The sequence below is a fragment of the Rathayibacter sp. SD072 genome, assembly GCF_017355185.1.
Taxonomy (GTDB): domain Bacteria; phylum Actinomycetota; class Actinomycetes; order Actinomycetales; family Microbacteriaceae; genus Rathayibacter.
Genome location: NZ_JADILJ010000022.1, coordinates 1 through 56,840, shown reverse-complemented (window position 1 = coordinate 56,840; position 56,840 = coordinate 1). Strand labels below are relative to the sequence as shown.

Here is a 56,840-nt window from a genome sequence, read left to right as displayed (position 1 = left end):
CTCGGGCCGCAGCTGGAAGTCGGGCCAGACGTCCGGGCCGCACGCCCGGGAGCCGAGGCCGTGCTGGGCGGCGTCGATCGTGAGGACCGAGCGGGTCGGCTGCGGCAGCTCGTGCGGGTGCTGCGCGGCGGAGATCTCCTGCGGAGTGTGCCGGGCGAGCGTGAATCCGGGCAGGCGTCCGTGCAGGTCGCGCGCCGTCTCGATCCGGAGGCGCGGCGACCCCGCCTCGGCGAGCACCAGTTCGCGCACGGAGGAGCGGTGCCCGCTCTCCTGCGGTCGCGCGTACGGGGTCGTCAGCGCGTCGATCCCGGCCGAGAAGCGGCCCACGCGGGCGGCGCGGAGGCTGTCGGGGTAGGACTCGAGCGGCCCGGTGCCGAACCAGTCGGCGCGGTCGATCGAGGCGGGCAGCTCGAAGGTGAGCCCGAGGCGCGGCCAGACGATGTCCCAGCGGCCGGTCGGCACGAGGTCGGCGCGGAGGATGACGGCGTCGCCGTCGGCCGTCCAGTGCTCGTCGAGCAGCAGGGCCGCGTCGAGGTCGGCGGCCGAGAGCCGGGTGCGGCGGCGGAGGCCGTCCGAGGTGTCGAGGCTCTCGAGGCGGGGGACGAGGCGGTCCAGGCCCGCCTCGCGCCAGCGGACGGCCGAGGACGGAGCGGGCACGCCGCGTCCGTCGCCCGCGTTCGGGTCGCCGCTGACGTACGCCGGGAATCCGGCGCCCTCGTCGTTGTCGGTGGGCGCGCGCCACAGCTCGGCGCGCGGACCGTCGACGGCGAGACCGGCCAGCGAGCGCAGCCGTCCGCCGCCGAAGCGCGCCACGGCGAGGGCCGCGTCGTCGCCCAGGGCGCCGCCGCGGCGGGCGCGCACCCAGACGGGCTGCGGTGCCGCGGCCGAGAGGCGGCGCTGCGCGGTGTGCACGACGTGCCCCTCGGGGGCCCAGGCGGTCGCGGCGGCGAGCACGACGTCGACGCTCAGCCAGGTCTCCCCGGTGCCCGCGACCTCGACCGCGGGCAGCGGCACGGTCGCTGAGCCGCCCGCGGCGATCACTCCGGTCTCGAGCACGCCCTCGGCGGTGAGCCGGCCGTCGACCTCCGTCCGCCACAGCACGCGCAGGTCGGCGGTGGAGGCGTCGTGGCGGCGGTTCTCGACGACGACGGAGTCCTCGTCGAGGCGCGTGCGCACGGGCGCGACGATCTGCTTCCACTCGAACAGGCCGGGGCTCGGCGTGCTGTCCGAGAGGACCATGCCGTCCATCACGAAGTTGCCGTCGTGGACGACCTCGCCGAAGTCGCCGCCGTAGGCCCAGTACTCGACACCGTCGGCGGTGCGGGCGCGGAGCCCGTGGTCGCGCCACTCCCAGACGAAGCCGCCGTGCAGGCGCGGGTAGCGCTCGACGAGGTCCTCGTACTGGTCGATCGCGCCGGGTCCGTTGCCCATGGCGTGCACGTACTCGCAGAGCAGGAACGGCTTGGAGCGCTGGCGCGCGGACTCGCCGGGGGAGCAGCCGAGCAGGGTGGTGCGCGACGCGTCGTCGCCGATCTGCTCGGTCTCGGGCACCGAGGAGTACATCCGCGAGTACACATCGGTGTAGGCGCCGGTGTAGTCGCCCTCGTAGTGCACCGGGCGCTCGGGGTCGCGGCCGTGCACCCACGCCGACATGGCGGCGAGGTTCGCGCCGGTGCCGGCCTCGTTGCCGAGCGACCAGAGCACGATGCTCGGGTGGTTCTTGTCGCGCTCGACGGTGCGCTCGATGCGGTCGAGGTACGCCTCGCGCCAGGCGGGGTCGTCGCTCGGGTTGCCGGCCCAGCCCCAGCGCTCGAAGCCGTGCGTCTCGAGGTCGCACTCGAGGATCACCCAGAAGCCGAGCTCGTCGGCGAGGTCGAGCAGCCGCGGGTGCGGCGGGTAGTGACTGGTGCGGATCGCGTTGACGTTGAACCGCTTCATCAGCGCGAGGTCCTCGCGGGCGGAGTCCTCGTCGAAGGCGCGCCCGCGGTCGGGGTGCGTCTCGTGCCGGTTCACGCCGTGGAAGACGACGCGCTCGCCGTTCACCAGGAAGCGGTCGCCGCGGATCTCGACCGTGCGGAAGCCCAGGCGGAGTGAGACGGTCTCGCCGGTGGAGGCGATCTCGGCGTCGTAGAGGCGCGGCGCCTCCGCCGACCACGGCTCGACGGCGTCCAGGGCGATCGGAGCGACGTCGTCGGCGCTCGCCCACTCGACGTCGACGCCGAGCTCGGGGACGCGCAGGACGACGGGGAACGCCGCGGGCGACGCGGTCAGCTCGGCGTCGATCGTGCCCGTGCCCTCCGAGTACCCGGTGCGGACCCAGACGTCCTCGAGTCCGCCGACGGGGCGGGCGAGCAGGTGCACCGAGCGGAAGATCCCCGGCAGCCACCACTGGTCCTGGTCCTCGACGTAGCTCGACGCCGACCACTGGTGCACGCGCACCACGACGAGGTTCTCTCCCGGGCGCACGGCCTCGGTGACGTCGAACTCCTGCGCGAGGCGGCTGCCGGATCCGATGCCGATCTCGACGCCGTTGACCCACACCCGGTAGCGCGACTCGACCCCGTCGAAGCGCAGGACGACCGCCTCGGCGTCGCCCCACGACTCCGGGACCTCGATCGTGCGGCGGTAGTCGCCGGTGGGGTTCTCGTCCGGCACGAAGGGCGGCTCGGTCGCGAAGGGGAACTGCACGTTCGTGTAGGCGGGGAGGCCGTAGCGGCCGTCGCCCTGCAGCACCCAGTGCGCGGGCACCGGGATCGAGTCCCAGGCGGAGTCGTCGAAGGACTCGGAGCCGACGTCGTCCACTCCCTCGCCCTCGGGGAGCACGTCGAGTCCGCCGAGGGTGCCGGGCGCGGCCGGCAGCAGGCGGAAGCGCCACTGCCCGTCGAGCGCGATCGAGGGGGCGTCGGAGTGGAGCCACGAGCGGGCCCGGCGGCGCAGGCCCCGCCCGGGGCCGGTGTCGGTGAGGTAGTGCTCGGGAGTCGAGGTCGGGGTCACTTCACGGAGCCTTCCGTCAGGCCGCCGCGCCGGAGCGCTGCGGCGCCGCGCGCCTCTGAGCATCCGAGCGGAGTCGAGCCGTCACGTCGTCGTGGGGGGACGCCTCCGCCTCGTGCGGCTGCGCCGTCTCGGACGCTAGCACAATCTCGAGTAGACACTCGAATTTCGGTCCTCACATGGTGATGATCGAGATCACCGTCGGCCCCAGGACCGCGATGAAGAGGACCGGCAGGATGAACAGCATGAGCGGGAAGAGGATGTTGACGGGGATCTTCATCGCCTTCTCCTCCGCGCGCATCCGGCGCTTCAGCCGCATCTCCTTCGCCTGCGTCCGCAGCACCCCGCTGACCGAGACTCCGTAGACGTCGGCCTGCACGATCGCGCGGACGAAGCTGCGCAGGTCGGGCACCGACGTCCGCAGCTCCAGTGCGCGGTAGGCGTCGCGCCGCGTCATGCCGACGCGCATGTCCTGCAGGGTGCGCACCAGCTCCTCGGCGAGAGGGCCCTTGCCGTTGTCGCCCGCCCGGGCCATCGCGGCCTCGAAGCCCAGTCCGGCCTCGACGGCGATCAGCATCTGGTCGAGGGTATCCGGGAGCTCGAGGGCGATCGCGGCCTGCCGCTCGAGCCCGCGGCTGTGCAGGAGCAGGTCGGGCACGAAGTACGCCACGACCACCACCACGACGAGGAGCAGGACGAGGATCGGCGGCGGCTGGCGCGCGATGACGAGGGCGGCGGCGCCGGCGGCGAGGAGCATCAGGAGCGGCTTCGCGAGGATCACCCGGCCCAGCGGCCAGGAGGCGGGACGGCCGGCGTGCGCGTGCAGCCGGTCGAGCCGGCGGAGCGCACCGGGCAGCAGCAGCCTCCCCGCGATCCGCTCCAGTCGATCGGCGGCCGAGCGGGTGTCGACCGCCTCCTGGACGAGCCCCTGCATCAGGTTGCGGCGAGCGGCGCTGCGCTCGGCCCCCGCGGGTGCCAGGGCGGCGAAGAGCAGGGGCAGTGCCGCCAGCAGGCACAGGGTGGCGAGGAGCACGATCCGGTCCCTCTCAGAACTTGAAGCTGATGACGCGGCGCATCCAGAGGCCGCCGATGAGGAACATGATCGCGGCGACCACCATCAGCACGTAGCCCAGCCAGTGCTCGGTGAACTTGCCCACGTAGCTCGGGCTGGTCAGGCTCAGGACGCCCAGGACCACGAACGGCAGCGCCATCAGGATGTAGACGGACATCTTGCCCTCGGCCGCGAGGGCCGAGACCTGGCGGCGGATCTGGTTGCGCTCGCGGATCGTGTCGCCCACCTGGTCGAGCACCTCGGCCAGGTCGCCGCCCACCTCGCGGTGGATGCCGATCGCCTGCCCGACCCAGCTGAGGTCCTCGCTCCGCATCCGCTCGGCGGTCTGGGCCAGGGACACGTTCAGGTCGCGGCCGAGGCGGGTCTCGTTCACGATGCGCGCGAACTCCTCCGCCGTCGGCGCCTCCGACTCGCGCGAGGCGGCGTCGATCGCGCGGAGCAGGGAGTGACCGGCGCGCAGCCCGCTCGCGAGCAGCTGGAGGGTGCCGTCGAGCTGGTCGGCGAACCGGCGCCGACGGCGATCGGCGAGGATCCGCAGGAGGGCGACGGTGACGCCCAGGACGACCGCCACGAGCAGGACGCCGAGGAGAGCGGAGCCGGCGAGCAGCCCGAGCAGGAAGGCCACGACGGACGCCGCCGACACCAGGATCAGCAGTTCGGAGGGCGACTGCGACAGCCCCGCCTCGCGCAGCGCGTCGGCGAGACGCTCGGCCCAGCCCCGCCGCGTCAGCGCCGCCGAGATCGCCTCGCTCGTCGAGCGGGTCAGCTGCGAGAGCCCGGAGTCGCCGGCGCCGGCGTCGGGACGCCGCCGCTCGACGGGGAGCCGCGGAGTGGAGGAGCCGAAGACCCCGAAGACCACGACGAGCACGGCCGCGTAGCAGAGCACGACCCCCAGGACCGCGATCATCGGCGCTCGCCGGGGACCGGCAGGGCGAAGACCCGCGGCGACACCTCGATGCCCAGCTCGGTGAAGCGGTCGAGGAAGCGGGGCCGCACCCCGGTCGCGACCGGGCCGCCGAGGATCCGGCCCGAGGAGTCGACTCCGGCGTAGTCGAAGACGAAGGCGTCCTGCAGCACGACCACATCGCCCTCCATGCCCTGCACCTCGGTCACGTGCGTGACGCGCCGGCTGCCGTCGCGCATGCGGGTGAGCTGCACGATGACGTCGACCGCCGAGGCGATCTGCTCGCGGATCGCGCGGAGGGGGAGGTCCATCCCCGCCATCAGCACGAGGGTCTCGAGCCGAGAGATCGCGTCGCGCGGCGAGTTGGAGTGGACGGTCGAGAGCGAGCCGTCGTGACCGGTGTTCATGGCCTGCAGCATGTCGAGCGCCTCGCCGCCGCGGCACTCGCCGACCACGATGCGGTCGGGCCGCATGCGGAGGGAGTTGCGCAGCAGCTCGCGGATCGAGACCTCGCCGCGCCCCTCGATGTTCGCCGGTCGGCTCTCGAGCCGCACCACGTGCGACTGCTGGAGCTGCAGCTCCACCGCGTCCTCGATCGTGATGATGCGCTCGCCGTGCGGGATGAAGGAGGAGAGGACGTTGAGCAGGGTCGTCTTGCCCGTGCCGGTGCCGCCCGACACGATGATGTTGAGGTGCGCGCGCACGCACGCGTCGAGCAGCTCGGCCATCTCGGACGTCACCGAGCCGAAGCCGATGAGATCCGACACGGTGAGCGGGTCGCGGGAGAACTTGCGGATGGTGAGCGACGACCCGTTCACGGCGAGGGGCGGGATGACGGCGTTCACGCGCGAGCCGTCCTCGAGCCGGGCGTCGACCAGCGGGGACGACTCGTCGATGCGGCGCCCGACCCGGGTGACGATCTTCTCGATCACCGCGCGCAGCTGCGCCTCCGAGCGGAACCGCGTGCCGCTCAGGGTCAGCCGGCCTCCGCGCTCGACGAAGATCTGCTCGTGCCCGTTGACCATGATCTCGGTGAGTGTCGGGTCGTCGAGGAGGGGCTGCAGCGGTCCGAAGCCGAGCACGTCGTCGGCGATCTGGGCGACGAGGCGCTGACGCTCCTCGGGGGTGAGCGGGGCGGACTCGGCGTCCACGATCTCGCCCAGGATGTCGCGCGCCTGCCCGAGCAGGTCCGACTCCGCGAGCGTGGGGTCGTTCAGCCGCGAGCCCATCCGGCGGAAGAGCTCGTCGCCGACCCTGCTCTTGAGGGCGAGCAGTCCGTCGACCCGCTCGCGCTCGTCCTGCTGCCGGTCCGTCTCGGGATCAGGAGCGGGAGCGGGCTCGGGGGCGGGCGGCGCTGCGGCGACGGGCTCGTACGGCGCGTCGCGCGCGGCGTGCCGGGAGGCGAGGCGTTCGGCGAGGCTCACTGGATCCTGACCCTTCTCTGCTGTGCGGCTCCGTCGCCGCCGGTGAACGCGCCCGCGAGCCGGGTCAGCAGCACGGCCGCTCGGGAGCGGCGCTTGGCGAGGAGCAGCGGTCGACCCGTGTTGGTCGCGAGCGCGAGGTCGGCCGAGCGGGGCAGGACCGCGGTGACCGACATGCGGACCGTGGCCTCGATGTCCTTCACCGTGATGCCCGACTTCTTCTCGGCGAGGTTGACGACCAGGTGGCGGTTCTCGGGCAGGAGGCCCAGCTCCTCGAGCACGGTCAGCTCGCGGCGGAGCCCTCGGACCCCGGGGACGTCCATCGCCGTGACGAAAAGCGCGTCGGTCGCCACCTCGAGGGCGGCGAGCGTGTGATCGGTGAGCCCGGCCGAGGTGTCGACGACGACGGTGGCGAAGTCGGACGAGAGCTGCCGCAGCAGGTGCGTCACCGCCTCGGACGAGATGCGGTCGGCGTCGGCGGGGTCGATCGGAGCGGCGAGGGAGTAGAAGCCCGCCTCGTGCACGGACAGGTAGGCCTTGAGCACCAGCAGGTCCGAGGATGCGGCCGGGCCGACCGCGTCGCGGAGGGTGTGCACCGGATCCAGGCCCAGCGCGCTCGCGACGTCGCCGAACTGGGCGTCGAGGTCGACGAGGACGGTCGAGAGCGGAGCGGCACTGCCGAGGGCGACGGCCAGATTGACCGAGAGCGTGGTCTTGCCCACCCCGCCCTTGGGCGAGAGGACGACGATGACCTTCTTCTCCCGACCGCCGCGGGGGGCCGTGGGACGATCGCCGATCCGCGCCTGCGCGGCCCGGCTCGATCGGCGGATCACGTCGCCGAGGGAGTCGTCGTCGGCGTCGGGGGAGAGGACGTCCCGGATGCCGGCCCTCATCGCGGCGACCGCGAGGTCGGGATCGGGCTCGGCGACGAGGACGAGCGTGATCCGCGGGAAGGCGGTGTCGAGGGCGGCCGCGAAGCGCAGCGCCGTCTCGCGCTCGATGCCGGGGCCGATCAGGACCACGTCGACCGGGTCCTCGCCGGGGGGCGGGAGGATCGCCTCGGGACGCAGCCCGGTGGCGGACGCGGGGAGCGCAATGACCCCGGAGTCGTCGTCGACGAGGGCGGCGGTCACGCGGTCGACGAAGGGGGCGGCGTCGGTCACCGCGAGGAAGCGGGTCACTGGAGGAGCTCCTCGGGCGTGATGATGCGGGTGCCGTTCGAATCCGTGCCCTCCGGCTGCTTCGTCAGCCAGATCGACGCGTACTGCGCCGCGTTCACGAGGAGCTCCGCGTCGGCTCCGTTCACGGCGAGTGTCACGTAGACGGACGCGGGAGGTATGGGCACGGTTCCGCTGGTGTCGCCCTCCGCCGTCGTGCCCAGTCCCTGCAGCGTCGTCACGAGGACCTTCTGCAACCGCATGTGGGTCTGCGTCCCGACGGTGAGCACGACTCCGACCGTGTCGCCGGGAGCGAGACCTCCGCCGACCACGCGCTCGGGGCTGAGCAGCACGGTCACCTCCTGCAGTCCGGCGGGGACGTCGACGCGACCCGGGACCTCGAGGGCGTCCGGCGACACCAGCCGCACGGTCAGCAGCTGCTCCCCGGTCACCAGATCGACCGAGGTGACGAGGCCGCCGAGGCCGTCGAGCGTCGTCGCGGCGCCGACGGCGACGGCCGCTCGCGGGAGGGGCTTCACCTCCAGGTACTCCGACAGCTGCTCGGAGGGGGTGCCCGCGGGGGCGTCGCGGGAGAGCACGAGGACGTCGACCGGCTGCTGGCCCTCGAGAGCGCGTTGATCGGCGCCCCTCGTGTAGAGGGTCACGGCGATCACGCCGATGACGGCGAGTACGAATCCGAGGATCGCGAAGAGGATGCGGAGCTTCACGGGGCAGGGGGTCCTAGTCCGACAGAGTGATGATGGACGCGCCGAGGTCCGCGCCGCCGAGGCTGAACGCGTCGTCGAGCGAGACGAAGGTCGTGAACTTCCCGATGATGCCCTTGCAGGTGCCCTTGCACCCCGCGCCCGGATAGGTCTGGTTGTTCCAGCTCATGCCCGGGAAGTTCCAGCCGAGCACCTGGAAGGCCGCGAAACCGCTGATCGTGTACCAGCCACCCGACCCGGTGCCGCCCTTGTCGGAGTAGACGGGGAGGAGCACGGTGGTGCCGCCGAGCTTCGACAGCTGAGCGGCGCAGCCCGGGGGCAGGCTGACGCCGGTGCTGCCCGAGACGGGGGCCGGCTTCAGTCTGTCCACGTTCGCCCGGCACGTGCCGGCGGGATCCTTGAGCCAGCCGAATCCACCAGGGAGGAGCTGCCCCGACGGGCTCTCGGTCTGGCAGGCGGTGCCGCCGGAGTCGCCGTGCATGCTGATGACCTGGATCGCGCCGTCCAGCTGGAACACGCACGGGGCGAACGCGAGCGCGAGCGCCGCCTCACCGGCGCCGGGGCTGCCCCAGGAGGCGGTGGCGGACGCCTCGGCCTCGAGGGAGTCGATCCCTAGCAGCGGGGCGAACACCGTCGCGAGGGAACCGGCCCCCGTGGAGGCGTCCTCGGCGGAGGCGGTGACGCGCACCGACGTGGCGGTCGGGAAGGTCGTCGTGGACCCGGAGGCGCCGTCCCCGGCGTTGGCGTCGGCGTAGGTCGCGGCGAGGGCGACGGCCGCCGTCTCCGCGGCGCGAGCGGCAGCGACGGTCGAGGCCGGAGCCGCGGAAGGGGCGGTGCACGGGGTCTTCGCACACGACTGCGCCACGGCGAGGGCCGCGGCATCGGCGCCGTTCTGCAGTTCCCCGCGCTCGACCTGGAGCCTGGCGATGTCGATCGCGATCGCGGCGCAGGTCAGCAGCACCACCATGACGGCGGCGACCACGATCGAGACGGCGCCCTGCTCGTCGCCGAGACGACGCGTCAACCACCGCATCGCATCGCCGCCTTCCCGGTCAAGGTGATCCCGTCGCCGAAGAGTCCGGTGAGCAGGCGGTAGTCGTAGCTGATGGTCGTCGTGCTGAGCGCACCCGGGGTACAGGTGGCCGGCGCGATCGAGATCTGGGCGTCCGTGAGTGCAGGAGAGAGGAAGGACACGTTCTTCACGGCGGTTCTCGCAGTGGATGCATTGTTGTGCAGAGCCATGCTTCTCGCGCCTTCTCTGGCGGCGTTCGTCAGAGTGATCTGCGCATTCATCGCCAGAGAGAATTCCACTATCCCGATGAGGATGACCATCAGGATCGGGAGCACAATGGCGAATTCGAGAGAGACTGCGCCTTTCTCGTCGCGGAGGTGTCTCTTCACTGTTCTTCTTCCGATGGAGAAGAGGTGGGCGGCGTCGCGGCGAGAGCCGGGACGCCGCCCAGGAGGGACGCGAAGAGGTCAGTCGGCGGGGTCCGCGGGGACCTCCGCGGCGGGGCCTTCTCCGCCCAGGCTCTCGTTGATGTCGAGGAAGATGTCCCCGAGCGTCGGGCCGAGGAAGACGACGGCCGCGATGATGACGATGGCGATCAGTCCGACCAGCAGGCCGTACTCGACGGCGGTCGCGCCCTCCTCCTCCTCGCGGAGGCGGTCCTTCGCGGTGGCGACGTGAGACTGAAGGGTGGAGAGGAGAGAGAGCATGGTGAACCTCCGAGATGGGGTGAGCGAGACCGGTTTACAAGGGGAGCAGGAATCCGACGACCCAGTTTGAGACCGATCGTGCGAATACCAGTGGTGCTGCTGCAGAGAAGGGGCCGGATCACGGGGGTGATCGAGAGCCCGCCGAATGGATTCGGCCGTATTCATTTCTGCGGCATCACTGATGATAGAGAGATCACCCGACTCGTCTCGTACCCTTCCGGGGGACAAAGCACTTGACGATCCGTCCCTCCGCCTCAAGGGGAGAGTGCGAGCACCACCACGGCCCCGGCGAGCATCATCGGACCGAAGGGCACCGGCGTCCCGCGCCGGGCGCGACCCGTCAGCAGCAGCACCGCCGCGGCGAGGGCCGCGAGCGCGAATCCGGCGGCGGCGCCCACGAGCAACTCGCTCCAGCCGCGCGACGCGAGCATCGTGCCGATCACCGCGGCGAACTTCACGTCGCCCATCCCGAGTCCGCCGGGCGAGATCAGCGCCAGCACCAGGTAGACCGCGAACAGCGCCAGCCCGCCCAGCAGTGCGCGGAGCCCGTCCCCGGGCCGTCCGTCGACGACGCTCGCGATCAGGACGAGCACTCCGCCGACCGCGATCGCGGGGACGACCAGGACGTTCGGCAGCAGCCGGTGCCGGAGGTCGATCGAGGACAGCTGCACCCCCACGACCGTGAGGAGCACGAGGGCGGCGAGCACGGCGCTCGGCGGACTCGTCGCCGTGAGCGCCGCCGCTCCCACGGCACTCGCGGCTCCGGTCGCCACCGCGAGGGCGGGGGAGGAGCGACCGGGCGGCAGGCCCCGCTCGACGCGGGGGACGCGCCGGAGCAGGGCATCGAGGAGAGTCCCCGCGACGAAGGCGACGAGCGCCGAGATCGCGACGAGAGCGGCGGTGGCGGGCATGCGCCCATCCTGCCCGGGTCCTCCACTCGGACTCGGCGCATTCCCGGCTTGGCGGTGCAGACTCGCGGCGGCCGCGCGCGGGAGACCCCGCGGTCCGCCGGCGGTGATACGCCGGCGAGCGGGAGAGCGAGACCGTTCCACCGCCACACGGGAGCCCCCTGGCGTGAGACCCCGGGGGGCTCCTCCACTCCCTCCTGATCGCCTCTACTTCACCGAGCCCTCGGTCAGCCCCCCGCGCCAGAAGCGCTGCAGCACGACCATCGCGATCGCCAGCGGGATGATCGACAGCAGCACGCCGCCGGTCGTCAGCTCGTAGAACTCGGGCAGGCGGTCGACCTGGCTGAGCCAGTTGTTGAGGCCGAGCGTGATCGGGAACAGCTCGGTGTCCGACAGCATCACCAGCGGCAGGAAGTAGTTGTTCCAGATGCCGACCAGCTGGAAGAGGAACACGGTCACCAGCGCCGGGGTCAGGATGCGCAGCCCCAGGGTGTGGAAGATCCGCAGCTCGCTCGCCCCGTCGATCCGCGCCGCCTCGATGATCGCGGTGTCGACCGTCGCCTGCGCGTAGATGCGGCAGAGGAAGAGGCCGAACGGCGAGACCAGCGACGGGATCAGCACGCTCCAGTAGGTGTTCGCGATGCCCATCTGGCTGAAGAGCAGGAACAGCGGCAGGGCCGTCGCCGTGCCGGGCACGAGCACTCCCGCGAGGATCGTGCCGAACACGAGCCGGTTGCCCCGGAACTCGTACTTCGCGAGCGCGTAGCCCCCGGCCGCGGCGAGGTACGTCGCGAGCAGGGCGCCGACTCCGGCGTAGAGCACCGAGTTGAGGAACCAGCGGACGAAGATGCCGCCGTCGTAGGTCAGCACCTGGCCCAGGTTGTCCCAGAGCGCGAACGTGGGGGCGAACCAGAAGCCGTAGGTGGCGAAGAGGTCCTCGGTGGTCTTGGTCGCGGCGACCACGACCCAGTAGACGGGGACGAGGAAGTAGACCGCGACGACCACGAGGATCCCGGTGACGATGATCGTGGAGGCGCGGTTGCGGCCGGCCGAGCGGTCGGGGCCGCGACCCGCCTTCACGGGACGGTTCGCGGTGACCACCCCGGTGGTCGTGGGCTGCACGGTGTCGCGCGTCGCCTGGCTCATGAGGACTTCCTGTTCGAGATCGAGAGGAACGTGAAGGAGAGGACGAACGCGACCAGGGCGATCAGCACGGCCTGCGCGGCGGCGACGTTGTAATCGTTGTAGGCGAAGGCGGTCGTGTACGCGCTGAGGTTCGGCGTGTACTGGCTGTCGATCGCGGGCGCGACGGTCTTGAGGACCTGCGCCTCCGCGAAGAGCTGCAGGGTGCCGATGATCGAGAAGATCGTGGTCAGCACGAGCGCCGGGCGGATGAGCGGCAGCTGGATGCTGCGCGCGACGCGGAACGTGGACGCTCCGTCGACCTTCGCCGCCTCGTACAGCTCGACCGGGATCGCCTTCAGCTGGGCGACGATGATCAGCATGTTGTAGCCGGTGTAGCTCCACAGCGAGATGTTCGCGATCGACCACAGCACCGAGTCCGCGCCGAGGAAGTCGGGCTCGAGGCCGACCACGTTCGCCGCATCGATGATCGGGCTGAGCCCGGGCACGTAGAGGAACGACCAGAGGATCGTCGCGATCACCCCGGGCACGCCGTAGGGGAGGAAGTAGGCAGCGCGGAAGAAGCCGGGGAACCGGGCCGAGGCCGACTCGAGCATGAGCGCGAGCACGGTGCAGAGCGCGATCATCACCGGCACCTGGACGATGCCGAAGAGGAACATGCGGCCGATCGACGCGATGAAGTTGCCGTCGGCGAGGGCCTGCGCGTAGTTCGAGAACCCGGCGAACTCCGTCGTCACTCCCGCCTCGCCGAAGAGCCCCGAGCGGGTCACCTTCGTGAAGCTCGAGCCGATGGCCACGACGATCGGGAGGAGGAAGGTGAGGACGAACAGGGCGAGGAACGGGGCGAGCAGGATCCACGGGGCGCGCCCCACGGCTCCGTTGCGCTTGCGGTTCCCGGTGTCGCCGGTGGCCGCGATGGCGGCTGCGGCGGGGGAGGTCGTCGTGGTCATGCGGAGGCCTTCCTGATGCTGAGGCCCTTGTTCTCGAAGACCGTGATGATCTGCCTCTCGGCCTCGGCGACCGCGTCGACGAGGCTGGTGCCGGACGCCTTCTTCCGGAAGCCGTCGCTGAGGATGTTGAAGGACTGCTGGGTGACCGGCCACCAGGACCAGTCCGGGTTCTGCTGCTGCGAGGCGGGCACGAGGACCTCCTCGGTGTAGTTCTGGCCCGAGAAGAACTCGCTCGGTCCCTTGCGCGCCGTGCCGATCTCGCCGACCGCGGGAGACCAGCCGATGCCGCTGTTCGCGATCATCGCGTCGATGCCCTCCTGCGAGGTGGTCATCCAGACGGCGAACTCGAGCGCCTCCTTCGGGTGCGCGCTGCTCGCGAAGACGGCGGCCGTCGAGCCGCCGAGGAAGCTCGAGCCGAAGCCCGAGTCGCCCCAGACGGGCATGGGCGCCGCGCGCCATTTGCCCTCGCCACCGCTCACGCCCTGGATGAGCGCGTCGCCCCAGCTGCCCGTGGTGCAGGAGGCGATGCCGCCCGTCGCCGCCGCCGCGAACCACGCGGGGGAGTAGGCGCAGTAGCCGGTCTCGACGAGGTCCTGATCGATCGCGGTGTCGAAGAAGGAGGCGACCTGCGTCGTGGCCTCGTCGGTCATGTCGATGACCCAGCCGTCCTCCTCCGCGGTGAGCCACTGCGCACCGGCCTGCGTGGCGAAGGCCGCGAAGACGGAGGCGTCGGCGAGGGGGAAGCAGTCGATGTAGGAGTCGGCGCCGCGGAGCTCCGTCGCCACGGCGGCCCAGTCGTCCCACGTGCGCGGCGGCTCGGCGCCCACGCGTCCGAGCACCTCGGGCTGGTAGAAGAAGGCCATCGGACCGCTGTCCTGCGGGATCCCGTAGACGCCCCCGGAGTAGCTGACCTGTCCCCAGAGGGTCGGGTCGTAGAGATCGGCGTAGTCGGCTGCACCGTAGCGGTCGAGGTCGACCAGCCCGTTCACGAGCATGAACTCGGGCAGCGAGCGCAGCTCGACCTGGCCCAGGTCCGGTCCGCCGCCGGCCGCGAGGGCCGAGTACAGCTTCTGGTAGCCGCCCGCATTGCCGCCGGGGATCCAGACGGCGTCGACCTGGACGTCCGGATGCGACGCGTTCCAGACGTCGCAGACCTTCTGCAGGTCCTTCAGCCAGGCCCAGTACTGCAGGCGGATCGGTCCGCTCGCGGCCGGGATCGCCGGCGCGGTGTTGACCGAGGTGGTGCCGGGGGTGGCGCAGGCCGCCAGCGTCCCGAGTGCGGCCGTGCCGAGTCCGGCGGCCATGAGCTGTCTCCGTGTGAACGGCTTCACTGTCCCTCACTTCGTCGTGGGTGGGTGCCCGGGAGGTCTCCCGGCCCGGTGGGTCGGACGCTATCACAAAATCGAGTGGCTGCTCGAAATTGGTGGGAGCGCGGTCGGAGCGCGAGGTACGCTGGCCGCCTGAGGGCGGCATCCGCTCTCGCTCACAGGGGAGGGAGCCGTGGTGTCCGAGATCGTCGAACCCGTCCGCCCCCGCCGCGGGCCCTACGCCAAGTCGGCGCAGCGCCGCCGCGCGATCATCGAGGCGGCCCACGCGGTCTTCGCCTCCCGCGGCTACGCCCGGGGATCGCTGCAGGACGTCGCCGACCGGGTCGGCCTCAGTCAGACGAGCCTCCTGCACTACTTCCCGACCAAGACCGACCTGCTGCTGGCGGTGCTCGAGCACCGCGACGAGATCACCGGCGACGGCTCGTCCCCGCCCGACCCCGGCGAGAGCATGGTCGAGGGGATCCTCCGCCAGACCCGCTACAACGAGACGGCACCCGGAGTGATCGAGCTCTACGCGGTGCTCTGCGGCGATTCGACGACGGCGGATCATCCGGGCCGCGAGTTCTTCGCCCGGCGCTTCCGGTCGCTCCGCCAGGGGTACGCCGATGACCTGCGCGCCCTGCAGGCCGAGGGGCGGCTGCGCGAGGGGGCCGACCCCGACCGGGTCGCCGCGTCGATCATCGCGCTGTGGGACGGGATCCAGTTGCAGTGGCTGCTTGAGCGCGACGCGGTCGACATGGTCGCGTGCCTGACGGACTACCTCGACCTGATGGTGTCGCCGCCGCCCCGGTGACCAGCCCCTAGGCTCCGGGCATGGGGACGACCTGGAACGACACCGGCTGGATCTGGATCGGCTTCGCGCTCGTGGCCGCGGGGCTCGCGGAGCAGAAGGGCCGCTCGCGCTGGCGCTGGTTCGTGCTGGGCCTGCTCCTCGGACCGCTCGCGCTGGCCCTGGTCGTGATCTGGGCGAGGCCCGAGCCCGGCGTGGCCACCGACGTCCGCTGGAACTTCGCGCTCGGCGCGGGGGTCGCGGCGGTCGCGCTGCTGCTCGTGGCGGTGGCGTCGAGCCTGTGGCTCCTGCTCGTGCCGGCGGCGCTCGCGGCGGTCGTCGCGGGCCTGCTGGGCTGGCTCAGCCGCCGCGTGCCGTACGAGCGCCTCCCGCGCTGACGGCTGGATCCTGGACGCGAGGGAACCCCGGACCGTCGAGGGAACCAGGTGCTCCTGGCGGTCTCGACGGTCCGGGGTTCCCTCGGCGGGTGAGGCCCTACGGCAGCAGGCGCGACGGGCCGCGGAAGAGGTAGGTGACCTCGCGCAGGTTCGCCTGGTGCAGCATCAGCATGATCACACGGGAGAGGCCCATGCCGAAGCCTCCGTGCGGCGGGACGCCGTAGCGGAAGAAGTCGAGGTAGAAGCCGAGCTCCTCGGGGTCGAGGCCCTTCTCGCGGGCCTGCTCCACGAGCACGTCGACGCGGTGCTCGCGCTGCGCCCCGGTCGAGATCTCGACGCCGTTGTAGATCAGGTCGTAGCTGTTGGTGATCGCCGCGTCGCCCTCGCGGCGCATGTGGTAGAACGGCCGGATGCTCGAGGCGTAGTCGGTCAGGAACACGAAGTCGTGGCCGAACTCCTCCTTCACGTACGCCGCGATGCGGCGCTCGCCCTCGGGGTCCATGTCGTCGTCGGCGCGGGGCACCTCGTAGCCGCGCTCGGCGACGATGCGCTTGGCCTCGGCGAGCGGGATGCGCGGGAACGGCGTCGTGGGGACCTCGAGGTCGATGTCGAAGAGCGCCTTGACCTCGGCGCCGTGCTTCTCGACGACGGCGGTGAGACCGGCGACCATCAGCTGCTCGTGCAGCTCCATGACGTCCTCGTGCGACTCGATCCACGAGACCTCGGAGTCGACGCTCGTGAACTCGGTCGCGTGCCGGGAGGTGAAGCTCGGGTCGGCGCGGAAGGCCGGCCCCACCTCGAACACCTTGCCGAAGCCCGCGGGCTGCGCCATCTGCTTAAAGAACTGGGGGCTCTGCGCGAGGTAGGCCTTGGTCTCGAAGTACTCGACCTCGAACAGCTCGGCGCGCGACTCCGACGCGCTCGCCATGAGCTTGGGCGTGTGGATCTCGATGAAGTCGTTGTCGATCCAGTAGGTGCGCAGGGCGTGCTCGAAGGTCGTCTGCACGCGGGCGATGAGGTTCTGCTCCGGGCGGCGGAGGTCGAGGAAGCGCCAGTCCATGCGCTTGTCGATGCCGGAGTCGGGGGCGATGGGCGCCTCGGGGATCGACGCGGCGACGATCTCGAGCGTCTCGAGCTTCACCTCGATGCCGCCGAGCTTCACGCGCTCGTCGTGCTTGAGCTGACCCGTCACCGTGACGAAGGAGCCCTGGGCGAGGCCCGAGATCTCCTCGGTGATCGCGAGCTTCGCGGCGGCGACGTCGTCGCCCTCCTCGGCCTCGCGGACGGCCGGGTTCACCAGCTGCACGGCGCCGGACTCGTCGCGGAGGACCACGAACTGCACCTTCTTCTGGTCGCGCACGGTCTCGACCCAGCCGGACACGCGGACGGGTCCGTCCTCGAGCGCGGCGAGCTTCTTGACGGTGGTTCGGGGGAGGCGGGTCTCGTCGGTCACGGTAGGGGAGTCTACCCGCGGGGCGGCGCAGGGGCCCGGGCCATCGGCGAGCGGCCACGGCCGATGTCGCCGACGCGGGTTAGGGTGCCTCGACGGAGTGCGCGGGGCCTCCGACCGAGGGGGGACGCATGGCCGGGCCGGGATTCGCTGTGATCGACTTCGAGACGACGGGCGTGCGTCCCGAGCGGGGGGATCGCGTCATCGAGATCGGGGTCGTGCATCTCGACTCCGAGGGGCGGTTCGAGCGATCGTTCGAGACTCTCGTGAACCCGGGCCGGGATCTCGGCACCCAGCGCATCCACGGCATCTCGGCCCGCGAGATCCTCGATGCTCCGTCGTTCGCGTCCGTCGCCGACGAACTCCTCTCGCTGCTCGACGGGCGCGTGGTCGTCGCGCACAACGCTAGCTTCGAGCGGCGGTTCCTCATCGCCGAACTGAGCCGGCTCGGTGTCGACACGACGCTCTCGAGCGAGCTGGTGCTCTGCACGATGCAGCTGGCGCGCGAGTTCCTGCCGGGTGCCGGCCGCTCGTTGGCCGACTGCTGCGCCGCCTTCGACATCCCGCTCGTCGGCGCGCACCGCGCGGTCGTCGACGCGGTCGCCACGGGAAGCCTGCTGGAGGAGTACATCGCGGCGTCCGGTGGACGCGATCGCTGGGACGCGCACCTGCGCGCGGCGATGGCCTACGGCTGGCCTCCCGTCCCACGGCGCCGCACGTTGTGGGTGGCCCGCCCCGCCGCAGACGCGCCGTCCCCGTCGTTCCTGGAGCGGGTCGTGCAGCGGATGCCCGATCAGTCCGGGCCGAGCGAGCACACCGAGTACCTCGCCCTGCTGGACCGCTGTCTGCTCGACCGGGTGCTCTCGGCTCACGAGGAGGAGGCGCTCGTCGAGCTCGCGCACGAGCTCGGGATCGGTCGATCGGCGCTGGCCGTCCTGCACGAGCGGTACTTCGACGACCTCACGGCCGTCGCCTGGCTCGACGGCGAGCTGTCGGACGACGAGATGATGGACCTCGCCACGGTGGCCGCCCTCCTCGACATCGAGCACGAGAGGCTGGTCGCCGCGACCGAGCCGCGAGAGGCCGTCGAGCGGACCGAGCCGCTGGCCGACCGCTTCGTGCTCGAGCCGGGCGACCTCGTCGTCCTGACCGGAGAGATGTCGCGGACGCGGCAGGAGTGGTCACGTCTGCTCGAGGAGCGCGGTCTCGTGCCGCACCCGGGCGTGACGAAGAAGGTGAAGCTCGTCGTCGCGGCGGACCCGGACTCGCTCTCGGGCAAGGCGCGCAAGGCTCGCGACTACGGCATCACCGTGGTCAGCGAGGCCGGCCTCCTCTCCCTGCTCTCCGCATGAGCACAGCACTGATCACCGGAGCGTCCACCGGCATCGGAGCCGCCTTCGCGCGGGCGTTCGCGAGCCGCGGCTGGAGCCTCGTGCTCGTCTCGCGCGACGAGGCCCGGCTCCAGGAGGCGGCCGCAGAGTTCCGCGCGCTCGGCGCCCCGGACGTCGAGGTGCTGCCGGCCGACCTGACCGATCGGGAGCAGGTGGAGTGCGTCCGCACCAGGCTCGTCGATCCGGAGCGGCCCGTGCGGGTGCTCGTCAACAACTCCGGCTTCGGGATCGACGGGAGCTTCTCGGAGCCGGACGTCGCGGCGCAGGACGCGGCGTTCGAGGTGATGGTCCGCTCGGTCGCGGTGCTCTCGGGCGCGGCTGCCGAGGCGATGACCGCGCGGGGCCGCGGCGCGATCCTCACCGTCGCGAGCGTCGCGGGCTTCGTGCACCTCGGTCCCTACTCCGCGGTCAAGGCGTGGGCGACGGCGTTCACGCAGTCGCTCGCGGTGGAGCTGCTCGGCACCGGAGTCCGGGCGGCGGCGCTCTGCCCGGGCTGGGTGCGCACCGAGTTCCACGAGCGGGCGGCGATGGACACCTCCGCCATCCCCTCCTTCCTCTGGCTCGACGCCGACGAGGTGGTCGAGGAGTTCCTCCGCGACGTGGCGCGCGGGCAGGTCGTCTCGGTGCCGTCGTGGCGCTTCGGGGTGCCGGTCGCCGTCGTGCGGCACCTGCCGGACGCCCTCGTGCGCCGGTTGTCGGCGGCGGTGCTCGCCCGTCGTTGAGCGCGCCGCGCTGAGCACCCGTTCAGCGTCCGCCCAGACCTGCCGTTCCCGGCGTTCCCTCACGCGGCGTTCCGTACACTTGACGCTCGTGGTTGCCGATCAGATCCATCTCGTGCGGCACGGCGAGGTGTTCAACCCCGACCGGGTCCTCTACGGGCGACTCCCGAACTTCCGGCTCTCGGACCTCGGTCACCGGATGGCCCGCGCGGCGGCCGACGACCTTCTCGAGCGGCGCCGCCATGTGACGACTCTCGTCGCCTCCCCGCTCCAGCGCACGCAGGAGTCGGCGCAGCCGATCTCACAGGCGTTCGAGCTCGAGATCACCAGCGACCCGCGGGTGATCGAGCCGAGCAACCGCTTCGAGGGCAAGTCGCTCGCGGCGCGCAGCTCGGCGCTGCGCAACCCCAAGCACTGGCCGTGGCTCCGCAACCCGTTCGAGCCCAGCTGGGGCGAGCCCTACCTCTCGATCTCGGCGCGGATGTACGCGGCGATCGAGGCGGCCTGGCACGGCACCGCCGAGGGCGACGCCGTGATCGTCAGCCACCAGCTCCCGATCTGGACGGTGCACCGAGCCCTCGCGGGGGAGCGGTTGTTCCACGATCCGCGCAAGCGCCGCTGCGCGCTCTCGAGCATCACCACGATCGAGCGCCGCGGCGACGGCTTCGTCGAGGTCGGCTACACCGATCCCGCCGCCGGGCTCCAGGGTCTCGCGACCGATGTGGGCGCCGTCTGATGCGCAGGCGCCTCCTGACGACCACCGCTCTCGCCCTCGTCGCGGCCGTCGTGCTGACCGGCTGCACCCGCGACCAGCTCGCGGAGGACTACCGCAAGGGCGACAACAAGGGCTACATCTCGGGCGACGGCACGATCACCGAGATCGACGAGGCCGACCGCTCCGATCCGATCGTGTTCGCGGGCACCGACGAGAACGGGGAGGCGGTCGATTCGGCGGACCTCGCCGGCCGGGTCGTCGTCGTCAACTTCTGGTACGCCAGCTGCGCCCCCTGCCGGGCGGAGGCGGCCGACCTCGAGTCGGTGAGCGCCGAATACGCGGGCCAGGACGTCTCGTTCGTCGGCGTCAACGTGCGCGACCAGGCTCCCCAGGCGGCCGCCTTCGCGAAGACCTACGGCATCACCTACCCCTCGATCGTCGACGTCGACGGATCCGCGCAGCTCGCCTTCAGCGGCACCGTGCCGCCGAACGCGGTCCCCACCACGCTCGTGCTCGACCGCGAGCACCGCGTCGCCTCGCGGATCCTCGGCCAGCTCCAGGAGGCGTCGATCCTGTCGACCCTCGTCGGCGACACGCTCGCGGACGCGGGGTAGCGCCGTGGGCGAGATCGTCATCAGCGGTCAGCTGCTGCTCGCGGTGCCGATCGCGCTCCTCGCGGGGCTCGTGTCGTTCGCCTCGCCCTGCGTGCTGCCGCTCGTGCCCGGCTACCTCGCCTACGTCGGCGGCTTCACCGACGCCGACGAGCGCCGCGCCCGCGGCCGCAGCCGGGTGCTGCTGGGCGTGCTGCTCTTCGTGCTGGGCTTCTCCCTCGTGTTCGTGCTCTACGGAGCGGCCGCCGGGTCGATCGGGTTCTGGATGAGCCGCTACAGCGACGTCATCACGCGCGTCCTCGGCGTCGTCGTCATCGCGATGGGCCTCGTGTTCGTCGGTCAGTTCTCGTTCCTCCAGCGCACGCTCCGCCCGAGCATCCGCCCCGCGACCGGCCTGATCGGGGCACCGCTGCTGGGCATCGTGTTCGGCATCGGCTGGACGCCGTGCCTGGGCCCCACGCTGAGCTCGATCCTGGCGCTCGGCCTCGGCGCCGGCTCGCCCTGGCGGGGGGCGCTGCTCGCGCTGATGTACTGCCTGGGCCTCGGCCTCCCCTTCCTCCTGGTCGCCTTCGGCTTCAGCTGGGTCACCTCGACGCTCGCGTTCGTGAAGCGCCACATCCGCGCGGTCAACATCATCGGCGGCGTCGCGCTCGTGGTCATCGGACTCCTGATGGTCACCGGCGTCTGGAACGCCCTCGTCTACGGAGCCCTCGGCGAGGTGATCTATGGCTTCCAACCCGCGATCTGAGCGCGGTGACGTCGACGAGCAGAAGCGCGCCGACGCGAACTTCCGCCCGTCCGACCACTACGACTCCGCTGCCGACACCATCACGCAGCCCACGCTCGGCCTCGTCGGCTGGCTGCGCTGGATGTGGCGCCAGCTCACGAGCATGCGCACGGCGCTGTTCCTCCTGCTGCTGCTGGCGATCGCGGCCGTGCCGGGCTCGCTCGTGCCGCAGCGCTCCTCCGACCCCAACGGCGTCACCCAGTACTTCGTCGACAACCCCGATCTGGCGCCCCTGCTCGACCGGGTGCAGGCCTTCGACACCTACACGTCGGCCTGGTTCTCGAGCATCTACCTGCTGCTGTTCGTCTCGCTCATCGGCTGCATCATCCCGCGCACCAAGCACCACTTCGAGGCGATGCGCTCGCGCCCGCCGAAGACGCCGGTGCGCCTGCAGCGGCTCGCGGGCTACACGGTCCGCGAGGTCGAGGGCGCGACGGCCGAGGAGGCGGTCGCCTCCGCCGACGCCGTGCTGCGCCGCGCCGGGTACCGCGTCGAGCACTACGACGACCCCCGCGGGCGCTGGAGCAGCGTGTCGGCAGAGCGCGGCTACCTCCGCGAGACCGGGAACCTCGTGTTCCACTCCGCTCTCGTCGGGATCCTGCTGGCCGTGGGCATCGGTGGCGGCTTCGGCTACAGCGGGCAGCGCGTGCTCGTCGAGGGCGGCCAGGGCTTCGCGAACAACCTCGCGGCCTACGACTCGTTCAACCCGGGGCGCTTCTTCGACAGCGGCTCGCTGGACCCGTACCAGCTGACCCTCGACGGGCTCGACGTGGAGTACGTCACGGAGCCGGGCGACGCGTTCGGGCAGCCGATCGACTTCACCGCGAACGTCACGACCACCGAGCGCGGCGGCGGCAGCGAGGAGCGGACCGTCAAGGTCAACGAGCCGCTGGCGATCGGCGGCACCAACGTCTACCTGCTCGGCAACGGCTACGCGCCGACGATCACGGTGCGCGACCCGTCCGGCACGGCGATCTTCACCGACTCGGTGCCGTTCCTCCCGACCGATGCGAACCTGACCTCCGTCGGAGTGGTGAAGGTGACGGACGGACTCGCCGAGCAGATCGGCATGACCGGCTTCTTCTACCCCACGCAGCAGGAGGGCGCGACCGGCGCGTCGTCGTCGATCTTCCCGGACCTGCAGTACCCCGTGCTCTCGCTCAACGTGTTCGCCGGGAACCTGGGCCTGGACGAGGGCGTGCCCACGTCGGTCTACGTGCTCAACACCGACACCCTCACCCGCCTCACCGGCGGCGACACCGGGGTGGCGTCGCTGACGCTCAAGCCGGGGGAGACGGTCGACCTGCCGGACGGCCTGGGCACCGTGACCTTCGAGAACGTGGGAGCCGATCCGGACGTCGTCGGGACCGACAGCGTGCGCCGGTTCGCGTCGTTCGACATCCACCACGACGCCACCCAGGGCTGGGTGCTGGTCTTCGCGATCCTTGTGCTCGCGGGCCTGCTCACGTCGCTGTTCGTGCCGCGCCGGCGGGTCTGGATGAAGGCGACGCCCGCCGAGGACGGCGGGCTGCGGCTCGAGTACGCGGGGCTCGCCCGCGGCGAGGATCCGCAGCTGGTGCGCGCGGTGCGCACGATCGCCGATCGGCACGCACCGCTCGACTGAGAGCCTGCCGGGGGCGGCAGAACCTGTGCATCCGTGCAGGGCGGTTAGAAGGAGCGTCGCCTATCCTTGACCGGTGATCGAGACCCTCTCCCAGTACTCGGTGCTGACCCTGTCCTCGGCGATGGGCGTCTACGCCCTCGCCTTCATCTTCTTCGCGATCGACCTGGCCCGCCGGTCCTCGCTCGCGGACGGGGAGTCGCTCGGGGTCGTCCAGGAGGCCGAGCGGGTCGCCTCCGTCGCCGCCGCCGACAGGGCCGCGAGCGGCAGGGCCACCGTGGCGTCCGGAGGGACGGGCCGTCCCACCGCGACGCTCTCGCGCCTGGGCAGCCGTGTCGAGGACGAGGTCTACAACGCCCCCGCGCGTTCCAAGACCATGCGCATCGGCTTCTCGCTGACACTGCTGGCCTTCGTGCTGCACGCCGCCGCCGCGGTGCTGCGCGGAATGGCGGCGGGCCGCGTGCCGTGGGCCAACATGTACGAGTTCTCGCTCACGGGCACGCTCATCATCATCGGCGTGTTCCTCGTCGTCCAGCTGCGCTGGGACCTCCGCTTCCTCGGGGCCTTCATCACCGGTCTCGTGCTGGTGCTGCTGGGCATCGCGACGGTCAACTACTACGTGGCCGTCGTGCCGCTCCCGCCGGCACTGCAGTCGTACTGGCTCGTGATCCACGTGCTCGTCGCGATCCTCGGCACCGCGTTCTTCGCCCTGGGCTTCGCGCTGTCGGTCACGCAGCTGCTGCAGGCCCGTCGCGAGGGGGCGGAGGAGAACCCGCGCTCCGTCCTGCGGTTCCTGAAGACCCTGCCCAGCGCGCTCACGCTCGAGAACCTCGCGTACCGCGTCACGATCATCGGCTTCATCCTCTGGACCTTCACGCTGATCGCCGGCGCCGTCTGGGCCGAGAAGGCGTGGGGCCGCTACTGGGGCTGGGACACCAAGGAGGTCTGGACCTTCATCATCTGGACCATCTACGCCGGCTACATCCACGCCCGGGCGACCCGCGGCTGGCGCGGCACCCCCTCGGCCTGGCTCGCGATCATCGGCTTCGCGGCCGTGATGTTCAACTTCGGCGTGGTGAACGTGTTCTTCAAGGGGCTCCACGCGTACTCGGGCCTGGACACGGGTATGTAGCTCCGAGCCGCACTCGGAAGGCCGAGAGCCCCGGACCGCCGCACGTCTGCGGGTCCGGGGCTCTCGGCCTCCGTCGTGCCGGCGTCAGGCGTTCGAGACGATCACGTCGACGAGGTGCGGGGCGAACGGCTCGTCGAGGGCGAGAACGAAGCGCGTGCGCGAGCCCTCGGGGTGCACGTCGCGGTAGATGCCGCGGAGGTCGGGGATCGTCTGCCCGCGGCCGGGGCCACGGGTGGCGTCGACCTCGACGGGGACGCGGGGGGCCGAGGCGACTCCGACCGCGTCGAGGGCGATCGCGGCGGCCATCGGGTCGTGCATCGCGGCGGTGCGCTCGCCGAAGTGGCCGACGTAGAAGTCGAAGTAGTAGTCGAGCGCCTGCCCGATCGCCTCCGAGAGCGGATCCCCCGACTCGAGCAGGATCGCGCGGTGCTCCTGGGTCATCAGGTGCCGCATGGTGACGTCGAGCGGCACGAGGGTGAGGTCCCAGTCGGCGGCGACGACCTCGGCGGCCGCGGCCGGGTCGTGCCAGATGTTCGCCTCCGCCACGGCGGTCACGTTGCCGGGGACCAGGGCGGCGCCGCCCATGACGGTGACGGAGTGCAGCAGTCCCGGCAGCTCCGGGTGCTTGCGCAGCGCGAGGGCGATGTTCGTCAGCGGGCCGACCGCGATCAGCCGCAGCTCGCCCTCGTGCTCGCGGGCGAGGCGGAGGAGGAGATCGGCCGGGTCCTCCTCGACCGGATCGGCACCCCGCGGCAGCTCGACGCCGCCGATGCCGTTCTCGCCGTGCACGTGCGGGGAGCCGCCGGAGTAGGGCTCCTCGAGGAAGTCGTGGGCGCCGACGGCGACGGGGACGTCGGTGCGACCGGCGAGGGCGAGCAGGCCGAGGCTGTTCACCGCCGCCCGGCGGGCATCGGTGTTGCCGCTGACCGTGCTGATGCCGACGAGGTCGGCGAGAGGGGACCGCAGCAGGTAGGCGAGGGCGAGGGAGTCGTCGATGCCGGTGTCGCAGTCGAGGAAGACGGGGACGGTGGGTGCGGTCACGGGGCTCCGATGCTCGAGGAGGAGGGGGTTCGGCCCGGGCATCGGCGACCGGGCCGCTCCATTCTCGCGCAGTGCACCACTCGGTTCACACCCGTGGGTCGGCGGCGCGCTCGCGCGCGAGCGACAGCGCCCGGACGACGTGCGGCGACCACCGCGCGAGGGACGCCCGCTCCTCGGCGAGGCGGGGTACCGAGACCCACTCCCGGAGCGTCCTGCGGCCCATCACCACCGGCAGAGCGCTGCCGTCGCCGACGAGGGCGAGCGTCTCCTCCCGGGTCAGCTTCACCACCAGGTGCTCGTCACCGCCGAGGAAGCAGACGATCACCCCCTGGAACCGGATCGCCGGGGCGCCGAACATCGTCGCGATGTCGACACCGTCGATCCCGCTCGCCTCGATCAGGTCCTCGAGGAGGGCGCGCCGGTGCGCGACGGTGCCGCCCGGTCCGGTGCTCATGCCGCGAGGGTAGCGCCGCGTCGCCGCCGGGCGCGGACCGTGCGGGATCAGAGGAGGTCGTACGCCCCGCGGAGCCGGTCGCGCCACCAGGCGAGACGGTCCGGAGAGACGGCGTTCCGCACGAGCAGCTCCTCCGAGACCTCGACGCGCTCGACGGGGATCGCGCCGTCGACCGGTCGCAGCGGCCGCTCGGTGACGTCGGCGGCGAGGAGGGAGGCGGTCCCGAGTCCGCAGTCGTACGGCAGCTCGGGCAGCGCGGCGGCGAGGGCGGCGCCCATCGCGAGTCCGACCGAGCTGTCGAGAGCGCTCGAGACGACGGCCGGCAGTCCGGCCTCGGCGGTGATCGCCAGGGCGCGGTGCACGCCGCCGAGCGGCTGCGCCTTCACCACCAGCAGGTCGGCGGCTCCGGCGCGCGCGACGGCGAGCGGATCCGCGGCCTTGCGCACGCTCTCGTCGGCGGCGACCGGGATGCCCATGTACTTCACGCGCTTCCGGAGCTGCGCGAGCTCGTCGACGCTCGCGCACGGCTGCTCGACGTACTCGAGGTCGTACTCGGCGAGGGCGTGCACCGCGTGCTCGGCCTCGTCGACGTTCCAGCCGCCGTTGGCGTCGACCCGGATGCGCCCCTCAGGGCCGAGGACCCGGCGCACCTCGGCGACGCGCGCGACGTCGTCGGCGAGGGTCTGCCCGCGCTCGGCGACCTTCACCTTGGCCGTGCGGCAGCCGTGGTAGCTCGCGAGGATCGCCGCGACGTCGTCCACGCGGACGGCCGGCACGGTCGCGTTCACCGGGATGCGGTCGCGCAGCGGCGCCGGCAGCGGGGTCCAGCCGTAGTCGAGGGCCGCGCGCAGCCAGGCGGCCGACTCCTCGGCGCCGTACTCGAGGAACGGCGAGAACTCGGTCCACCCCTCCGGTCCGCGCACCAGCGCGATCTCGCGGTGGTCGACTCCCCGGAACCGCGTCAGCAGGGGCAGAGCGACGACGCGGAGTCCCGCGTCGACCTCGTCGAGGGTGGGGAGGGCACGGGTGGGCACGACGTCGTCCATGCCGCCATCATCCTCCGCACCGGCTGCGCGGTCGCCCGGACGCCCCGCTCCCGGGCTCCGTGCAGTGCGTGCAAGACTGGCGCGCAGCCGCTCGACCCCCGGAGGAACGCGATGAGCCAGGTCCCGATGAGCCCGCCGCCGGTCGCTCCGCCCGGGCCGGGGCGCACCCCGCTCGGTGCGGGCGCCCGGGTCGCGATCGCGATCAGCGGTGTCGTCGGGCTCGTCTACACCGGCGTGCTCGCCACGCTCCTGGCGGTCGGCGTCGGCCTGGCGGTCGACGCTGCGGAGCCGGCGGCGACGAGCGTCCCCGCGCCCGGGGGCTCCGAGGAGCCGTTCGGCGAGGGCGACCCGTTCGGTGACGACTCCGGCGACCCGACCGATCCGCTCTACGGCTACCCCGGCTACGAGGAGGGCGACGCCGCCTCCGTGCTGGACCAGCCCTCCGCCGAGGAGGCGATCGCGCTCTCGGAGCAGGCCGTCGCCGCGGTGGAGGCGGCCGTCCTCGGAGAGTGGGACTCGGCCGACGACGAGTACTACGAGCGCTCCGAGAACGCCTACGGCGGTCCGTCCCTGCTCGTCGACTACCTCTCGGCGACCGGCTACGCCGAGGCCGACCTGTCGACCGACGCCGACAAGCAGGCCGTGGTCGACCGCTTCACCGCCGCGCTCGCCCCCCTCGGCTTCGACTCGATCGACATCGCGGACGCGCCGTCCGAGTGGTCGGAGGTCGGCTACACCTTTTCCGGCGGGCTGAGCGACGAGGAGGCGCGGGCGGCACTCTGGGTCGTCACCGCCTCCTCCACCGACCGGGTCGTGCCGGCGGTCGAGCTGGGACTCGTCGACTTCGACTCCGATGCGAGCGGCGAGGTCGAGGCCATGCTGAACGACGTCGGCCTGAGCCCGGCGCCGAGCGGTGCGTTCCTGGCCGGCTACGCGAGCGGAGTGCTCGAGTCGGGCGACCGCGCCGAGTTCACCGCTCGGATGGAGGAGTTCGGCGGCATCGCGACCGCCTGACGACGTCGCGCTATCCGCATCCGCCCGACCCCGCAAGCCCAGGTCCGCCGCAGGCGTCCCGCCTAGCGTGAGGGCATGGCGGAACCCCGAGCGACCAGACCCCTGCGCGACTACGCGGCGATCGGCGACGGGAGGACGGTCGCCCTGATCGCGCGGGACGGCAGCGTCGACTGGATGCCGGTGCCCGACCTCGGATCGACCCCCGCGTTCGCCGCGCTGATCGACCCGGAGTCCGGCGGCTGCGTCGAGCTGCGGCCCGAGGAGCCCGCCGAAGTCACCCGCAGGTACCTGCAGGACACGAACGTCCTCGAGACCACGTTCACGACCGAGTCGGGATCCGTCACGGTCACCGACGCGCTCGTCACCGGCATCGCGGGCCGCCTGCCGTGGGCCGAGCTGGCCCGGCGCGTCGACGGGGTCGAGGGCGAGGTGCGGATGCGCTGGGCCGTCCGACCCGGCACGGGCCTGGGCACGGTCTCGCCGTGGATCCAGAACGCCGACGGCCGCTCGCTCATCCGCGCCGGCGACATCACCATCGGCATCACCGGGCAGGAGCACGGGCCCGACGGCGACGACGCGCCCTCCGGAGCCGGGGACGAGCTCACCGGGGCCTTCACCGTCACGGGCGGGAAGAAGCCGTCGCGCCACGTCCTCGTGGTCTCGGCCACGCACGACGAGCCGCTGCACTTCCCCGACGCGCACAACGTCGACCGCGGCATCGACCGCACGATCCGGAGCTGGCTCGCCTGGTCGGAGGAGTTCTCGTACGACGGCCCGTGGGCCGACGCCGTGCAGCGCAGCGCGCTCGCACTCAAGCTGCTGATCTACTCGCCCACCGGCGCGATCGCGGCGGCCGCCACCACGTCGCTCGCCGAGTCGCCCAACGGCGGCAAGAACTGGGACTACCGCTTCGCCTGGGTGCGCGACGCCGCCTACACCGCGCACGCGCTCGTGCGGTTCGGTCTGCGCGAGGAGACGCACGCGGCCCTGTCGTGGCTCCTGCGCACCATCAAGGAGCACGGCCCGGACCTGCACATCTTCTACGGGCTCGACGGCTCGCTGCCCAGCGGGGTGACGGAGTACGACGTGCCCGGCTGGGCGGGCATCGGTCCGGTCGTCTCGGGCAACGGCGCGCAGAACCAGCTGCAGCTCGGCGTGTTCGGCGACCTCTTCGACATCTGCCGCATCTACGTCGACTCGGGGAACGTGCTCGACATCCAGACCGGCCGGCTGCTCTCGCGCGTCGCCGACACCACCTGCGACCTCTGGCGCAACCGCGACGCCGGCATGTGGGAGCTGAAGGAGGAGCAGCACTACACGTCCTCCAAGATGGGCTGCTGGCAGGCGCTGGACGCCGCCGTGCACCTCGCCGAGGTCGGGCAGATCCCGGGCAGCCCCGACCGGTGGCGGTTCGAGCGCGACCGCCTCCGCGAGTGGATCGAGGAGCACTGCTGGTCCGAGGAGCTGGGCTCCTACGTGATGTACCCCGGCTCGTCCGAGCTCGACGCCTCGGTGCTGCTGCACGCCCCGAGCGGGTACGAGCGCGGCGAGCGGATGATCTCGACGATCGACGCCCTGGTGGGCGAGCTCGGCCGCGGCGCCCTGATGTTCCGCTACTCCGGCATGGAGGGGGAGGAGCACCCCTTCGTCGCCTGCTCGTTCTGGCTGGCCTCGGCGCTCGCGTGCGTCGGCCGGCACGACGAGGCGATCGCGCTGATGGACGAGCTGGTAGCGACGATGCCCAACGACGTCGGCATCATGTCCGAGATGGTCGCGACCGACGATCTGGCCTTCTGGGGCAACCTGCCGCAGGGCCTCAGCCACCTGGCGCTCGTCAACGCGGCGATCACCATCGAGGAGCTCGCACCCGAGAAGGTCGGCTCGAGGAAGCCCGGGTCGAGGAAGCCCGGGAGCGGCAAGAGGAGGAGTTCATGAGCGAGTTGAGCGCACGTCTGTTCCGCGACACCCGGGCGATCCTGGTCGAGAGCCCGTTCTGGCTCGACGGCCGGCTGCTGTGGTGCGACATCTCGACCGGCACGATCCACGCGAGCGCGCTCGACGGAGCCGTCGACGGCTCCGACGACCTGGTCGTGCCCGTCGAAGCTCCGCTGGGGTCGTTCCAGCCGGCGCGCGGGGGCGGCTTCGTCGCGGCCCTGGGCAACCGGATCGTGCTGCTCGACGACGCGTTCGCGATCGAGCGCGAGCTGGCTCCGATCGAGCACGTCCACGCCGGTCTGCGGATGAACGAGGGCAAGTGCGACCCCTCCGGGCGGTTCGTCGCGGGGTCGATGAACCTCACCACCGAGGAGCCGGACGGCGCTCTCTACCGCGTGGACGCCTCCAGGCGCCTCGAGACCCTGCTGGGCGGCTTCGCCGTCGCGAACGGCTTCGAGTGGTCCGACGACGGCGCGACATTCTACTTCACCGACACGGGCGTCTCGACCGTCTTCCGCTGCTCGTACGGCGACGAGCTCGGCGAGCCGGAGCCGTTCCTCGTCGGCCGGTCGTTCGACGGCCTCGCCCTCGACATCGACGGCTGCTTCTGGACCGGAGCGAACGGCGAGAGCGCCGTGCTGCGCTGGAGCCCCGAGGGGGAGCTCCTCGACGAGATCGCGATCCCCGCTCCGAACGTGACCGGACTGGGCTTCGGCGGAACGGATCTGTCGACCCTGTTCGTCGGCACCGCCCGCGAGAAGCTCGAGGAGCAGCAGCTCGTCGACGCCCCGCTCTCGGGTGGGATCTTCGCGATCGACACCCCCACGCGCGGTAGACCTGCGGAGGTGTTCGGCGCAAGTCGTTGAGCGACTCGGGCGGGGGAGCGTAGACCGGAGTCATGGACCTAGGAATCGCCGGACGCACCGCCCTCGTCACCGGAGCCGACTCGGGCATCGGGCTCGCCACCGCCACGCTCCTGCTCGCGGAGGGCGCGACCGTCGTCGTGTCGGACCGCGATCAGGAGAAGCTCGACGCGGCGGCCGCCGGGCTCGACGCTCCGGACGGACGCCTGCACGCCTTCGCCGCCGACGTCACGAGTGTCGAGGAGCTCGCCGCTCTGCACGCGCAGGTCGCCGGGGCCGTCGGCGAGATCGACATCCTCGTGCAGAGCGCGGGCGTCACCGGCGCCCAGGGCCTCTTCCACGAGATCGACGACAAGGGCTGGACCAGCACGCTCGAGACCGACCTGCTGGGTCCCGTGCGGCTCGTGCGCGAGTTCCTCCCTGACCTGCGCAGCGGCGGCTGGGGCCGGCTCGTGCTCGTCGCCTCCGAGGACGCGGTGCAGCCCTACGACGACGAGCTGCCGTACTGCGCGGCGAAGGCAGGGGTCCTCGCGCTCGCCAAGGGCCTCTCGCGCTCGTACGCCCTCGAGGGCCTGCTCGTGAACGCGGTCTCGCCCGCGTTCATCCGCAGCCCCATGACCGACGCGATGATGCAGAAGCGAGCGGAGCAGCGCGGCACGTCGACGGACGAGGCGATCGCGTCGTTCCTCGACGAGGAGCGCCCGTACATGGAGCTCAAGCGCCGCGGCGAGACCGACGAGGTCGCGGCTGTGATCGCGTTCCTCTGCTCCGAGCGGGCCTCGTTCGTGAACGGGTCGAACTACCGCGTCGACTCCGGATCCGTCGCCACGATCTGAGCCGCAGTTCTGAGCCCGGAGTCAACCCCCCATCGCTCTGGGCCCCCGTCCGGGCGGCGTCCAGCCGCAGCAGCCACACTCGGTGGAGGGGATCACCCCGACACCGTCAAGAGAAAGGAATGGTCCATGACCACCACCCTCGAACGCCACGTCGAAGCCCCCGCCGGCTCCGGAGCCAAGACCAGCCGTCGTCAAAACGCCGAGAAGGGCTTCAAGGCCTCGAAGGAGCTGCTCGACAGCCTCCAGATCGTCCTCGTCGACCTGATCGAGCTCCACGTGCAGGGCAAGCAGGCGCACTGGAACGTCGTCGGCAAGAACTTCCGCGACCTGCACCTGCAGCTCGACGAGATCATCGAGGCCGCGCGCGAGTTCAGCGACGACATCGCCGAGCGCATGCGCGCGCTGCACGGCATCCCGGACGGCCGCAGCGACACCGTCGCGGCGACCACCACGTTGCCCGAGTACCCGCACGGCGAGATCGACACCGCCGAGACGGTCGACCTCGTCACCATCCGCCTCGAGAACACCGCCGCCACCATGCGCGAGGTGCACGACCAGGTCGACGAGGAGGACCCGACCAGTGCGGACCTCCTCCACGCGATCATCCAGAGCCTCGAGCAGTTCGCCTGGATGGTGTCGGCCGAGAACCGCCGCACCTCCACCGCGAAGTAGCACTCCGCAGCACTGACGACAGAGGGACCCCGCACTGCGCGGGGTCCCTCTTCGCGTGCGGTCACCGCTGACCGAGGAGCGCGCGCTTCCTGCTGATCGAGTAGCGCGCGCAGCGCGCCTATAGAGATCCCCGTCCTCGGAGCCGCAGGCGTCCGCTCGGGCACCGACAGTAGGGTCGAGGGCATGAGCACGCAGGTTTCCGAGCTGTTCGACGCGAGCCGGTGGGAGCCGGTGCGCGGCTTCGACGCTCTCGAGGACATCACCTACCACCACGACCGCACCGGGCGCATCGCCCGCGTCGCCTTCGACCGGCCCGAGGTGCGCAACGCGTTCCGCCCGCGCACCGTCGACGAGCTCTACAACGCGCTCGAGGACGCCCGGACGAACCCGCGCATCGGCGTCGTGATCCTCACCGGCAACGGCCCGAGCCCCAAGGACGGCGGCTGGGCGTTCTGCTCCGGCGGCGACCAGCGGATCCGCGGGCGCGACGGCTACCGCTACTCCGACGGCGAGACGGCCGAGGGGATCGACGCCGCGCGCTCGGGCCGCCTGCACATCCTCGAGGTGCAGCGCCTCATCCGCTTCATGCCCAAGGTCGTGCTCGCCGCAGTGCCCGGCTGGGCGGCCGGCGGCGGCCACTCGCTCCACGTGGTCTGCGACCTCACGATCGCCTCGGCCGAGCACGGCCGCTTCAAGCAGACGGACGCCGACGTGGGCTCGTTCGACGCCGGCTACGGCTCGGCGTACTTCGCCCGCCAGATCGGGCAGAAGGCGGCCCGCGAGGTCTTCTTCCTCGCCCGCGAGTACTCGGCGCAGCGCGCCTACGAGATGGGCGCGGTGAACGCGGTCGTGCCGCACGCCGAGCTCGAGTCGACGGCGCTGGAGTGGGCCGAGACCATCCTGACCAAGTCGCCCACCGCGATCCGCATGCTCAAGTACGCGTTCAACGCGGTCGACGACGGGCTCGTCGGCCAGCAGCTCTTCGCCGGCGAGACGACGCGGCTCGCCTACGGCACCGACGAGGCCGTCGAGGGCCGCGACTCCTTCCTCGAGAAGCGCGAGCCCGACTGGTCCCCGTTCCCGTGGCAGTACTGAGCGCATGACCCGGGAGCTGATCGCGGTCGACCCCGCTCCGGAGCAGGTGCTGATCGCCCTGCGCGCGGCGCTGGACGGCAGCGGCCCGGCGGTCCGCGTCGCCGCCCCCGGGATGTCGGGGTCCGCCGCCGCGGTGGTTCCGCAGCGCGTGGCCGTCGTGGTCGAGACCTCCGGCTCCTCCGGCACGCCCAAGCGCGTCGCGCTCGCGACCGGGGCTCTGCTGACCAGCGCCGCCGCCACCCTCGCCGAGCTCGGCGGACCGGGCCGCTGGCTGCTGTGCCTCCCCACCCACTACATCGCGGGGGTGCAGGTGCTCGTGCGCTCGATCACCGCCGACGCCGACCCGGTCGTCCTGCCCGAGGGGCACTTCGATCCGCTCGCGTTCCTGGAGCTCGCCCGGACGATGCCCGCGGGCGAGCGCCGCTACTCCTCCCTCGTGCCGGTGCAGCTCGCACGGCTGCTCGACGCGGCGGAGGCGGACCCGGCCCAGGCCGCGACGCTCCGCTCGTTCGACGCGCTGCTGATCGGAGGGCAGGCGGCGCCGCAGCCGCTGCGCGACCGGGCCGCAGCGCTCGGGGTGCAGGTGCGCCTGACCTACGGCTCGAGCGAGACGGCGGGCGGCTGCGTGTACGACGGCTCACCGCTGCGCGACGTCCGGGTCCGGATCGACGACGGCCAGGTGCTGCTGGGCGGGCCGACCCTCGCCGAGGGGTACCTCGACGCCGACGGCGGGTTCGACGTCGACCGCACCGCCGCCGCGTTCACCAGCATCGCGGGGGAGCGCTGGTACCGCACCGGCGATGCGGGCGAGCTGATCGACGGACGACTCCGCGTGACCGGCCGCCTGGACCGGGTGATCGTCTCGGGCGGGGAGAAGGTCTCGCTCGACGCGGTCGAGAAGGTGCTGCGCGACGGCGCCGTCCCCGATGCGGTCGTCGTGCGCCGTGCCGACGAGCAGTGGGGCGAGGTGCCCGTGCTGGTGACGAGGTCCGGGGCGGCTCTCGCCGACGTCAGATCCGCGGTGCAGGAGGCGCTCGGCCGCGCGGCCCGGCCCGCCGCGGTGCTGCGCGTGGAGGCCGTGCCGCTGCTCGCCTCCGGCAAGCCGGACCGCCGTGCGCTGGAGGGCCTCGCCGCGACCGCCGACTGAGGCGTCTCGGTAGGATTCCCTCCGTGTCGAGTACGAGTCGCAAGAAGAAGCCGCAGGCGAAGCCCCGGAGCGGCCGTCCCGGCGGCAACCCGCAGAAGGTGCAGGTCGCCCCGGCCGGACCGCGCGAATGGATCGCGGGAGCCCGCCTGCGCACGCTCCCGCTCGCGATCGCCCCCGTGCTGATCGGCACCGGAGCGACCCAGGTCACCGACGAGGGCTGGCACTGGGTCCGCGCCCTGCTCTGCCTCGCGGTCTCGCTGGCGCTCCAGATCGGCGTCAACTACGCCAACGACTACTCCGACGGCGTGCGCGGCACGGACGCGAACCGCGTCGGCCCCTCGCGCCTCACCGGCTCCGGAGCGGCGAAGCCGAAGCAGGTGCTCACGGTCGCCCTGGTCTTCTTCGGCCTCGCCGCCGTCGCCGGACTCGTGCTCACCGTGCTGTCCGGCCACTGGTGGTTCCTGCTCGTGGGCGCCGCCGCCATCGCGGCCGGCTGGTTCTACACGGGCGGCCGCCGCCCCTACGGCTACCTCGGCCTCGGCGACGTGTTCGTCTTCGTGTTCTTCGGCCTCGTCGCCACCGTCGGCACGACCTTCGTGCAGATCGGCCGCACCAATCAGGAGTCGTGGCTCGGCGCGGTCGCCGCCGGCCTCTTCGCCTGCGCGGTGCTGATGGTCAACAACATCCGCGACATCCCGACCGACCGGGCGTCGGGCAAGCGGACCCTCGCCGTGATCGTCGGCCCGACCGTCGCCCGCGCGCTGTACAGCGCGTTCGTGCTGGTGCCCTTCGGCATCTCTGTGATCCTGGCGCTGTTCTACCCGCTCGCCTGGCTGACGCTGTTCGTGCTGCTGGCGATCCTGCCGGCGATCCTCATCACGCTCACCGCGCGCACGGCGAAGGAGCTGATCCTGGCCCTGCAGCTGACGAGCCTGGGCGGGCTGGCGTACGCGGCGATCCTCGGGGCGGCGCTCGCGTTCTGAGACGCCGCGGCGCCGAGGCGCTGGTGCGCTGAGGCGCCCTAGCGCTCCTCGCGCGATCGGTCGACCGCGGCGTCCTCGATGTCGTCGTCGGTTGGGGCGCGGGGCACGTCCTTGCGGCGCTCGTAGATCGCCTCGGCGATGGCCTCGCGGGGCCTGCGCAGGACGATGTAGGAGAGCGACATGCTGGCGATCGCCGCGACGACGCCCGCGGTGACCGCCGCGGTCAGCTCGGAGTCGACGAAGTTGCGGGCGGGCAGGTAGACCAGGACGAAGACAGCGGCGAACATCGCCAGACGCAGGAGCGAGTAGACGACGACGGCGCGGCTGAGTTTCACCGGGACAGTGTACGTCGGCCCCCGCACGCGCTTCCGTGAGCACCCCGGGAGCCTCCTGTCCAGCCTCCGAGCGCCCGGTCCGCGAACAGCAGGCGGACGTAGACTGAACTCTGTGATCCGCCTCGTTATCGGCCTGCTCGTGGCCCTCGCCGTCTTCACGGTCTACACCGTGATCGATGTCGCGATGAGCAATCGCCACGCGGTGCGCGCGATCCCCAAGTGGTCCTGGGTCCTCGTGGTCCTCCTGCTGCCGGTGATCGGCGCAGGGCTGTGGTTCTGGATCGGCCGTCCCCGCAAGCAGCGTGTGAACGGGCGCCGCTTCACGGCTCCGGACGACGACCCCGACTTCCTCGGCACGATCCGCCAGGAGCGCGATCCCGAGAAGGAGCGCGAGCAGGCCGAGCGCATCGCCCAGCTCGAGCGCGACCTCGCCGATCTGGACGACCCCGACAAGTCCGACGGCCCCGGCCGACGGGATGCCTGAGCACCCTCCGGTCGCGCCCTCCACCCGTTCCGCGGTCGACCTCCTCGTCCGCTTCGTCGCGCTCGGCGTCCGCGACGTCGTCGTCTCCCCGGGATCGCGGTCGCAGGCGCTGGCGCTCGTCGCCGCCGAGCTCGAGACGCGCGGGGCGATCCGGTTGCACGTGCGCGTCGACGAGCGCTCGGCCGGCTTCCTCGCCCTGGGCCTCGCTCTGGAGTCCGGACTCCCGGCGCTGGTGATCACCACCTCCGGGACCGCGACCGCCAACCTGCACCCCGCCGTCCTCGAGGCCGACGCCTCGGACGTGCCGCTGATCGTGCTGACCGCGGACCGCCCGGACGAGCTGCGCGGCATCCGCTCCAACCAGACGACGGAGCAGCGCGAGCTCTACGGCCGCGCCGTGCGGCTGTTCGAGGACGTCCCCGCGCCCGGTCCCGAGTCGCTGCCGGAGGAGACCGCCGCGCTCGCCGACCGGGCTCTCGCCGCTGCGCTGCACCCCGGCGGCCCGGTGCACCTCAATCTGGCGTTCCGCGATCCGCTCTCCTCGCGGCTGCCGGCGTTCGAGGTCCCCGTGGCCGAGGCGCCCCCCGTGCGCGGTCCCGCCGAGGAGGTCGAGCGCGTCGTCGCCGGGCCGGACGAGCCGCTGACGGTCGTCATCGCCGGGGACAAGGCGGGGGACATCGCCGAGGCGACCGCCCGCGCGGGCGACTGGCCCCTGCTGGCCGAGGTCTCCTCCGGGGCGCGCTTCGGGCCGCAGCTGGTGGTCGCCTGGCGGCGACTGCTCGGCGAGCCGGACTTCGGCGGGCGGGTGCGGCGCGCGATCGTGTTCGGACATCCGACGCTCTCGCGGGAGGTGCCGGAGCTGCTGCGCCGCGAGGACGTCGAGGTGATCGTCGTCGACCGCGGTCGCCCGCAGTTCTACAACCCGGGCCGTCGTGCGCGGCGGGTCGCGGGAGTGGAGGTGGTGCGCCCCGCCGACGCGCCGCGTCCCGATCGCGCCGAGCGCGCGTGGGCCGGCTCCTGGGTGTTCAGCAGCCGCGCGCTCGTGGAGGATCCGGACGCGCTGCCCGAGGCCCCCGACGGCGGCACCATGTCGCTGGAGGACCGGCGCAGCTTCGCCCGCAACGCCCTCGCCGCCGTGCGCGCGCCCCTCACCCGCGAGTTCGTCGTGTCGGCGGTCTGGCGCGTGACCTGGCCGCACGACCGCCTGCTCTTCGGGGCGTCGCGCCTCATCCGCGTGGCCGACGGCGTGCTGCCGGGCAAGAAGGTCACGGTGCACGCCAACCGCGGCCTCGCCGGCATCGACGGCACCGTGTCGACGGCGCTCGGCATCGCCGTGGCGTCGCAGTCGACCGAGCGCGGAGCGGCGGGAGTGACGCGCGTGATCCTCGGCGACCTCACGCTGCTGCACGAGGCCGGCGGACTGATGCTCGCTCCCGGCGAGCGGCGGCCGCGGGTGCAGCTCGTCGTCGTGAACGACGGGGGAGGCACGATCTTCGACGGCCTCGAGGTCGCGTCGAGCTCGGCGCCGGACGCGTTCGACCGCGTGCAGTTCACTCCGCAGTCGGTGGATCTGGAATCGCTGGCGCGGGCGTACGGATGGTCGTACTCGCGGGTCTCGACGCGCGGGGAGCTCGAGCAGGTGCTGACGGCGCCGGGGGACGGGCCGGGGATCGTGGAGGTGCCGCTGGGGCGGTGAATCGTGCGGGAAGGCGCTCCTCCACCGGCGTGGGCCGAGCCGGTTCCTCCCCCGATGCCGAGCACTGCGGAACGCGTGACGGGACTCGCCGCTTCACTGAACGCATGGCGGAGACGGGATCGGATTCAGCGGCGCTGAGCGAGGTGCGGGTTCTCGGCGACCGAGCGGCGGAGCTCGCGCTCAGCGCGGCACCGGTGCTCCTCGCCGCCGCGGAGGCCCTGCACGCGGGATACCGAGCGGCGCTGGCGAGCCCTCTGTCGTTCGCGCGAGGGCGGAGCCTCACCGCAAGCGGGGCACGCGATCTCGTGGCGCGATCGATCCGGGCCGAGTTCGCGGTGGTCCTGCAGATCTCGGAGCGGGCCGTGACCCGCGAGATCGAGCACGCGCAGTTGCTGGTCGACGAACTGCCGCGCACGCGCGCCGCACTCGCCGCGGCGCGCATGCGATGGGAGGCGGGCCAGGTGATCTGCGCGGTCGCGGGGTCCCTTCCCGCGGGTTCGCGCGCGGCTCTCGACGAGCGGGCGGTCGTGCTCGCCGTGGCGATGACTCCGACCCAGCTGCGGCGTGCTCTCGCCCTGCTCCGGGACGAGCTGCACGAGCAGCCGCTCGCTGAGCGGCACGCGCGGGCTCGCGAGGACCGGGCGGTCTGGCTGCGACCCGAGGCCGACGGGATGGCGACGCTCTGCGCGCACGTACCGGCGCCGATCGCGGTGGGCGCGCTGGCCCGTCTCGACCGGATCGCTCGCGGACTGCGCGGTGCCTCTCCTGCCGACGGGCGCGCTGACGAGCGGACTCTCGCCCAGCTGCGCGCCGATGCGTTCAGCGACCTCCTGTGCCACGGCGACGTCGCGGGCACCTCACCGGAGGTCGGCACGGAGGCGCCGACGACCTTCCTCCCCGGCATCCGTGCGGAGGTGAGGATGACGATGGCGGCGACCACCGCGTCGGGAGCCGACGATGCCCCGGTCGACCTCGACGGGTACGGGCTCGTGCCCGCCGACGCGGCGGAAAAGCTCGTCGGATCGGGCACGAGCTTCACGCCGGTCGGGATCGACGAGAGGACCGGCGCGGTCGTCTCTGTCGGGCGCACGCATCGCCTACCACCCCCGCGGATGCGGCTGCTGGTGCGGCTGCGCGACCGGACCTGCCGCTTCCCGGGCTGCACCCGGTCGGCCTCCACGACCGAGGCCGACCACACGATCGAGTGGCGGAAGGGCGGAGAGACGTCTCCCGCGAACCTCGCCTCACTGTGCGTCGCCCACCATCACGTCCGCCACGGCGATCGCTGGACCTACGTCCTCCATCCGGACGGCGTGGCCGACTGGACCACGCCGACCGGGAGAAGCGTGACGACCCGGCCTGCGGCGCTGGAGCGCCATCCGGTGCTGCCAGGCGCGGTGTCCGTCGAGGAGCCGCCTCCCTCCTGAGGAGGGGAGAGCGGTGGCCGGCGCCGACGGCCGCCGCAGTCGTTCGGTGCAGAGAAGCGGAGGGGCGAGAGGATCCGGCTCGGGGAGTCGTGATGACCGCCACGTCGATGCGCCTTCGCGCGCGACGTCGAGAGTGGACGCTCGCTTGCGCGGCTCAGCTCAGCGCGTCCTGCACCGGGCGGAACTTGATCCGCGTCTCGGCCAGTTCGGCGTCGGGGTCGCTGTCGGCGACGATCCCGGCACCCGCCCACGCGGTGAGATCGCCGTCGTCGTCGATCTGGGCGCTGCGCAGGCCCACGGCCCACTCGCCGTCGCCGCGGCCGTCGATCCAGCCCACCGGCCCGGCGTAGCGGCCGCGGTCGAAGGGCTCGAGCTCGTCGATCAGCTGGAGCGCCGAGGCTGTGGGCGTGCCGGCGACGGCGGCCGTCGGGTGCAGGGCGTCGACCAGGTCGAGCGCCGTCGAGGCATCGCCGAGCGTGCCGCGCACGTCGGTGGCCAAGTGCCACAGGTTCGGGAGCTTCAGCGTGAAGGGCTCGCCGCTCGCGCTCAGCGACGATGTGTGCGGCCGCAGCTCCCTCAGCAGGCTCGCGATCGCGAAGGCGTGCTCGGAGCGGTCCTTGGCGCTGTCGAGGAGACCCTGCGCGATGGCCGCGTCGGACGCCGCGTCCGTCCCGCGCGCGCTCGTGCCGGCGAGGACCCGCGCGGTGATCGCTCCGTGATCGACCCCCACGAGGGTCTCGGGGCTCGCGCCGACGAAGCCGTCGACGGCGAAGGTCCAGCAGTCGGGATAGGTCGAGGCGAAGTCGACCAGGATCCGCCGCAGATCCGCGCCGCGGGGCAGGTGCCCGCGGAGGTCGCGCGCCAGCACGACCTTCTCGAGCGCCCCGGCGCGGATGCTGCCGACCGCCGAGGCCACCGCCGAGCGGTAGCCGTCCGGCGTCATCGCGCCGGGCAGGAGGGAGAGGCGGTACTCGTCGCCGAACGGCCGTGCGGCGGGCCGGTCCGCGCCTGATCCGCCGTCGGAGGTGATCGTGGTGAGCCAGGAGCGACCGCCGCGCGAGCCGACGACCGTCCGCGGCACGATCAGCACGCTGGTCGCCGACGAGTGGCTCGAGAAGGCGAACGCACCGAAGGCGACGAGCCCCGAACCCGGCAGTCCGATCGGATCGTCGACCACGGCGGAGGCGCACAGCGCCCGCCACGCGTCGGCGGCCTCGCGCAGTCGGTCGGGCCCCGAGAACTCGAGCCGGAGCGCCTCGCCGAGACCGACGAGTCCGGAGCCGTTCCGCTGCCAGAGGAGGGGACGCCGCGGATCCGCGAGAGAGGGGAGCGCCGCGGGGGAGTCCAGCGGGGTCGTCCCCACGTGGAGAGGAGGAGCCCCGGCGCCGATGAGCGTCACGCCCTAAGGCTACGCCCGCGCCGATGGGCCCTCCTCCGGATCGGGAGGGTGTGCAGACCGGCCGCCCCGCGCCGGAGCGGCGGACGTCCCACGCCCCGCGCCCTCCCGCAGGATCCGCGCCGGTACCGTGATGCGCGCCGGAGCCGCCCGCTAGGCGGAGCAGGGCGGTTCCGGTTCCTCGCACGTCCTCCCGCAACCCCGCGCGGGAGGCGGATCCACAGCCGCCGCGCCGCCGCTCGCTCTAGACTCGATGATCGTGACTAAGGCAGACCTCACCAAGCGCCCCGACGAGGTCGCCGCCATGTTCGACACGGTGGCGCCCGCCTACGACCTGACCAACACGGTCCTCTCCGCCGGCAACGACCACCTCTGGCGCATCGCCACGACGCGGGCCGTGAACCCCGTGAAGGGCGAGCGGATCCTCGACGTCGCTGCGGGCACGGGCACCTCCTCCGCCTCCCTCGCGCGCTCCGGTGCCGAGGTCGTCGCCGCGGACTTCTCGCCCGGCATGATCTCGGTCGGCCGCCGGCGCCAGGCCGGCAACGAGCTGATCGAGTTCGTGCAGGCCGACGCGATGGACCTCCCCTTCGAGGACGAGTCCTTCGACGCCGTCACGATCTCGTTCGGACTGCGCAACGTCGCCGAGCCGCGCACGGCGCTCGCCGAGTTCTTCCGCGTGGTGAAGCCGGGCGGTCGCGTCGTGATCTGCGAGTTCTCGACTCCGCCCGTGAAGCCCCTCGCCGCGGCCTACGACCTCTACCTCTCGCGGGTGATGCCGGCCGTCGTGAGCGTCGCCTCGTCGAACGACCCCGCCTACGACTACCTCGGCGACTCCATCCGTGCCTGGCCCGAGCAGAAGGTCGTGGCGTCGTGGCTGCGCGGAGCCGGCTTCGAGCGCGTCGCCTACAAGAACCTCACCTTCGGCATCGTGGCGCTGCACCGCGGCATCAAGCCGATCGTCGCGACCTCATGAGCGCCGGAGCCGACCCGGGCCGAGACGTTAGGGTTTCAGTGTGAACGCCACTGCGCCCGTCGCCCGCCGCAGCCCGTCCCTGACGGCGCAGCTCGGCCTCTCCGAGCGCATCTTCTCGACCGCGTCGGACCGCTCGCTCGCCCGCGCGATCGACGAGGGCCTCGAGCTGGTCGAGTCGGGGCTGGTCCACCAGCTCTCGTTCGCCGACCAGGTCGCCGACGTGTCGACGCGCTACCTGCTCGAGGCGGGCGGCAAGCGCGTCCGCCCGATGCTCACGCTCCTCGCCGCGCAGCTGGGCCGCGGCAACACCCCGCAGGTGCTGCTGGGCGCCCAGGCGATCGAGATCACGCACCTCGCCTCGCTGTACCACGACGACGTCATGGACGAGGCGGAGAAGCGCCGCGGCGTCCCCTCCGCCCAGACCGTGTGGGGCAACAACGTCGCGATCCTCACCGGCGACCTGCTCTTCGCCCGCGCCAACCAGCTGATGATCGAGCTCGGCGACCGCGCGATCCGCCTCCAGGCCGACACCTTCGAGCGCCTCGTCCTCGGCCAGCTGCACGAGACCGTCGGCCCGACCGACGGCGAGGACCCGGTCGGGCACTACCTCTCGGTGCTCGCCGACAAGACCGGCTCGCTCATCGCGGCCGCCGGTCGCACCGGCGTCGTCTTCGCCGACGGCCCGGCCGAGTACGAGGAGGCGATGCGCGTCTTCGGCGAGAAGATCGGCGTCGCGTTCCAGATCGTCGACGACGTCATCGACCTCTCCCCGCAGCCTGAGGAGACCGGCAAGAACCCGGGCACCGACATCCGCGCCGGCGTCTCCACGCTGCCGATCCTGCGTCTGCGCGAGCGGGCTGAGTCCGACCGCGAGGCGGCCGTGCTGCTGGCCCGCATCGAGAGCTACGTCAGCCGCACCCACGACGAGATCGCGCACACCGACGAGCAGCACGCCGACATCTCGGACGCCATCGCGCAGCTGCGCGACCACGACGTGACGGCGCAGACCCTCGCCGAGGCCCACCGCTGGGCCGACGAGGCCGTCGCCGCCCTCGCCCCGCTGCCCGACGGCTCGGTCCGCAAGGCGCTCACGCGCTTCGCGGACACCGTCGTCGACCGCAACGGCTGACCCCGATCGTCGCGGCGCTCCCTGCGCCGCAGGAAATGAGACCGGACGTGCGCCGCGGCGCCCCGGCAGGAGGAACGCAATGACCAAGCTCAGGCTGGCCATCGTCGGCGCGGGGCCCGCGGGCATCTACGCCGCCGACCTCATGATCAAGGCCGAGAAGAAGTACGACGTCTCGATCGACCTGTTCGAGCAGCTCCCGGCGCCGTACGGCCTGGTCCGCTACGGAGTCGCCCCCGACCACCCGCGCATCAAGGGCATCGTCAACGCCCTGCGCGAGGTCCTCGACCGCGGAGACATCCGCATCTTCGGCAACGTGCACTTCGGCACCGACCTCACCCTCGAGGACCTGAAGCGGCACTACCACGCGGTCATCTTCTCGACCGGAGCGATCCGCGACGCCCCGCTCGACGTCCCCGGCGTCGACCTCGAGGGCTCCTACGGAGCGGCCGACTTCGTCAGCTGGTTCGACGGGCACCCCGACGTGCCGCGCACCTGGCCGCTCGAGGCCTCCTCGGTCGCGGTCATCGGCAACGGCAACGTGGCGCTCGACGTCTCGCGGATGCTCGCCAAGCACGCCGACGACCTGCTGCCCACCGAGGTCCCGCCGAACGTCTACGAGGGGCTGAAGGCGTCGCCCGTCACCGACGTGCACGTCTTCGGCCGCCGCGGCCCGGCGCAGGTCAAGTTCACGCCGCTCGAGCTCCGCGAGCTCGGCGAGCTGCGCGACGTGGACATGATCGTGCACGACGAGGACTTCGTGCTCGACCCCGCCTCGCAGGCCGCGATCGAGACCAACAAGCAGGTCATGGTCATCAACCGCGTGCTGAACCAGTGGCGCACGCGCGAGACCGGCAGCGCGTCGCGCCGCCTCCACCTGCACTTCTGGGCCAAGCCGCTCGAGTTCGTCGACGACGGGCAGGGCCGCGTCGCCGCGATCCGCTACGAGCGCACCGAGCCGGACGGCGAGGGCGGCGTGCGCGGCACGGGCGAGATCCGCGAGGTGCCGGTGCAGGCCGTGTACCGCGCGGTCGGCTACTTCGGCTCCCCGCTCGACGGCCTCCCGTTCGACGAGATGCGCGGAGTGATCCCCAACCGCGAGGGCCAGGTCCTGGACGACGAGGACCAGCAGGTCCACGGCGTCTACGCCACCGGCTGGATCAAGCGCGGCCCGGTCGGCCTGATCGGCCACACCAAGTCCGATGCGATGGAGACCGTGGCGCACGTGCTGCGCGACCAGGCGTCGTGGTGGACGCCCGCGCACCCCGAGGAGTCGGCGATCGTGGCGCTCCTCGAGGAGCGCGGTGTCGCCTACACCGACCTCGAGGGCTGGCACCGCCTCGACGAGCACGAGCAGGCGCTCGGCGCTCCGGAGGGACGCGCCCGCGTCAAGGTCGTGCCGCGCGAGGACATGATCGCGATCTCCCGCGCCGAGACCGTCGCGGGCTGACCCCTCGCTCGTCCGAAGGCCCTCCGGTGAGCACCGGGGGGGCCTTCGTGCATGTCGGAGGGCTCCCGTACACTGCGGGCAGCTGCGAGGGCGGCGCGACGGACGGGGATGCGATGACCAGCACGACGACAGCGGGGCCGCACGACGTCATCCGGGTGCGCGGTGCCCGGCAGAACAACCTCCGGGGCGTCGACGTCGACATCCCCAAGCGCCGCATCACCGTGTTCACGGGGGTCTCGGGCTCGGGCAAGTCGTCGCTCGTCTTCGGCACGATCGCCGCGGAGTCGCAGCGGCTCATCAACGAGACCTACTCCGCCTTCGTGCAGCAGTTCATGGGCTCGCCCGCGCGGCCCGACGTCGAGTCGCTCGACGGGCTCTCGGCGACCATCGTGGTCGACCAGGAGCGCATGGGCGCCAACGGCCGCTCCACGGTCGGCACCGCGACCGACGCGTACACGATGCTGCGCATCCTCTTCAGCCGGATCGGCGACCCGCACGCCGGCACGAGCGGCGCGTTCTCGTTCAACCTGCCCGAGGGCATGTGCCCGCGCTGCGAGGGCACCGGCCGCGCCTCCGACATCGACCTCGATGCGCTCTTCGACCGCTCGAAGTCGCTCGAGGGCGGCGCGCTCGACGCGATCCCCAACTTCGTCGTCGGCGGCTGGTACTGGAAGGCCCTGGCCGAGTCGGGCCTGTACCCGGCCGACCGCCCGATCGCCGAGTTCACCCCGGAGCAGCTCGACGCGTTCCTCTACCGCCCCGCCACCAAGATGGCGATCGGGGGGATGAACCTCACGTACGAGGGCCTGGTGGTGAAGGTCACCCGGCTCTACCTGGCGAAGGAGTCGCCCCAGGCGCACATCCGCGCCTTCGCCGAGCGCGTGGCCACCTTCGCCGCCTGCCCCGAGTGCGGGGGAGCGCGGCTCACCCGCGCGGCGCTCGCCTCCCGCATCGCCGGGCGCAACATCGCCGAGTGCTCCTCGATGCAGGCGACCGACCTGGCCGAGTGGCTCCGCGGCGTCGACGACCGCTCCGTCGCCCCGATCGTCGAGACCCTGCTCGGCACCCTCGACTCGCTCGTGCAGGTCGGTCTCGGCTACCTCTCGCTCGACCGCGAGTCCGGCACGCTGTCGGGCGGCGAGGCGCAGCGCGTCAAGATGGTGCGGCACCTCGGTTCCAGCCTCACCGACATCACCTACGTCTTCGACGAGCCGACCGCCGGACTGCACCCGCACGACGTCTCGCGCATGATCGAGCTGCTGCGCCGCCTCCGCGACAAGGGCAACACGGTGCTCGTCGTCGAGCACAAGCCCGAGATCATCGTGATAGCCGACCACGTCGTCGACCTGGGGCCGCGGGCGGGTGCGCACGGCGGCGAGATCCGCTTCGAGGGATCGGTCGAGGGCCTGCGCGGCTCCGACACCCTCACCGGCAGGCACCTCGACCACCGCGTGCCGCTGAAGGCGGACGTGCGCACGCCGACCTCGTTCGCCGAGATCCGCGGGGCGGCCACGCACAACCTCCGCGGCGTCGACGTCGACGTGCCGCTCGGGATGCTGACCGTCGTCACCGGCGTCGCCGGGTCGGGCAAGTCCTCCCTCATCCACGGCAGCCTCGCGAAGCGGCCCGGAGTGGTCGTGGCCGACCAGTCGCCCATCCGGGGTTCGCGCCGCAGCAACCCGGCGACCTACACCGGAGTCCTCGACGCGATCCGCGCGGCGTTCGCGAAGGCCAACGGAGTGAAGCCCGCGCTGTTCAGCGCCAACTCCGCCGGAGCCTGCCCCGTCTGCAAGGGCGCGGGGCTCATCTTCACCGAGCTCGGACCGGCCGCCACCGTCTCGTCGGTCTGCGAGGAGTGCGAGGGCAAGCGCTTCACCGCCGAGGTGCTCGAGTACCGCCTGCGGGGCCTGAACATCCACGAGGTGCTCTCGCTGCCGATCGTCGAGGCCGCCGACTTCTTCGGCTCGGGTCCCGCGCACACGATCCTCGCCCGACTGGTCGACGTGGGCCTGGGCTACCTGACCCTCGGCCAGCCGCTCAACACGCTCTCGGGCGGCGAGCGGCAGCGTCTGAAACTGGCGATCAACATGGCGTCGAAGGGCGCCGTCTACCTCCTGGACGAGCCGACGACCGGCCTCCACCTCGCCGACGTCGACAACCTGCTGGGCCTGCTCGACCGGCTGGTCGACTCCGGGAGCTCCGTGATCGTCATCGAGCACCATCAGGCGCTGATGGCGCACGCCGACTGGATCATCGACGTGGGCCCCGGTGCCGGCCACGACGGCGGCACGGTCGTCTTCGAGGGCACGCCCCGCGATCTCGTCGCGGACGGCTCCACCCTCACCGCCCGCGCGCTGAAGGCGTACGCGTCCTGAGCGGGGCATGGCGGCCGGACGTCCTGGGGCCCGGCTTCGAGCAGCGCACCCTGCCCCTCGGCGAGGACGACGAGGGAGAGGTCGTCGCGACCCTCGTGCGCCACCGGCCGGTCGCGCCGCGCTGGCCGGGCCCCGCCTCCGGAGTGGACGTCCTCTACGTGCACGGCTGGAGCGACTACTTCTTCCAGACCGAGCTCGCCGAGTTCTGGCACGGGCTCGGCGCGCGCTTCTTCGCCCTCGACCTGCGCAAGTACGGCCGCAGCCTGCGGCCCCACCAGACGCCGGGCTTCGCGACCGATCTCACCGTCTACGACGAGGATCTCGCCGCCGCCCGGGCGGCGATGGCCGAGCACGGGCACCGCGACCGCCGGCTCGTGCTGATGGGGCACTCGACGGGCGGGCTGACGCTGAGCCTCTGGGCGGCCCGCCATCCCGACGAGCTGTCGGCGCTCGTCCTCAACAGCCCGTGGCTCGAGTTCCAGGCCCGCTCGGTGGGCCGTCAGATGCTCGCGCCGTGGATGATGCTGCGCGCCCGCGTCGCTCCGCACGGCGCTCTGCCCCCGATCGATCAGGGCTTCTACTCGCGCACCGTCTCGGCGACGCTCGAGGGGGAGTGGGAGTACGACCCCGCCTGGCGACCGGAGCGGGGGTTCCCGGTGAGCCCGGCCTGGCTGGCGGCCGTGCTCGCGGGGCACCGCCGGGTCGAGCGCGGGCTGAACCTGCGGATGCCCGTGATGACGATGCTCTCCTCCCGCAGCGTGCTGCTGCCGTGGTGGAGCGACGAGATGCGCTCGGCCGATGTCGCCCTCGACGTGCGGTCGATCGGCGAGCGCGCCGCGACGCTGGGATCCACGGTGACGATCGTCCGCCTCGACGGAGCCGTGCACGACGTCGTGCTCTCGGCACCCCGGATCCGAGCTCGCGCCTACGCCGAGCTCGAGCGGTGGGCGCGCGGCTACCTCGCCCCCGACCGCCCGGCGGAGGGGCGGGGCGCGTCCTTCGCCGAGCGGCTCAGCGCGAGAACGGGCCGCGCAGCGCCGCCCACTGCAGGAGCATGATCGTCTTCGCGTCCACGATCTGGACCCCGATCTGGGTGAGGGCCTCGTCGAAGGAGAGCTCCACGACCTCGGTGTCCTCGCCCTCGTCGGCGAGGCCGGCGAACGCGCCCTCCCGGGAGCCGGCGCGGTAGCGTCCCGCGTAGAAGTGCAGCATCTCGGTGATCGAGCCGGGGCTCATGTAGGCGTCGAAGACGTGCTCGAGCCTGCCGACCTCGAGACCGGTCTCCTCCGAGGCCTCGCGGCGGGCGCCCTCCTCGGGCCCCTCCTCGTCGAGCAGACCGGCGGGCACCTCGAGGAGCATGCCGTCGAGGTTCCCGTTGACGTAGGTGGGGTAGCGGAACTGCCGCACGAGCACCACGGTGCGCGCATCGGCGTCGTACAGCAGCACGGCCGCCCCGTTGCCGCGGTCGTACGTCTCGCGGTGCTCGGTGGTCACTCGGCCGTCGCGGTGGCGGTACTCGAACTCGGTCGTGCGCAGGACGTACCAGTGGCTCGAGAGCAGGGTCACCCGCTTCACATCGACGTCGGGGTTGCCGGTGAGGTCGTAGCCCTCCTGATCGAGGCCGGTGCGGCCCCGGCGGTCGGGCTCGTCGATCCCGGCGGTCATGCTCGTGCTCCTGCGGTCGACATCCCTCAGCGGAAGTTGACGAACTGGAGGTCGAGATCGAGGTCCGCGCCCTTGAGCAGCGCCATCGTGGCCTGCAGGTCGTCGCGGCTCTTCGACGAGACGCGCAGCTCATCGCCCTGGATCTGGGACTTGACCGACTTGGGGGCCTCGTCGCGGATCAGCTTGTTGATCTTCTTCGCGTGCTCCTGGTCGATGCCGTCCTTGAGCGTCGACTCGATCCGGTACTCCTTGCCCGAGGGGAAGGGCTCGCCGGAGTCGAGGCTCTTCAGGCTGATGCCGCGCTTGATCAGCTTCGACTGGAAGACGTCGAGGATCGCGTTCGCGCGCTCCTCCGTGTTGGCCTTGATCAGGATCTTCTCGCCGCTCCACGCGATCGAGGCGCCGACGTTCTTGAAGTCGTAGCGCTGCTCGACCTCCTTGTGCGCCTGGTTGAGGGCGTTGTCCGCCTCCATCTTGTCGACCTTGCTGACGACGTCGAACGTTGAATCTGCCATGCCTGCGAGTTTAGCTTCCGGCCGTCCCGGGCTCCCGGGCGCCGCCGGGCGTCCGCGGAGGCTGTCCTGGTACCACTGGAGGATGCGCCGTCCCCACGCTCTGCTCCTGCTGCCGGTCGTCGGCGCGCTGCTCGCGGGCTGCAGCGCCGCCACCACGTCGACGATCGAGTACGAGGGCGGAGTCGTGACGGTCCCGCCGGCGGCTCCGGCACCCGCGTCGGTCGATCCCGCGCTGCTCGAGGACCCGGATGCGACGGCCGCGACCCCCGTGCGCTTCCTGACCAGCCCGGAGTGGCTGACCGGCACCGCCGAGGGCAGCGGGATTCCGGAGCGCGCGCTGACCGCCTACGCGGGAGCAGCGCTGCTCACCTCCTCCGTCGACCCCGGTTGCGGACTCGACTGGGCGACGCTCGCCGGCATCGGGTACGTCGAGAGCAGGCACGGCACCATCTTCGGCAGCGCGCTGGGCGAGGACGGGCGCGCGGCCGAGCCGATCTACGGCCCGCGACTGGACGGCACCGAGTTCGACCGCGTCGAGGACAACGACGGAGGGGCGCTCGACGGCGACCCGGAAGTCGACCGCGCGATGGGCCCGCTCCAGATCATCCCGGCGACCTGGATGCGCTGGGCCTCCAGCGGCTGGGATCCGCAGAACGTCGACCAGCAGGCGGTGACCGCCGCCCGCTACCTGTGCGAGGCCGGCGGCGACCTGTCGACGGAGTCGGGCTGGCGCGCGGCCATCGCGGCGTACAACCCGGCGACCAGCTACGCCGGCAAGGTGGCCGAGGCGGCGTCGCGCTACGCCGCGGCGGCCGAGTGACGCGTCCCCGCGCCGATTTCCGATCCGCCCGCCGCGCGGGTATCCTTTACCAGCGCCTTCGGTCGAGAGCACGACTCCCGGTCGGGTGCGCCACGGCGAGTTACCCTAGCGGCCAAAGGGATCTGACTGTAAATCAGACGGCGTAGCCTTCGGGGGTTCGAATCCCTCACTCGCCACACGCATCGCAGAACGCCCCGATCACCAGAAGGTGACCGGGGCGTTCCCGCGTCGTGGGCCCCGTCTCCGGGGCCCGCGCGCTCAGCGCCGGAGGCGCAGCGTCACCAGCTGGAACGGGCGGAGCGACAGGGTCGCGCCGGATCCGGAGGCGGAGGAGACCGTCGCGTCGTCCTCGAGCGGGCGCTCGAGGAGGTCGGTCGCCACCACCGCCGACACGGCGAAGTCGGCGGTCAGCTCGGTCGTCGAGCGTAGGCCCAGCGCCTCGTAGAGCCGCACGATCACGTCGCCGCTGCCGTCCTCGGCGAGCTTGACCGCCTCCACGACGGCCGCGGGGGAGGAGAGCGCCACGAGCGGAGCGAGCTCCTCCTCCGCCGCCCCGTCGACGAGGCGCTCGGGGAGGTTGATCCGGTAGCCGGCGGTCACCGCGTCCTGCGTGGTGGCCCCGACGACGACGCCGACGCGCAGACGGTGCTGCCCGCGGTCCTGCTGCGGGTCGGGGAACACGGCCGAGCGCAGAAGCGAGAGCCGCGCCACCGTGGTGCTGCCGCCGCCGCGGCGGGGCTGCCGGGTGACGTCGTAGCCGTAGGTCGAGTCGTTCGTGATCGCGACGCCGTACGCGCCTTCGCCGACGCGGATCCAGCGGTGCGCGCTGGTCTCGTAGCGGGCCGCGTCCCAGGACGTGTTCGCGTGCGTCGGCCGCTCGATGTGCCCGAACTGGATCTCGGAGGCGAACCGGTCGGCGTGCACGTCGACCGGGAACGCGAGCTTGAGCAGCTTCTGGCTCTCCTGCCAGTCGATGTCGACCGTGAGCCCGAGCTCGGCCGAGCCGGGCTCGAGGGTGATCGTCTCGACGAGCCGCGACGAGGAGAAGGAGCGCTCGACGATCACCGAGACCCCGTCCTCGCCCAGCCGCACGCTGTCGGCGGCGACCAGGTCGCTGACGTGGCGGCGGTAGTGGTGGTCGATGTCCCAGGCGTCCCACTTGTTCGGGGTGTCGCGGTGCAGCTGGAACACGCCGGCGCGCTCGCCCGGGGGCACGGCGTCGCGGCCCGTCGCGAGATCGACCAGCTCGGCCAGCAGGCCGTCGGAGTCGACGCGGACGCGGATCCGCTCGTTCTCGAGCACGAAGCCGCCGTCCTGCTCGTGCACGCGGAGTCGCGAGGGCGCCGCCGCGGAGGACGAGGCGCCGAGCGCCGCGACGCCGGCTCGCGGGTGCGGTGCGGCGTTGACGCGGAGCACGTGCTCGCCCGTTCCCGCGAGTGCCCGCAGCGCCTCGGTGATCACGGCCTCCAGGCGCACCGCGATCGCCGCGTAGTTGCGCTCGGCGTCCTGGTGCACCCAGGCGATGGAGGAGCCGGGGAGGATGTCGTGGAACTGCTGCAGCAGCACGAGCTGCCAGAGCTCCCGCAGCTCGGCGGCCGGGTACTCGGCTCCGGTGCGCACGGTCGCGGTGCTCGCCCACAGCTCCGCCTCGCGGAGGAGGTGCTCGCTGCGGCGGTTGCCCTGCTTGGTGCGCAGCTGGCTCGTGTAGACGCCGCGGTGCGACTCCAGGTAGAGCTCTCCGCTCCAGACCTCGGGCTGCGGGTACTCGGCCTCGGCCGCTTCGAAGAACGCGCGGGGCGACGAGTGCTCGACGCGCGGCGAGCCCTCGAGGGAGGTCGTGCGCGCGACGGTCGCGACCATCTCGCGGGTCGGGCCGCCGCCTCCGTCGCCGTAGCCGTAGGGGAGGAGGGAGGCGGTGCTGCGGCCGTGGTCGGCGAAGTTGCGCTCGGCGTGGGCGAGGTCGGACGCGACGAGGTCGGAGTTGTACTTGTCGACCGGCGGGAAGTGGGTGAAGATCCGCGTGCCGTCGATGCCCTCCCAGTCGAAGGTGTGGTGCGGCATCGTGTTGGTCTCGTTCCACGAGATCTTCTGCGTGAGGAACCAGCGGGCCCCCGCGGCGCGGGCGATCTGCGGCAGGGCGCCGGAGTAGCCGAAGGAGTCGGGCAGCCAGACCTCCTCGCACTCCACGCCGAACTCCTCGAGGAAGAACTGCTTGCCGGCGACGAACTGGCGGGCCATCGCCTCGCCGCCCGGCAGGTTGGTGTCGGACTCGACCCACATCCCGCCGACCGGCACGAACTGACCGGCCGCGACCTTCTCGCGGATCCGCTCGAACAGCTCCGGGTAGTGCTCCTTCATCCAGGCGAACTGCTGCGCGGACGAGCAGGCGAAGACGAAGTCGGGGTGCTCGTCCATCAGGGCGATCACATTCGAGAAGGTGCGCGCGCACTTGCGGATCGTCTCGCGCACGGGCCAGAGCCAGGCGGAGTCGATGTGCGCGTGCCCGACGGCGTGCAGTCGGTGGGCGCTGGGGACGGCCGGGCTCGCGAGCACGCCCTCGAGGGCGCGGCGGCCGGCGGCGGCGGTCCCGGAGACGTCGGACGGGTCGACCGCGTCGGTCACCGCCTCGAGTGCGACGAGCAGCTCGGCGCGGCGGGGCGAGCCGACCACCAGCTCGTCCACCAGTCCGCGCAGCACGCGCACGTCCTGCAGCAGCTCCCAGACGTCGACGTCGAGCAGCGCGACGTCGACGCGGCGCAGGACGTACTGCGGAGCGTCGCCCGCCGTCGCGAGGTCGCCCACGGTGGTCGGGCGGAAGCTCCAGTCGCTGCCGACGTCGGGGTTCGCCGCGGCCTCGATCAGCACGTCGACCCGGCCGTCCGCGTCGACCGCTCCGGCGGCCGTGCTGTTGAACGGCGAGATCGCCTTCACGATCACGCCGTCGGGCCGCCAGACGAGCGCCTCGGACTGGAAGCCCGACTGGCCGCCGTCGAAGCCGAGGTCCACGACCAGCTCCGGTCGCACACCCTCGGGCAGCGCGCCGTCGACGAGCCACTCGGCGGGCACCGAGCCCGACACCTTCAGCCACAGCGTCGACCAGGGGCGGCCCCAGGCGGTGCCGGCCGAGAACGGTGCGTACGCGGCCCCGGCGGCCTCGGCGAACGGAACGGGCTCACCCGGCGCCTCCCACGCGAGGAGATCGAGCGGCGCCGTGGCGCGGTGGACGGCGGGCAGCAGGCGCTCGCGGACGAAGCGGTCGACGCGCTCTTCGACGAGCAGGCGGCGGTCGTGCATGAGGGGGTTCCTTCCGGAGGGAGCGGGCGGCCGGGCGCGGGCTCAGCCCTTGACGGCGCCGGCCAGCGCCGAGGCGCCGCCGAGACCGCGCTGGACGAGCACGTAGAGCGCCAGGACCGGCAGCGAGTAGACGAGGGAGTAGGCGGCGAGCTGGCCGTAGGCGACCGCTCCGTTCGCGCCGAAGAAGTTGAAGATGCTGACCGCGGCCGGCTGCTTGTCGGGGCTGAGCAGCAGCACGAAGGGGACGAAGAAGTTCCCCCACGCCTGGACGAAGGTGAAGATGAAGACCACCGCGATCCCGGGGCGCATCAGCGGGATGACGATGCGGACGAGCGTCGTCATCGACGAGGCGCCGTCCATCCAGGCGGCCTCCTCGAGGCTGATCGGCACCGAGTCCATGAAGTTCTTCAGCATCCAGATCGCGATCGGCAGCGACGAGGCGGTGAGGAAGAACACGGTGCCCATCAGCGAGTCGATCAGGTTGAGCTGCACGAACAGGCTGTAGACGGGCACCATCATCGCGGTGATCGGGAGGCAGGTGCCGAAGAGGATCCCGTAGAGGAACGGCTTCGTGATCCGCATCCGGTAGCGCGAGAGCGGGTACGCCGCGAGCAGTCCGAGGACGACCGTGAGCAGCGCGGCGCCGCCCGAGAGCAGCACGCTGTTGCCCAGCGGCCCGAAGGTCAGCTCGGGGGTGAGGACGCTGCGGAAGTTCTCGAGGGTGACGACCGTGGGCAGCCGGACCGAGAGGGTCGGATTGGCGTCGATGGAGGCGAGCACCAGCCACAGCAGCGGCAGCGCGAAGCACGCGCCGATGACCAGCAGCACGGTGTTCGAGAGCGTGCGCATCACGCGGTGCGAGGGGGCGGACATCGAGATCGACATGGTCAGTCCACTTCCGAGCGCAGCGCGCGCACGTAGAACACGGAGAAGATGCCGCCGACGAGCAGCATGATGGTGGCGATCGCGGTGCCGAAGCCGATCTGGCCGAACTTGAACGCCTCCTGGTAGGCGAGCAGCGGCAGGGTCGTCGCCGACGTGCCGGGTCCGCCGCCGGTCATGACGTAGACGAGCGTGAAGACCGAGAGGGTCTGGAGCGTCGTGATCATGGCGTTGGTGGCGATGGTGCGGCGGATCATCGGGATGGTGACGAACAGCAGTCGCTTCACTCCGCTGGCGCCGTCCATCTCGGCCGCCTCGGTGATCTCCGGCGGCACGTCGGCCAGCGCTGCGGAGTAGACGAGCATCGAGAACGCGGTGCCGCGCCAGATGTTCGCCACGATCACCGTGACCATCGGGAACACGTAGAGCCAGCTCGGGCCGCTGATCCCGAGCAGGGCGAGGATCGAGTTGGCGGTGCCCTCGTCGCGGAAGAACGCGTACGAGGCGAACGCCGCCACGATCTCGGGCAGGACCCACGCGGTCACGACGATCGTGCCGACGATGCTGCGGACGACCGGCCCGGAGGCCCGCATCAGCAGGGCGAGGCCCAGACCGAGCACGTTCTGCCCGATCACGGCCGAGCCGAGCACGAACACGACCGTGAGGATCACGGCGTGGGGGAAGTCCGGGTCCTGGAACAGGGCGACGTAGTTGTCGAAGCCGACGAACGAGTTCGCCGCGGCGGTGCTCCCCGAGAGGGAGGAGTCGGTGAAGGATCCCCAGAACGAGACGAGGATCGGCCCGAGCAGGAAGATCGCGAGGATCACCGTGGCGGGGCCCAGGGGCAGGGTGCGCAGGAGCGAGCGGCGGCGGTGCAGCGCCGCCGACCTCGCTCCCTCGCCGGTCGGCGGCCGGGAGCCCGGGAGCTCCTGGCCGTCTACCGGTCGCGCGGGTGCGCGGAGGGAGGGGGTCACGCTACTCGGCTTCCGTCACGCCGTCGGCTCCGACGATGCCCTTGACGGCCTCGTCGTACGCGGCGGCGGCCTCGTCGACGCTCTGCTGCCCGGTCATCACCGACTCCATCGCGACGGTGATCGCGTTCGAGATCTGCCCGTAGTCCTCGGTGGCGGGACGGAAGTGCGTGTTCGGCACGAGGCTCGAGAAGAACTCGAACGACGGGTTCGCGGCGACGTACTCCGGGTCCTCGGCCACGTCGGCGCGGACCGCGATCTGCGAGTTCGAGATCGCGTACGACTGGGAGTTGTCCTTGTTCAGCGCCGTGGTGAGGAAGTCGAAGGCGAGGTCGGGCGCCTTCGTGTTCGCGCCGATCGCGAGGGTCCAGCCGCCGGACATGCTGGTCGCGCCGGGGGCGTCGCCGAACTGGGTCGGCATCGGCGCCAGGGCGAGGGTCGAATCCCACTCGGGCCAGGGGCTGGAGCCGCCCTCGATCCAGGCACCGGACTGCCAGGAGCCGTCCAGGGCGATGGCGAGGGTGCTCGACGGCAGCCACTCCGCGGTCACGTTGGTGAAGATGTTGGGGTCGAGCGCCTGCTGCGGAGTCGGGCCGAGGCCGTCCTGGTAGACGTCGCCGATGAAGGAGAGGGAGTCGCGGAAGCCCTGGCTGCCCGTGATCCACTTCTTGGAGTCGGCGTCGTAGAGGGTGTCCTCGGTGCCGTAGAGCAGCATCTCGAGGCCCTGCATCGAGGCGGCCTCGCCGGCGGCCTTGCCGGAGTAGACGTTCAGCGGGATCACGTCGGGCAGCTCTGCCTTGATCGTCGCGGCGGTGTCGATCACGTCCTGCCAGGTCGCGGGCGCCCAGGGCGTGGCGATGCCGGCCTGCTCGAAGAGCTCGGTGTTGTACCAGAGGCCGCGGGTGTCGGTGCCGAGCGAGACCCCGTAGGTCTTGCCGTCCGGGCCGAGACCGGCCTGCTTGGCTCCGTCGGCGAACTGCGACCAGTCCTCCCACTCGGCGAGGCGGTCGTCCAGGGGCAGGAGGTAGCCGGCCGCGGCGTCGGACTGGATCTTGAAGGTGTCCTCGTACTGCACGTCGGGGGCGGTGGCCGCCGACTTGTTCATCAGCGCGAGCTTCGTGTAGTAGTCGGGGCCTTCGCCCTGGATCGGGACCAGCTCGATCGTGACGCCCTCGTGGGCGGCTTCGTACTGCTCCTTCGCGGTCTCCATCAGCGTCTGCATCTGGGCGAAGGTGGCGGTCGTCTGGTAGGCCACCTTGATCGACTTCGGCTCCTCGCCTCCGGCGGAGGGAGTCGACGCCGAGCAGGCCGTGAGGCCCATCACGACGGTGAGTGCAGCGGCGGCGACCGCGACTCGACGGGACATGAAAGCTCCTTTGCTTCAGGGTCGCGACTGCGACCGGACGACCCCCGCCCCCGAGGGAGGGGCGAGGGTCGGAGCGTCCGCGCACGCGGGTCCGCTCCGGGGCCGAGCGAGTTGTCCCACCGGCCTCCGGGCTATTTATAAATCGTCTTGAATAACTCTGTCAAGAGCGACTGCCCGGTCCAGAGCCGGGCGATGATGACGATCAGGTCTCGATGAGGAGCGACGCCGTCGCAGGCGTCAGCGCGCGGTCGAGGACCACGCAGGCGGCGCCGATCGCCGCGATGTCCTCGCCCAGCCGGGAGCTGCGCAGCTCGACGCGATGGGTGAGCATCGAGGCGGGGTCCTCGGCGAGGGCGGTGGCGACGACGGGCAGGACGGCGCCGGCCGCCCGCTCCCAGAAGGGTCCGCCGAAGATCACGTGATCGAGATCGAGCAGCCCCGCGATGTTGAGCACGCCGCGCGCGATCCGCTGCGCCGCGACGCGGACGATGGCAGCGGCGTCCTCGTCCTGGGCGTCGGCACGCTCGAGCAGGCGGCTGAACCCGGCGTCGACGGAGCTCGGATCGAGCACGTCGCGCGGAGGAGGCAGGATGCCGCGCTCGACGGCCTCCGCGACGAGCGCGCTCGGAGCGATGGAGTCGCCCAGGCAGCCGCGCCGCCCGCACCGGCACAGCGGCCCGTCCGGGTCCACGATCAGGTGCCCGATGTCGCCCGCGTTGCTGCTGGCGCCGCGCACGACGGCGCCGTGCACGACCAGGCCCGCTCCGACTCCGGTGCCGTAGTAGAAGAGCAGGCCGTTCGCGCCCACGTCCTGGGTCGAGATCCAGGTCTCGGCCACCATCGCGGCCGTCACGTCCTTCTCGACGTGCACCGGGAGGCCTGTCGAGGCCGACAGCGACTCGCCCAGCGGCACGTCGTGCCACTCCTCGAGCAGCGGCGGGTCGAAGATCCGGCCCTGCTCGGCGTCGAGCGGACCCGGGAAGGCGATGCCGACCCCCAGGACCCGCTCCCGATCCACGCCCGAGGTCTCGATGATGGCGGCGACCGAGGCACTCAGGCGGGCGA

At 72.0% G+C, this 56,840-nt stretch carries 52 protein-coding genes and 1 tRNA gene (1 of these 53 running past the window's edge); 27 read left to right on the top strand and 26 right to left on the bottom strand.

The features are described from left to right. The 13 genes from IOC53_RS10535 to IOC53_RS10475 form a co-directional block, all read right to left on the bottom strand. Positions 1-2,994, bottom strand: partial view of a glycoside hydrolase family 2 TIM barrel-domain containing protein gene (locus IOC53_RS10535; RefSeq protein ID WP_307786154.1) — the 5' portion only. It extends 39 nt beyond the left edge of the window; only the first 2,994 of its 3,033 coding nucleotides appear in the window; it begins with the start codon at positions 2,992-2,994; its stop codon lies beyond the left edge, outside the window. A gap of 172 nt (positions 2,995-3,166) precedes the next feature. After that, positions 3,167-4,027, bottom strand: a complete 861-nt coding sequence (locus IOC53_RS10530; RefSeq protein ID WP_374070655.1) for a type II secretion system F family protein — start codon at positions 4,025-4,027, stop codon at positions 3,167-3,169. 10 nt (positions 4,028-4,037) lie between these two features. Continuing rightward, positions 4,038-4,970: a type II secretion system F family protein gene (locus IOC53_RS10525; RefSeq protein ID WP_207405495.1), complete on the bottom strand. Its 933-nt coding sequence runs from the start codon at positions 4,968-4,970 to the stop codon at positions 4,038-4,040. Continuing rightward, positions 4,967-6,391, bottom strand: a complete 1,425-nt coding sequence (locus IOC53_RS10520; RefSeq protein WP_307786152.1) for a CpaF family protein — start codon at positions 6,389-6,391, stop codon at positions 4,967-4,969. Before IOC53_RS10520 ends, IOC53_RS10525 begins: the two co-directional genes overlap by 4 nt. Next, entirely contained in the window at positions 6,388-7,569 is a 1,182-nt protein-coding gene (locus tag IOC53_RS10515; RefSeq protein ID WP_207405493.1) for an AAA family ATPase, read from the bottom strand. The genes IOC53_RS10520 and IOC53_RS10515 overlap by 4 nt, the downstream gene beginning before the upstream one ends. Next, positions 7,566-8,273 (bottom strand): RcpC/CpaB family pilus assembly protein, encoded by a 708-nt coding sequence (locus tag IOC53_RS19480; protein ID WP_207405491.1) that lies wholly within the window; start codon positions 8,271-8,273, stop codon positions 7,566-7,568. Before IOC53_RS19480 ends, IOC53_RS10515 begins: the two co-directional genes overlap by 4 nt. A 13-nt stretch (positions 8,274-8,286) precedes the next feature. Beyond that, entirely contained in the window at positions 8,287-9,303 is a 1,017-nt protein-coding gene (locus tag IOC53_RS10505) for a pilus assembly protein TadG-related protein (protein WP_207405489.1), read from the bottom strand. Next, positions 9,291-9,671, bottom strand: a complete 381-nt coding sequence (locus IOC53_RS10500) for a TadE/TadG family type IV pilus assembly protein (RefSeq protein WP_307786151.1) — start codon at positions 9,669-9,671, stop codon at positions 9,291-9,293. The genes IOC53_RS10505 and IOC53_RS10500 overlap by 13 nt, the downstream gene beginning before the upstream one ends. A gap of 78 nt (positions 9,672-9,749) precedes the next feature. Then, positions 9,750-9,989, bottom strand: a complete 240-nt coding sequence (locus IOC53_RS10495) for a Flp family type IVb pilin (RefSeq protein WP_207405487.1) — start codon at positions 9,987-9,989, stop codon at positions 9,750-9,752. Positions 9,990-10,243: 254 nt separating this feature from the next. Beyond that, positions 10,244-10,900: an A24 family peptidase gene (locus IOC53_RS10490; RefSeq protein WP_207405485.1), complete on the bottom strand. Its 657-nt coding sequence runs from the start codon at positions 10,898-10,900 to the stop codon at positions 10,244-10,246. Positions 10,901-11,104: 204 nt separating this feature from the next. Further along, positions 11,105-12,043 carry a carbohydrate ABC transporter permease gene (locus IOC53_RS10485; RefSeq protein WP_207405483.1) on the bottom strand — a complete coding sequence of 313 codons (939 nt, stop codon included), beginning with the start codon at positions 12,041-12,043 and terminating at the stop codon, positions 11,105-11,107. Further along, entirely contained in the window at positions 12,040-12,990 is a 951-nt protein-coding gene (locus tag IOC53_RS10480; RefSeq protein WP_207405480.1) for a carbohydrate ABC transporter permease, read from the bottom strand. The genes IOC53_RS10485 and IOC53_RS10480 overlap by 4 nt, the downstream gene beginning before the upstream one ends. Then, positions 12,987-14,321: an ABC transporter substrate-binding protein gene (locus IOC53_RS10475; protein WP_207405479.1), complete on the bottom strand. Its 1,335-nt coding sequence runs from the start codon at positions 14,319-14,321 to the stop codon at positions 12,987-12,989. The genes IOC53_RS10480 and IOC53_RS10475 overlap by 4 nt, the downstream gene beginning before the upstream one ends. A gap of 169 nt (positions 14,322-14,490) precedes the next feature. Here IOC53_RS10475 and IOC53_RS19475 point away from each other — a divergent pair, with 169 nt between their 5' ends. Both IOC53_RS19475 and IOC53_RS10465 read left to right on the top strand, forming a co-directional pair. Further along, on the top strand, positions 14,491-15,111 hold the full coding sequence (locus IOC53_RS19475; RefSeq protein ID WP_307786150.1) for a TetR/AcrR family transcriptional regulator: 621 nt from the start codon (positions 14,491-14,493) through the stop codon (positions 15,109-15,111). A gap of 20 nt (positions 15,112-15,131) precedes the next feature. Next, positions 15,132-15,485: a hypothetical protein gene (locus tag IOC53_RS10465; protein WP_207405477.1), complete on the top strand. Its 354-nt coding sequence runs from the start codon at positions 15,132-15,134 to the stop codon at positions 15,483-15,485. 97 nt (positions 15,486-15,582) lie between these two features. Here the strand turns inward: IOC53_RS10465 and aspS are convergent, their stop codons facing one another. Next, a complete protein-coding gene (gene aspS / locus IOC53_RS10460) occupies positions 15,583-16,938 on the bottom strand; it encodes an aspartate--tRNA(Asn) ligase (protein ID WP_207405475.1) in 1,356 nt (451 codons plus the stop codon). 128 nt (positions 16,939-17,066) lie between these two features. Between aspS and IOC53_RS10455 the strand changes: the two genes are divergently transcribed. From IOC53_RS10455 to ccsB, 7 genes are all read left to right on the top strand, one after another. Continuing rightward, entirely contained in the window at positions 17,067-18,287 is a 1,221-nt protein-coding gene (locus IOC53_RS10455; protein ID WP_207405473.1) for an exonuclease domain-containing protein, read from the top strand. After that, positions 18,284-19,048, top strand: coding sequence for an SDR family oxidoreductase (locus IOC53_RS10450; protein WP_207405471.1), 765 nt, complete (start codon positions 18,284-18,286; stop codon positions 19,046-19,048). Before IOC53_RS10455 ends, IOC53_RS10450 begins: the two co-directional genes overlap by 4 nt. 88 nt (positions 19,049-19,136) lie before the next feature. Next, complete coding sequence (locus IOC53_RS10445) at positions 19,137-19,781, top strand: histidine phosphatase family protein (RefSeq protein ID WP_207405470.1); 645 nt, start codon at positions 19,137-19,139, stop codon at positions 19,779-19,781. Next, entirely contained in the window at positions 19,781-20,374 is a 594-nt protein-coding gene (locus IOC53_RS10440) for a TlpA disulfide reductase family protein (protein WP_207405468.1), read from the top strand. The genes IOC53_RS10445 and IOC53_RS10440 overlap by 1 nt, the downstream gene beginning before the upstream one ends. 4 nt (positions 20,375-20,378) lie before the next feature. Continuing rightward, positions 20,379-21,119 (top strand): cytochrome c biogenesis protein CcdA, encoded by a 741-nt coding sequence (locus IOC53_RS10435; protein WP_207405466.1) that lies wholly within the window; start codon positions 20,379-20,381, stop codon positions 21,117-21,119. After that, on the top strand, positions 21,097-22,782 hold the full coding sequence (locus IOC53_RS10430; protein WP_207405465.1) for a cytochrome c biogenesis protein ResB: 1,686 nt from the start codon (positions 21,097-21,099) through the stop codon (positions 22,780-22,782). The genes IOC53_RS10435 and IOC53_RS10430 overlap by 23 nt, the downstream gene beginning before the upstream one ends. Positions 22,783-22,855: 73 nt before the next feature. After that, positions 22,856-23,911, top strand: coding sequence for a c-type cytochrome biogenesis protein CcsB (ccsB, locus tag IOC53_RS10425; RefSeq protein WP_374070648.1), 1,056 nt, complete (start codon positions 22,856-22,858; stop codon positions 23,909-23,911). Between the two features lie 84 nt (positions 23,912-23,995). On the opposite strand, the gene IOC53_RS10420 is transcribed toward ccsB, so the two are convergent. From IOC53_RS10420 to IOC53_RS10410, 3 genes are all read right to left on the bottom strand, one after another. Beyond that, positions 23,996-24,952 (bottom strand): nucleoside hydrolase, encoded by a 957-nt coding sequence (locus IOC53_RS10420; RefSeq protein ID WP_207405463.1) that lies wholly within the window; start codon positions 24,950-24,952, stop codon positions 23,996-23,998. Positions 24,953-25,037: 85 nt separating this feature from the next. Beyond that, on the bottom strand, positions 25,038-25,406 hold the full coding sequence (locus IOC53_RS10415) for a hypothetical protein (protein WP_207405461.1): 369 nt from the start codon (positions 25,404-25,406) through the stop codon (positions 25,038-25,040). 47 nt (positions 25,407-25,453) lie between these two features. Then, positions 25,454-26,452, bottom strand: coding sequence for an o-succinylbenzoate synthase (locus tag IOC53_RS10410; RefSeq protein ID WP_207405459.1), 999 nt, complete (start codon positions 26,450-26,452; stop codon positions 25,454-25,456). A gap of 111 nt (positions 26,453-26,563) precedes the next feature. Between IOC53_RS10410 and IOC53_RS10405 the strand changes: the two genes are divergently transcribed. The 8 genes from IOC53_RS10405 to IOC53_RS10370 all read left to right on the top strand — a co-directional run bounded on the left by IOC53_RS10405 (position 26,564) and on the right by IOC53_RS10370 (position 34,997). Beyond that, entirely contained in the window at positions 26,564-27,466 is a 903-nt protein-coding gene (locus tag IOC53_RS10405) for a hypothetical protein (RefSeq protein ID WP_207405457.1), read from the top strand. Between the two features lie 75 nt (positions 27,467-27,541). Then, positions 27,542-29,401, top strand: a complete 1,860-nt coding sequence (locus IOC53_RS10400) for a glycoside hydrolase family 15 protein (protein WP_207405455.1) — start codon at positions 27,542-27,544, stop codon at positions 29,399-29,401. After that, positions 29,398-30,267 carry an SMP-30/gluconolactonase/LRE family protein gene (locus IOC53_RS10395; protein ID WP_207405453.1) on the top strand — a complete coding sequence of 290 codons (870 nt, stop codon included), beginning with the start codon at positions 29,398-29,400 and terminating at the stop codon, positions 30,265-30,267. The genes IOC53_RS10400 and IOC53_RS10395 overlap by 4 nt, the downstream gene beginning before the upstream one ends. Positions 30,268-30,299: 32 nt before the next feature. After that, on the top strand, positions 30,300-31,100 hold the full coding sequence (locus IOC53_RS10390; protein WP_207405451.1) for an SDR family NAD(P)-dependent oxidoreductase: 801 nt from the start codon (positions 30,300-30,302) through the stop codon (positions 31,098-31,100). Between the two features lie 126 nt (positions 31,101-31,226). Beyond that, positions 31,227-31,772: a Dps family protein gene (locus IOC53_RS10385; protein WP_055790487.1), complete on the top strand. Its 546-nt coding sequence runs from the start codon at positions 31,227-31,229 to the stop codon at positions 31,770-31,772. Between the two features lie 183 nt (positions 31,773-31,955). Continuing rightward, entirely contained in the window at positions 31,956-32,867 is a 912-nt protein-coding gene (locus IOC53_RS10380) for a 1,4-dihydroxy-2-naphthoyl-CoA synthase (RefSeq protein ID WP_207405448.1), read from the top strand. A 4-nt stretch (positions 32,868-32,871) separates the two neighbouring features. Next, the gene (locus IOC53_RS10375) at positions 32,872-34,014 is read left to right on the top strand and encodes an AMP-binding protein (protein WP_207405447.1); all 1,143 of its coding nucleotides are present in this window, start codon (positions 32,872-32,874) and stop codon (positions 34,012-34,014) included. A gap of 23 nt (positions 34,015-34,037) precedes the next feature. Beyond that, positions 34,038-34,997, top strand: a complete 960-nt coding sequence (locus IOC53_RS10370) for a 1,4-dihydroxy-2-naphthoate polyprenyltransferase (protein WP_207405444.1) — start codon at positions 34,038-34,040, stop codon at positions 34,995-34,997. A gap of 38 nt (positions 34,998-35,035) precedes the next feature. Here IOC53_RS10370 and IOC53_RS10365 read toward each other — a convergent pair whose 3' ends face one another. Next, positions 35,036-35,332, bottom strand: coding sequence for a DUF4229 domain-containing protein (locus IOC53_RS10365; protein ID WP_207405442.1), 297 nt, complete (start codon positions 35,330-35,332; stop codon positions 35,036-35,038). Between the two features lie 112 nt (positions 35,333-35,444). Here IOC53_RS10365 and IOC53_RS10360 point away from each other — a divergent pair, with 112 nt between their 5' ends. The 3 genes from IOC53_RS10360 (at position 35,445) to IOC53_RS10350 (ending at position 38,939) form a co-directional block, all read left to right on the top strand. Beyond that, positions 35,445-35,816 carry a PLDc N-terminal domain-containing protein gene (locus IOC53_RS10360; RefSeq protein ID WP_207405440.1) on the top strand — a complete coding sequence of 124 codons (372 nt, stop codon included), beginning with the start codon at positions 35,445-35,447 and terminating at the stop codon, positions 35,814-35,816. Continuing rightward, complete coding sequence (gene menD, locus IOC53_RS10355; RefSeq protein ID WP_207405438.1) at positions 35,809-37,512, top strand: 2-succinyl-5-enolpyruvyl-6-hydroxy-3-cyclohexene-1-carboxylic-acid synthase; 1,704 nt, start codon at positions 35,809-35,811, stop codon at positions 37,510-37,512. The genes IOC53_RS10360 and menD overlap by 8 nt, the downstream gene beginning before the upstream one ends. 104 nt (positions 37,513-37,616) lie before the next feature. Then, on the top strand, positions 37,617-38,939 hold the full coding sequence (locus IOC53_RS10350) for an HNH endonuclease signature motif containing protein (RefSeq protein WP_207405436.1): 1,323 nt from the start codon (positions 37,617-37,619) through the stop codon (positions 38,937-38,939). A 154-nt stretch (positions 38,940-39,093) separates the two neighbouring features. Here the strand turns inward: IOC53_RS10350 and IOC53_RS10345 are convergent, their stop codons facing one another. Continuing rightward, positions 39,094-40,338, bottom strand: a complete 1,245-nt coding sequence (locus tag IOC53_RS10345; RefSeq protein WP_374070647.1) for an isochorismate synthase MenF — start codon at positions 40,336-40,338, stop codon at positions 39,094-39,096. A 250-nt stretch (positions 40,339-40,588) separates the two neighbouring features. On the opposite strand from IOC53_RS10345, the gene ubiE reads away from it, so the two are divergent. The 5 genes from ubiE to IOC53_RS10320 all read left to right on the top strand — a co-directional run bounded on the left by ubiE (position 40,589) and on the right by IOC53_RS10320 (position 47,320). Next, the gene (gene ubiE / locus IOC53_RS10340; RefSeq protein WP_207405434.1) at positions 40,589-41,311 is read left to right on the top strand and encodes a bifunctional demethylmenaquinone methyltransferase/2-methoxy-6-polyprenyl-1,4-benzoquinol methylase UbiE; all 723 of its coding nucleotides are present in this window, start codon (positions 40,589-40,591) and stop codon (positions 41,309-41,311) included. Between the two features lie 40 nt (positions 41,312-41,351). Further along, positions 41,352-42,440 (top strand): polyprenyl synthetase family protein, encoded by a 1,089-nt coding sequence (locus IOC53_RS10335; protein ID WP_207405432.1) that lies wholly within the window; start codon positions 41,352-41,354, stop codon positions 42,438-42,440. A 79-nt stretch (positions 42,441-42,519) separates the two neighbouring features. Continuing rightward, positions 42,520-43,887: an FAD-dependent oxidoreductase gene (locus tag IOC53_RS10330; RefSeq protein WP_207405430.1), complete on the top strand. Its 1,368-nt coding sequence runs from the start codon at positions 42,520-42,522 to the stop codon at positions 43,885-43,887. A gap of 113 nt (positions 43,888-44,000) precedes the next feature. Next, complete coding sequence (locus IOC53_RS10325) at positions 44,001-46,262, top strand: excinuclease ABC subunit UvrA (protein ID WP_207405428.1); 2,262 nt, start codon at positions 44,001-44,003, stop codon at positions 46,260-46,262. A 95-nt stretch (positions 46,263-46,357) separates the two neighbouring features. Then, complete coding sequence (locus IOC53_RS10320) at positions 46,358-47,320, top strand: alpha/beta hydrolase (protein ID WP_307786148.1); 963 nt, start codon at positions 46,358-46,360, stop codon at positions 47,318-47,320. Here the strand turns inward: IOC53_RS10320 and IOC53_RS10315 are convergent. Both IOC53_RS10315 and IOC53_RS10310 read right to left on the bottom strand, forming a co-directional pair. After that, complete coding sequence (locus IOC53_RS10315) at positions 47,274-47,927, bottom strand: NUDIX domain-containing protein (RefSeq protein WP_207405426.1); 654 nt, start codon at positions 47,925-47,927, stop codon at positions 47,274-47,276. The genes IOC53_RS10320 and IOC53_RS10315 overlap by 47 nt on opposite strands. Before the next feature lie 26 nt (positions 47,928-47,953). Next, complete coding sequence (locus tag IOC53_RS10310) at positions 47,954-48,442, bottom strand: YajQ family cyclic di-GMP-binding protein (RefSeq protein ID WP_207405424.1); 489 nt, start codon at positions 48,440-48,442, stop codon at positions 47,954-47,956. A gap of 82 nt (positions 48,443-48,524) precedes the next feature. Here IOC53_RS10310 and IOC53_RS10305 point away from each other — a divergent pair, with 82 nt between their 5' ends. Further along, entirely contained in the window at positions 48,525-49,262 is a 738-nt protein-coding gene (locus tag IOC53_RS10305) for a hypothetical protein (protein ID WP_207405422.1), read from the top strand. Between the two features lie 94 nt (positions 49,263-49,356). Beyond that, positions 49,357-49,438, top strand: a tRNA-Tyr gene (locus IOC53_RS10300). A gap of 82 nt (positions 49,439-49,520) precedes the next feature. Here IOC53_RS10300 and IOC53_RS10295 read toward each other — a convergent pair. The 5 genes from IOC53_RS10295 to IOC53_RS10275 all read right to left on the bottom strand — a co-directional run. Next, on the bottom strand, positions 49,521-52,556 hold the full coding sequence (locus IOC53_RS10295) for a glycoside hydrolase family 38 C-terminal domain-containing protein (RefSeq protein ID WP_207405420.1): 3,036 nt from the start codon (positions 52,554-52,556) through the stop codon (positions 49,521-49,523). A 42-nt stretch (positions 52,557-52,598) separates the two neighbouring features. Beyond that, positions 52,599-53,441 (bottom strand): carbohydrate ABC transporter permease, encoded by an 843-nt coding sequence (locus IOC53_RS10290; protein ID WP_242683181.1) that lies wholly within the window; start codon positions 53,439-53,441, stop codon positions 52,599-52,601. A 2-nt stretch (positions 53,442-53,443) separates the two neighbouring features. Then, positions 53,444-54,412 carry a carbohydrate ABC transporter permease gene (locus tag IOC53_RS10285; protein ID WP_207405418.1) on the bottom strand — a complete coding sequence of 323 codons (969 nt, stop codon included), beginning with the start codon at positions 54,410-54,412 and terminating at the stop codon, positions 53,444-53,446. Position 54,413: 1 nt separating this feature from the next. After that, entirely contained in the window at positions 54,414-55,775 is a 1,362-nt protein-coding gene (locus IOC53_RS10280; RefSeq protein WP_207405416.1) for an extracellular solute-binding protein, read from the bottom strand. A 202-nt stretch (positions 55,776-55,977) separates the two neighbouring features. Next, positions 55,978-56,840: ROK family protein (locus IOC53_RS10275; RefSeq protein WP_207405413.1), on the bottom strand; the 863-nt coding region annotated here is incomplete at its 5' end.

Excerpts from the sequence above, each read along its gene's own strand:
- IOC53_RS10525 (WP_207405495.1), bottom strand. The coding sequence starts at position 4,970 with ATGATCGCGGTCCTGGGGGTCGTGCTCTGCTACGCGGCCGTGCTCGTC.
- IOC53_RS10505 (WP_207405489.1), bottom strand. The coding sequence starts at position 9,303 with ATGCGGTGGTTGACGCGTCGTCTCGGCGACGAGCAGGGCGCCGTCTCG.
- IOC53_RS10495 (WP_207405487.1), bottom strand. The coding sequence starts at position 9,989 with ATGCTCTCTCTCCTCTCCACCCTTCAGTCTCACGTCGCCACCGCGAAG.
- IOC53_RS10490 (WP_207405485.1), bottom strand. The coding sequence starts at position 10,900 with ATGCCCGCCACCGCCGCTCTCGTCGCGATCTCGGCGCTCGTCGCCTTC.
- IOC53_RS10485 (WP_207405483.1), bottom strand. The coding sequence starts at position 12,043 with ATGAGCCAGGCGACGCGCGACACCGTGCAGCCCACGACCACCGGGGTG.
- IOC53_RS10480 (WP_207405480.1), bottom strand. The coding sequence starts at position 12,990 with ATGACCACGACGACCTCCCCCGCCGCAGCCGCCATCGCGGCCACCGGC.
- IOC53_RS10465 (WP_207405477.1), top strand. The coding sequence starts at position 15,132 with ATGGGGACGACCTGGAACGACACCGGCTGGATCTGGATCGGCTTCGCG.
- IOC53_RS10455 (WP_207405473.1), top strand. The coding sequence starts at position 17,067 with ATGGCCGGGCCGGGATTCGCTGTGATCGACTTCGAGACGACGGGCGTG.
- IOC53_RS10450 (WP_207405471.1), top strand. The coding sequence starts at position 18,284 with ATGAGCACAGCACTGATCACCGGAGCGTCCACCGGCATCGGAGCCGCC.
- IOC53_RS10440 (WP_207405468.1), top strand. The coding sequence starts at position 19,781 with ATGCGCAGGCGCCTCCTGACGACCACCGCTCTCGCCCTCGTCGCGGCC.
- IOC53_RS10430 (WP_207405465.1), top strand. The coding sequence starts at position 21,097 with ATGGCTTCCAACCCGCGATCTGAGCGCGGTGACGTCGACGAGCAGAAG.
- IOC53_RS10415 (WP_207405461.1), bottom strand. The coding sequence starts at position 25,406 with ATGAGCACCGGACCGGGCGGCACCGTCGCGCACCGGCGCGCCCTCCTC.
- IOC53_RS10410 (WP_207405459.1), bottom strand. The coding sequence starts at position 26,452 with ATGGACGACGTCGTGCCCACCCGTGCCCTCCCCACCCTCGACGAGGTC.
- IOC53_RS10405 (WP_207405457.1), top strand. The coding sequence starts at position 26,564 with ATGAGCCAGGTCCCGATGAGCCCGCCGCCGGTCGCTCCGCCCGGGCCG.
- IOC53_RS10400 (WP_207405455.1), top strand. The coding sequence starts at position 27,542 with ATGGCGGAACCCCGAGCGACCAGACCCCTGCGCGACTACGCGGCGATC.
- IOC53_RS10395 (WP_207405453.1), top strand. The coding sequence starts at position 29,398 with ATGAGCGAGTTGAGCGCACGTCTGTTCCGCGACACCCGGGCGATCCTG.
- IOC53_RS10390 (WP_207405451.1), top strand. The coding sequence starts at position 30,300 with ATGGACCTAGGAATCGCCGGACGCACCGCCCTCGTCACCGGAGCCGAC.
- IOC53_RS10385 (WP_055790487.1), top strand. The coding sequence starts at position 31,227 with ATGACCACCACCCTCGAACGCCACGTCGAAGCCCCCGCCGGCTCCGGA.
- IOC53_RS10380 (WP_207405448.1), top strand. The coding sequence starts at position 31,956 with ATGAGCACGCAGGTTTCCGAGCTGTTCGACGCGAGCCGGTGGGAGCCG.
- IOC53_RS10375 (WP_207405447.1), top strand. The coding sequence starts at position 32,872 with ATGACCCGGGAGCTGATCGCGGTCGACCCCGCTCCGGAGCAGGTGCTG.
- menD (WP_207405438.1), top strand. The coding sequence starts at position 35,809 with ATGCCTGAGCACCCTCCGGTCGCGCCCTCCACCCGTTCCGCGGTCGAC.
- IOC53_RS10350 (WP_207405436.1), top strand. The coding sequence starts at position 37,617 with ATGGCGGAGACGGGATCGGATTCAGCGGCGCTGAGCGAGGTGCGGGTT.
- ubiE (WP_207405434.1), top strand. The coding sequence starts at position 40,589 with ATGATCGTGACTAAGGCAGACCTCACCAAGCGCCCCGACGAGGTCGCC.
- IOC53_RS10330 (WP_207405430.1), top strand. The coding sequence starts at position 42,520 with ATGACCAAGCTCAGGCTGGCCATCGTCGGCGCGGGGCCCGCGGGCATC.
- IOC53_RS10325 (WP_207405428.1), top strand. The coding sequence starts at position 44,001 with ATGACCAGCACGACGACAGCGGGGCCGCACGACGTCATCCGGGTGCGC.
- IOC53_RS10315 (WP_207405426.1), bottom strand. The coding sequence starts at position 47,927 with ATGACCGCCGGGATCGACGAGCCCGACCGCCGGGGCCGCACCGGCCTC.
- IOC53_RS10310 (WP_207405424.1), bottom strand. The coding sequence starts at position 48,442 with ATGGCAGATTCAACGTTCGACGTCGTCAGCAAGGTCGACAAGATGGAG.
- IOC53_RS10305 (WP_207405422.1), top strand. The coding sequence starts at position 48,525 with ATGCGCCGTCCCCACGCTCTGCTCCTGCTGCCGGTCGTCGGCGCGCTG.
- IOC53_RS10295 (WP_207405420.1), bottom strand. The coding sequence starts at position 52,556 with ATGCACGACCGCCGCCTGCTCGTCGAAGAGCGCGTCGACCGCTTCGTC.
- IOC53_RS10290 (WP_242683181.1), bottom strand. The coding sequence starts at position 53,441 with ATGTCGATCTCGATGTCCGCCCCCTCGCACCGCGTGATGCGCACGCTC.
- IOC53_RS10280 (WP_207405416.1), bottom strand. The coding sequence starts at position 55,775 with ATGTCCCGTCGAGTCGCGGTCGCCGCCGCTGCACTCACCGTCGTGATG.